Annotated in this window: 53 protein-coding genes and 2 pseudogenes (1 of these 55 running past the window's edge); 36 read left to right on the top strand and 19 right to left on the bottom strand. The window is 69.3% G+C overall.

Translation table 11 applies throughout. The features are described from left to right. Positions 1-725, top strand: partial view of a multifunctional CCA addition/repair protein gene (locus BpN12_RS32565; RefSeq protein WP_246796194.1) — the 3' portion only. The gene continues 523 nt to the left of window position 1, outside the view; 725 of the gene's 1,248 nt are visible here — the last part of the coding sequence; the start codon falls outside the window, past its left edge; it ends in the stop codon at positions 723-725. Positions 726-1,121: 396 nt separating this feature from the next. Here the strand turns inward: BpN12_RS32565 and BpN12_RS32560 are convergent, their stop codons facing one another. From BpN12_RS32560 to flgA, 3 genes are all read right to left on the bottom strand, one after another. Further along, a complete protein-coding gene (locus tag BpN12_RS32560; protein WP_042626225.1) occupies positions 1,122-1,562 on the bottom strand; it encodes a flagella synthesis protein FlgN in 441 nt (146 codons plus the stop codon). A gap of 66 nt (positions 1,563-1,628) precedes the next feature. Then, positions 1,629-1,964, bottom strand: a complete 336-nt coding sequence (gene flgM / locus BpN12_RS32555) for a flagellar biosynthesis anti-sigma factor FlgM (RefSeq protein WP_246798063.1) — start codon at positions 1,962-1,964, stop codon at positions 1,629-1,631. 129 nt (positions 1,965-2,093) lie between these two features. Beyond that, positions 2,094-3,683, bottom strand: coding sequence for a flagellar basal body P-ring formation chaperone FlgA (gene flgA / locus BpN12_RS32550; RefSeq protein WP_246796193.1), 1,590 nt, complete (start codon positions 3,681-3,683; stop codon positions 2,094-2,096). A 213-nt stretch (positions 3,684-3,896) separates the two neighbouring features. On the opposite strand from flgA, the gene flgB reads away from it, so the two are divergent. From flgB to BpN12_RS32485, 13 genes are all read left to right on the top strand, one after another. After that, a complete protein-coding gene (flgB, locus tag BpN12_RS32545) occupies positions 3,897-4,385 on the top strand; it encodes a flagellar basal body rod protein FlgB (protein ID WP_246796192.1) in 489 nt (162 codons plus the stop codon). Between the two features lie 43 nt (positions 4,386-4,428). After that, a complete protein-coding gene (flgC, locus tag BpN12_RS32540; RefSeq protein ID WP_042626223.1) occupies positions 4,429-4,854 on the top strand; it encodes a flagellar basal body rod protein FlgC in 426 nt (141 codons plus the stop codon). A 104-nt stretch (positions 4,855-4,958) separates the two neighbouring features. Further along, the gene (locus BpN12_RS32535; protein WP_246796191.1) at positions 4,959-5,756 is read left to right on the top strand and encodes a flagellar hook assembly protein FlgD; all 798 of its coding nucleotides are present in this window, start codon (positions 4,959-4,961) and stop codon (positions 5,754-5,756) included. 31 nt (positions 5,757-5,787) lie between these two features. After that, positions 5,788-7,032 (top strand): flagellar hook protein FlgE, encoded by a 1,245-nt coding sequence (flgE, locus tag BpN12_RS32530; RefSeq protein WP_246796190.1) that lies wholly within the window; start codon positions 5,788-5,790, stop codon positions 7,030-7,032. Positions 7,033-7,063: 31 nt separating this feature from the next. Continuing rightward, on the top strand, positions 7,064-7,816 hold the full coding sequence (locus tag BpN12_RS32525) for a flagellar basal body rod protein FlgF (RefSeq protein ID WP_246796189.1): 753 nt from the start codon (positions 7,064-7,066) through the stop codon (positions 7,814-7,816). A 31-nt stretch (positions 7,817-7,847) separates the two neighbouring features. Continuing rightward, the gene (flgG, locus tag BpN12_RS32520; RefSeq protein ID WP_246796188.1) at positions 7,848-8,636 is read left to right on the top strand and encodes a flagellar basal-body rod protein FlgG; all 789 of its coding nucleotides are present in this window, start codon (positions 7,848-7,850) and stop codon (positions 8,634-8,636) included. Positions 8,637-8,660: 24 nt separating this feature from the next. After that, positions 8,661-9,335, top strand: coding sequence for a flagellar basal body L-ring protein FlgH (gene flgH, locus BpN12_RS32515; RefSeq protein ID WP_246796187.1), 675 nt, complete (start codon positions 8,661-8,663; stop codon positions 9,333-9,335). A 5-nt stretch (positions 9,336-9,340) separates the two neighbouring features. Further along, positions 9,341-10,519 (top strand): flagellar basal body P-ring protein FlgI, encoded by a 1,179-nt coding sequence (locus BpN12_RS32510; RefSeq protein WP_425306339.1) that lies wholly within the window; start codon positions 9,341-9,343, stop codon positions 10,517-10,519. Continuing rightward, positions 10,519-11,511 carry a flagellar assembly peptidoglycan hydrolase FlgJ gene (gene flgJ, locus BpN12_RS32505; protein ID WP_246796185.1) on the top strand — a complete coding sequence of 331 codons (993 nt, stop codon included), beginning with the start codon at positions 10,519-10,521 and terminating at the stop codon, positions 11,509-11,511. Before BpN12_RS32510 ends, flgJ begins: the two co-directional genes overlap by 1 nt. Before the next feature lie 279 nt (positions 11,512-11,790). Further along, entirely contained in the window at positions 11,791-12,543 is a 753-nt protein-coding gene (locus tag BpN12_RS32500) for a flagellar brake protein (RefSeq protein WP_246796184.1), read from the top strand. A 125-nt stretch (positions 12,544-12,668) separates the two neighbouring features. Continuing rightward, positions 12,669-14,654: a flagellar hook-associated protein FlgK gene (gene flgK / locus BpN12_RS32495; RefSeq protein ID WP_246796183.1), complete on the top strand. Its 1,986-nt coding sequence runs from the start codon at positions 12,669-12,671 to the stop codon at positions 14,652-14,654. A gap of 17 nt (positions 14,655-14,671) precedes the next feature. Beyond that, the gene (flgL, locus tag BpN12_RS32490) at positions 14,672-15,901 is read left to right on the top strand and encodes a flagellar hook-associated protein FlgL (protein ID WP_246796182.1); all 1,230 of its coding nucleotides are present in this window, start codon (positions 14,672-14,674) and stop codon (positions 15,899-15,901) included. Between the two features lie 412 nt (positions 15,902-16,313). Further along, a complete protein-coding gene (locus BpN12_RS32485) occupies positions 16,314-17,618 on the top strand; it encodes a solute carrier family 23 protein (protein ID WP_246796181.1) in 1,305 nt (434 codons plus the stop codon). A gap of 70 nt (positions 17,619-17,688) precedes the next feature. Here the strand turns inward: BpN12_RS32485 and BpN12_RS32480 are convergent, their stop codons facing one another. Beyond that, positions 17,689-18,567, bottom strand: a complete 879-nt coding sequence (locus tag BpN12_RS32480; protein WP_246796180.1) for a transcriptional regulator GcvA — start codon at positions 18,565-18,567, stop codon at positions 17,689-17,691. A 101-nt stretch (positions 18,568-18,668) separates the two neighbouring features. Between BpN12_RS32480 and BpN12_RS32475 the strand changes: the two genes are divergently transcribed. From BpN12_RS32475 to gor, 7 genes and pseudogenes are all read left to right on the top strand, one after another. Next, complete coding sequence (locus BpN12_RS32475) at positions 18,669-19,253, top strand: chromate transporter (RefSeq protein WP_246796179.1); 585 nt, start codon at positions 18,669-18,671, stop codon at positions 19,251-19,253. Further along, entirely contained in the window at positions 19,250-19,777 is a 528-nt protein-coding gene (locus BpN12_RS32470; RefSeq protein ID WP_246796178.1) for a chromate transporter, read from the top strand. The genes BpN12_RS32475 and BpN12_RS32470 overlap by 4 nt, the downstream gene beginning before the upstream one ends. A gap of 142 nt (positions 19,778-19,919) precedes the next feature. After that, a pseudogene (locus BpN12_RS33495) lies at positions 19,920-20,003 on the top strand (VOC family protein); the annotation flags it as partial. Between the two features lie 91 nt (positions 20,004-20,094). Then, positions 20,095-20,343 carry a hypothetical protein gene (locus BpN12_RS32460; protein ID WP_246798071.1) on the top strand — a complete coding sequence of 83 codons (249 nt, stop codon included), beginning with the start codon at positions 20,095-20,097 and terminating at the stop codon, positions 20,341-20,343. After that, positions 20,340-21,470: a porin gene (locus BpN12_RS32455; RefSeq protein WP_246796177.1), complete on the top strand. Its 1,131-nt coding sequence runs from the start codon at positions 20,340-20,342 to the stop codon at positions 21,468-21,470. The genes BpN12_RS32460 and BpN12_RS32455 overlap by 4 nt, the downstream gene beginning before the upstream one ends. Positions 21,471-21,620: 150 nt before the next feature. Next, the gene (locus tag BpN12_RS32450) at positions 21,621-21,764 is read left to right on the top strand and encodes a hypothetical protein (RefSeq protein ID WP_246796176.1); all 144 of its coding nucleotides are present in this window, start codon (positions 21,621-21,623) and stop codon (positions 21,762-21,764) included. Further along, positions 21,748-23,109 carry a glutathione-disulfide reductase gene (gor, locus tag BpN12_RS32445; protein ID WP_246796175.1) on the top strand — a complete coding sequence of 454 codons (1,362 nt, stop codon included), beginning with the start codon at positions 21,748-21,750 and terminating at the stop codon, positions 23,107-23,109. The genes BpN12_RS32450 and gor overlap by 17 nt, the downstream gene beginning before the upstream one ends. 115 nt (positions 23,110-23,224) lie before the next feature. Here gor and BpN12_RS32440 read toward each other — a convergent pair whose 3' ends face one another. Further along, on the bottom strand, positions 23,225-23,557 hold the full coding sequence (locus tag BpN12_RS32440) for a DUF4148 domain-containing protein (protein WP_246796174.1): 333 nt from the start codon (positions 23,555-23,557) through the stop codon (positions 23,225-23,227). Positions 23,558-23,871: 314 nt separating this feature from the next. On the opposite strand from BpN12_RS32440, the gene BpN12_RS32435 reads away from it, so the two are divergent. From BpN12_RS32435 to BpN12_RS32420, 4 genes are all read left to right on the top strand, one after another. Then, positions 23,872-24,117, top strand: a complete 246-nt coding sequence (locus BpN12_RS32435) for a hypothetical protein (RefSeq protein ID WP_246796173.1) — start codon at positions 23,872-23,874, stop codon at positions 24,115-24,117. A 261-nt stretch (positions 24,118-24,378) separates the two neighbouring features. Next, a complete protein-coding gene (locus BpN12_RS32430; RefSeq protein WP_042626782.1) occupies positions 24,379-25,056 on the top strand; it encodes a response regulator transcription factor in 678 nt (225 codons plus the stop codon). Between the two features lie 100 nt (positions 25,057-25,156). Next, the gene (locus BpN12_RS32425) at positions 25,157-26,470 is read left to right on the top strand and encodes a sensor histidine kinase (RefSeq protein WP_246798062.1); all 1,314 of its coding nucleotides are present in this window, start codon (positions 25,157-25,159) and stop codon (positions 26,468-26,470) included. Positions 26,471-26,516: 46 nt separating this feature from the next. Beyond that, on the top strand, positions 26,517-27,200 hold the full coding sequence (locus BpN12_RS32420) for a response regulator transcription factor (protein WP_246796172.1): 684 nt from the start codon (positions 26,517-26,519) through the stop codon (positions 27,198-27,200). 140 nt (positions 27,201-27,340) lie between these two features. Here BpN12_RS32420 and BpN12_RS32415 read toward each other — a convergent pair whose 3' ends face one another. Then, positions 27,341-27,496 (bottom strand): hypothetical protein, encoded by a 156-nt coding sequence (locus tag BpN12_RS32415; protein ID WP_015877209.1) that lies wholly within the window; start codon positions 27,494-27,496, stop codon positions 27,341-27,343. 42 nt (positions 27,497-27,538) lie between these two features. Then, the gene (locus BpN12_RS32410; protein WP_246796171.1) at positions 27,539-27,808 is read right to left on the bottom strand and encodes a DUF4148 domain-containing protein; all 270 of its coding nucleotides are present in this window, start codon (positions 27,806-27,808) and stop codon (positions 27,539-27,541) included. A gap of 329 nt (positions 27,809-28,137) precedes the next feature. Between BpN12_RS32410 and BpN12_RS32405 the strand changes: the two genes are divergently transcribed. Together BpN12_RS32405 and BpN12_RS32400 are read left to right on the top strand one after the other, a co-directional pair. Next, positions 28,138-29,310: a porin gene (locus tag BpN12_RS32405; protein WP_246796170.1), complete on the top strand. Its 1,173-nt coding sequence runs from the start codon at positions 28,138-28,140 to the stop codon at positions 29,308-29,310. A 593-nt stretch (positions 29,311-29,903) separates the two neighbouring features. Next, positions 29,904-32,858, top strand: a complete 2,955-nt coding sequence (locus BpN12_RS32400) for an HD domain-containing phosphohydrolase (RefSeq protein ID WP_246796169.1) — start codon at positions 29,904-29,906, stop codon at positions 32,856-32,858. A 131-nt stretch (positions 32,859-32,989) separates the two neighbouring features. Here BpN12_RS32400 and BpN12_RS32395 read toward each other — a convergent pair whose 3' ends face one another. The 6 genes and pseudogenes from BpN12_RS32395 to BpN12_RS32370 all read right to left on the bottom strand — a co-directional run bounded on the left by BpN12_RS32395 (position 32,990) and on the right by BpN12_RS32370 (position 41,311). Further along, on the bottom strand, positions 32,990-34,507 hold the full coding sequence (locus BpN12_RS32395) for an efflux transporter outer membrane subunit (RefSeq protein WP_246796168.1): 1,518 nt from the start codon (positions 34,505-34,507) through the stop codon (positions 32,990-32,992). Next, positions 34,500-35,711 (bottom strand): efflux RND transporter periplasmic adaptor subunit, encoded by a 1,212-nt coding sequence (locus tag BpN12_RS32390; RefSeq protein ID WP_246796167.1) that lies wholly within the window; start codon positions 35,709-35,711, stop codon positions 34,500-34,502. Before BpN12_RS32390 ends, BpN12_RS32395 begins: the two co-directional genes overlap by 8 nt. After that, a complete protein-coding gene (locus tag BpN12_RS32385; protein ID WP_246796166.1) occupies positions 35,701-38,931 on the bottom strand; it encodes an efflux RND transporter permease subunit in 3,231 nt (1,076 codons plus the stop codon). The genes BpN12_RS32390 and BpN12_RS32385 overlap by 11 nt, the downstream gene beginning before the upstream one ends. A 291-nt stretch (positions 38,932-39,222) precedes the next feature. Beyond that, positions 39,223-39,897 carry a response regulator transcription factor gene (locus BpN12_RS32380; RefSeq protein WP_246796165.1) on the bottom strand — a complete coding sequence of 225 codons (675 nt, stop codon included), beginning with the start codon at positions 39,895-39,897 and terminating at the stop codon, positions 39,223-39,225. A 10-nt stretch (positions 39,898-39,907) separates the two neighbouring features. Then, a pseudogene (locus tag BpN12_RS32375) lies at positions 39,908-40,830 on the bottom strand (LysR family transcriptional regulator). 106 nt (positions 40,831-40,936) lie between these two features. After that, positions 40,937-41,311 carry a hypothetical protein gene (locus BpN12_RS32370; protein ID WP_246796163.1) on the bottom strand — a complete coding sequence of 125 codons (375 nt, stop codon included), beginning with the start codon at positions 41,309-41,311 and terminating at the stop codon, positions 40,937-40,939. Positions 41,312-41,551: 240 nt separating this feature from the next. Between BpN12_RS32370 and argG the strand changes: the two genes are divergently transcribed. From argG to BpN12_RS32355, 3 genes are all read left to right on the top strand, one after another. After that, positions 41,552-42,892, top strand: a complete 1,341-nt coding sequence (gene argG, locus BpN12_RS32365; protein WP_246796162.1) for an argininosuccinate synthase — start codon at positions 41,552-41,554, stop codon at positions 42,890-42,892. Positions 42,893-43,191: 299 nt separating this feature from the next. Next, on the top strand, positions 43,192-43,746 hold the full coding sequence (locus tag BpN12_RS32360) for a hypothetical protein (protein ID WP_246796161.1): 555 nt from the start codon (positions 43,192-43,194) through the stop codon (positions 43,744-43,746). Positions 43,747-43,873: 127 nt separating this feature from the next. After that, positions 43,874-44,248 (top strand): DUF779 domain-containing protein, encoded by a 375-nt coding sequence (locus BpN12_RS32355; RefSeq protein ID WP_246796160.1) that lies wholly within the window; start codon positions 43,874-43,876, stop codon positions 44,246-44,248. Between the two features lie 40 nt (positions 44,249-44,288). Here the strand turns inward: BpN12_RS32355 and BpN12_RS32350 are convergent, their stop codons facing one another. Further along, the gene (locus BpN12_RS32350; protein ID WP_246796159.1) at positions 44,289-44,660 is read right to left on the bottom strand and encodes a lysozyme inhibitor LprI family protein; all 372 of its coding nucleotides are present in this window, start codon (positions 44,658-44,660) and stop codon (positions 44,289-44,291) included. A 262-nt stretch (positions 44,661-44,922) separates the two neighbouring features. On the opposite strand from BpN12_RS32350, the gene BpN12_RS32345 reads away from it, so the two are divergent. Together BpN12_RS32345 and BpN12_RS32340 are read left to right on the top strand one after the other, a co-directional pair. Beyond that, the gene (locus BpN12_RS32345) at positions 44,923-47,262 is read left to right on the top strand and encodes a hypothetical protein (RefSeq protein ID WP_246796158.1); all 2,340 of its coding nucleotides are present in this window, start codon (positions 44,923-44,925) and stop codon (positions 47,260-47,262) included. 191 nt (positions 47,263-47,453) lie between these two features. Beyond that, the gene (locus BpN12_RS32340; RefSeq protein WP_246796157.1) at positions 47,454-49,640 is read left to right on the top strand and encodes a hypothetical protein; all 2,187 of its coding nucleotides are present in this window, start codon (positions 47,454-47,456) and stop codon (positions 49,638-49,640) included. A gap of 88 nt (positions 49,641-49,728) precedes the next feature. On the opposite strand, the gene BpN12_RS32335 is transcribed toward BpN12_RS32340, so the two are convergent. From BpN12_RS32335 to BpN12_RS32315, 5 genes are all read right to left on the bottom strand, one after another. Then, positions 49,729-50,190 (bottom strand): GNAT family N-acetyltransferase, encoded by a 462-nt coding sequence (locus BpN12_RS32335; RefSeq protein WP_246796156.1) that lies wholly within the window; start codon positions 50,188-50,190, stop codon positions 49,729-49,731. A gap of 160 nt (positions 50,191-50,350) precedes the next feature. Next, positions 50,351-51,052: a type 1 glutamine amidotransferase domain-containing protein gene (locus BpN12_RS32330; RefSeq protein WP_246796155.1), complete on the bottom strand. Its 702-nt coding sequence runs from the start codon at positions 51,050-51,052 to the stop codon at positions 50,351-50,353. A gap of 96 nt (positions 51,053-51,148) precedes the next feature. Next, entirely contained in the window at positions 51,149-51,682 is a 534-nt protein-coding gene (locus BpN12_RS32325; protein WP_246796154.1) for an SRPBCC family protein, read from the bottom strand. A gap of 124 nt (positions 51,683-51,806) precedes the next feature. Further along, a complete protein-coding gene (locus BpN12_RS32320; RefSeq protein WP_246796153.1) occupies positions 51,807-52,796 on the bottom strand; it encodes a zinc-binding dehydrogenase in 990 nt (329 codons plus the stop codon). Then, entirely contained in the window at positions 52,793-53,293 is a 501-nt protein-coding gene (locus BpN12_RS32315) for a lactoylglutathione lyase family protein (RefSeq protein WP_246796152.1), read from the bottom strand. Before BpN12_RS32315 ends, BpN12_RS32320 begins: the two co-directional genes overlap by 4 nt. 89 nt (positions 53,294-53,382) lie before the next feature. Between BpN12_RS32315 and BpN12_RS32310 the strand changes: the two genes are divergently transcribed. From BpN12_RS32310 to BpN12_RS32290, 4 genes are all read left to right on the top strand, one after another. Next, positions 53,383-54,270 (top strand): LysR family transcriptional regulator, encoded by an 888-nt coding sequence (locus BpN12_RS32310; protein WP_246796151.1) that lies wholly within the window; start codon positions 53,383-53,385, stop codon positions 54,268-54,270. Between the two features lie 146 nt (positions 54,271-54,416). Continuing rightward, complete coding sequence (locus BpN12_RS32300; RefSeq protein WP_246796150.1) at positions 54,417-54,716, top strand: HigA family addiction module antitoxin; 300 nt, start codon at positions 54,417-54,419, stop codon at positions 54,714-54,716. Between the two features lie 474 nt (positions 54,717-55,190). Then, positions 55,191-55,892 carry a hypothetical protein gene (locus BpN12_RS32295; RefSeq protein WP_246796149.1) on the top strand — a complete coding sequence of 234 codons (702 nt, stop codon included), beginning with the start codon at positions 55,191-55,193 and terminating at the stop codon, positions 55,890-55,892. Positions 55,893-56,042: 150 nt separating this feature from the next. Continuing rightward, positions 56,043-56,459, top strand: a complete 417-nt coding sequence (locus BpN12_RS32290) for a hypothetical protein (protein WP_246796148.1) — start codon at positions 56,043-56,045, stop codon at positions 56,457-56,459. Positions 56,460-56,555: the final 96 nt, after the last annotated feature.

Genomic DNA, 56,555 nt, shown 5'->3' with positions numbered 1-56,555 from the left:
CGCTGGTGCCGGAGCGCGTCTGGCAGGAGGTGTCGCGCGGGCTGATGGAGGCGAAGCCGTCGCGCATGTTCGCGGTGCTGCGCGAGTGCGGCGCGCTGGCGCGGATCCTGCCCGAGGTCGATGCGCTGTTCGGCGTGCCGCAGCGCGCCGACTACCATCCCGAGGTCGATACCGGCGTCCACGTGATGATGGTGATCGACTACGCGGCGAAGCACGCCTACTCGCTGGCGGTGCGGTTCGCCGCGCTGACCCACGATCTCGGCAAGGCCACCACGCCGGCCGACGTGCTGCCGCGCCACATCGGCCACGAGGGCCGCAGCGTCGATCTGCTCCGGCCGCTTTGCGAGCGGCTGCGGGTGCCGAACGAATGCCGCGACCTCGCGCTGCTGGTGGCGCGCGAACACGGCAACCTGCATCAGGTGATGGCGATGGGCGCCGCCGCGCTGGTGCGGCTGCTCGAACGCGCCGACGCGCTGCGCAAGCCGGGGCGCTTCGCCGAGATGCTGCAGGCCTGCGAGGCCGACGCGCGCGGCCGGCTCGGGCTCGAGGCGCAGCCGTATCCGCAGGCCGAGCGGCTGCGGCGCGCGCTGGTGGCCGCGCGCGAGGTCGATGCCGGGCAGGTGGCGGCCGGCCATCGCGGCAATCCGGACGCGATCCGGGACGCCGTGCAGCGCGCGCGCACCGATGCGGTGGCGGCGGCGCTCGCGGTCGGCGAGGATGCGTGAGCGACGGGGCGAAGCAGGTGGCCGTGCCGGTTCCGGTTGCGCGATGAGCGGCGGCGCGGGCCCGGTGGCTGACTGAGGCTTGCGGTGGCGCTCGCCGGTTCGCGGTGACGCCCGGGGCTCGTTTCACGACGCCCAACGCCCGACGCGACGTATGGCGAAGCCGGAGAAGGTGGGCTGGCGGGACGGAGCGAGAGAAGTAAGCCGGACGGCGCCGCCCAGGCGGTCGCGATCGCGGCTGGCGACTGGCGACCGGCGACCGGCGACAGACGTCAACCAGGCGTCATCACCGCGCCGCCGCCGCGGTCGGCACCGGCCCGGTCGAACGAAAGAAACGGGGAAAACCGGAAGATCCGCGGAGGAAAACCGGAAACGGGCGGCGCCTGCCGCCCGTCGCGCTCAGCGCGCCGAGTTGGACACGCGGCCGTCGGGGCCGTAGAGGCCGGCGCGCGCGGGCTGCGCGCGCAGCACCTGGAGCGTGCGCTCGTTGTAGTCCATGCGGATGCGGATCAGCATGCCGTTGTTCATGTTGGCGTGGCGCGCGCGCTCGGTGGCGTCGCGCAGCAGCTTCCAGCGGCTCGCGATGCCGGGGTCGCGCTCGGCGGCCGCGTCGATGCCGGCCTTGCCGGCGGCGTAGCCGAGGGCCGCGAGCTGCAGGTCGCGCTGCTTTTCCAGCGACGCGAGCCGTTCGACCAGCTCCGTCTTGCGCGCGATGATGTCCGGCAGCGCGTCAGCCGGCGACGCGGCCGTCAGCGCCTTTTGCTCGTAGACGAGCAGCGACGCGAAGGCCTCGACCGTCGCGTGTTCGTCGTTGATCGTCGCCAGCAGGGCTTCTTTCATTGCATCTCGCTCAAAACGACGGCGCACGGACCATCCGCGCGCCCAAGGGCGTCATCCGCGTCGTGCTCAGCCGAGGTTCGCCGGCGTGCGCAGCAGCTCGCTGGCCGTCTGCAACACGCCGTCCGCGATCTTGCCGGTGTCGATCGTCAGCGATCCATTCTTGATCGCGTCGCGGATCGACTGCACTTTCGCGGTGTCGATGTCGGCCGATCCCGAGGCTGCGAGCGAACGCAGGTTCGTGGACACGGAGGACAGATTCACGTTCGCATCGCCGCCGGCCGGCGCGCTTTCGGCCTGCGCGGCTGCCGACGAGGCGGCGCTGCTGCTGGCCTGATTACGCGACGAAGCGGCGTCGGTGGACGCCGGGCGGACGTTCGTGGCGGGGGTGGTATCGATTTTCACGATGGGCTTCCTGAACGATTTGAGCGAGATAACGGCAGGTCCGCGCCGAACTTTAGCGTCCGTCCATCCGTAAAGGCTTGCAGAAACAAAAGTTTGCAATCTTTCCGGCCGCACCGGCGGCCGCGCCCATCATAACGGAACTTCCACCGTGTTTCCGTCCTTCACCACCGCCGTCACGATCTGGCCGGCCGCCAGTCGCACCCGCACCTGCTGTCCCGGCCCCGCGTTGTTCATCACGCTGCCTTCCGACGAAATCGAGAATCCCTGGCCGGCCGCCACCACGCGCACGGTCTGGCCGATGGTGACCGACGAGGCGCTGCGCAGCATGTCCTGGCGCAGCGGCAGCCCGGCCGCGACGCGCACCAGCGAGGTACCGCCCACCGCCTGCGCCGGATCGGTGATCACGGCGAGCGGCAGCATGGTCAGGTCGCCGTCGCGCGCGACCAGATCGGCGGCCGTCAGCACGTCGCCCGGCGCGAGCGCGTGGGCGGCCACGTAATAGTTGCCGTGGACCTCGATCTTCGACTGCAGGTAGATCGTCCACGGCCGCGCGCCGGCGCAGCGCACGCCCACCGTGGTGCGGCCCCAGAGCCGCGCGCCGGTCGGCAGGAACGGTTCGAGCGTGGTGCAGGCCGCGAGCCCGCGCGGGAACGCGGCGGCCACCGTGATCGTCGCCTTGCCGGGCAGGCCGGCCGTCTGCTGGTGCAGGAACGCGAGCGCCGCGGCGCGGATCGCCTCCGGGTCCTGCTGGCCGGCCGGCTGGCCGACGACCTGGGCGTTCGCCTGGGCCGTGCCGGCGTTCTGGGCGGGCGTGGCGGCTGGAGCGGCTGCGGCGGGCGCCGGGGTGGACGCCACCACGGCGGCGACGGCGCTGGGCGCGGGGGCGCTCTGGCGCGCCGAGACGCGCATCACGGCCGGCGCCGCGTAGCGCATCGCGCTGCCCGCCGCGTCCTGGCCGGCCGGCGCGCGTTCGGTCGCGCCCGGCGAATAGACGGCGCGCACGGTGCCGCCCGTCGTGGCCGGCATGCCGGCCGGACCGCGCTGCACGGTCGACGGGTAGCGCGGTGCCGGCGCGGGTTGGGCCGGTTGCGCCGGCTGGGCGGGTTGAGCGGCGGCCGCGCGGCGCGCCGCGGCGACGCCTGCCGCGTAACCGGCGGCATAGCCGGCCGCTTCGTTGCCCGGGGCGCCGGCGTTGTCGGCGCGCGGCGCCGCGCGATTCACGGCGGGCCGCGACGGCGCGCTGCCGGGCGTGGGGTAGATCGGCGGTTCGGGCAGGGCGGCGGGCGCCTCGCCCATCGCGGCGGCGCGCAGCGCGCTGTCGCCGCCGGCGCCCTGCACGATGCCGATGGTGCCGGCGGGCGCGGGGGCGGCCTCCGGGGCCGCGCCGCGGCTGCTGCCGCCGGCGCCGTAAGCGCTGCGTAATTCGGTGGAGCTGTAGGACGACAGGCTCGACGTGGGCGCGTGCGCGGCCGGGGTGTTCACGCCGTGCGCGGTGGCGTTGGCGAGCGCCGTCTCGGCCGATTCGCCGCGGCCCGGGATCACGATCATGCCGTCGCCGCCGGCCGCCTGCGCGGCGGCCAGGTTCGGCAGCAGCGCGGCCAGGCCCAGCGCCAGCAGGGCGAGGCGGGAGCGGAGGGCGGGGCGCGCGTGCAGCGAGCCGGCGCGCGCGCCGAAGCCGCGTGCCGCGCCTGCCGCTGCGCTCGCGTCCGTCGTCGTCATCGCCGCCTCCTCGAGAATCCGTTGGTACGGGATCGCATTCTAGGCAGCCGGGTGCCGCGGCAAACGATGAATAGAGGGGGGCTTTGCCGGTTATTCGCCCGATTGCCGCTTGCGTCTCCCGCCTACGATGGCTGTCATCGAAAAGCGTCTCTTTTGCCGCCGCATGGCGCGCGGGGAGGGGGCGCCGCACCGCTCCCGATGGAGGAACGCACGATGATGGACAAACTCGACGCCGAATTCGCGTTCGGCCGCCAGGCGCTGGACGTTCGCTCGTACCGGCAGGAACTGCTGTCGTCGAACATCGCGAACGCCGACACCCCGGGCTACCAGGCCCGCGACGTCGATTTCGCCTCGGCGCTCGGCCGCTCGCTCAAGCAGCAGGCCGGCCAGGCCACGGCCGACAACGCGACCCAGCTGCCGCTCGCGCAGCCGGCCAGCGTGACGAGCGGGATGACGCTGGTGTCGACCGAGGCCGGCCACATGAGCGGCAACACGCGGCTTTCGGCCACCGGCGGCCCGACCGACAACTTCGGCCGCGCCGCGTACCGGATCCCGAACCAGCCGTCGCTGGACGGCAATACGGTCGATCTCGACGCCGAGCGCGTGCAGTTCGCCGACAACACGGTGCATTTCGAAGCCGGCATGACGGTGGTGACCGGCCAGATCAAGGCGATGCTCGCCGCGATCACGTCGGGCTCGTAAGCCGGCCCGCCGCCACTCTTCCAGCCGCAAACGAGGAATCCGCATGCCTTCGCTGATGAACATCTTCGACGTCGCCGGCTCGGCGATGTCCGCCGAATCCCAGCGCCTGAACGTGACCGCGTCGAACCTGGCGAACGCGGACAGCGTGACCGGCCCGGACGGCAAGCCGTACCGCGCCAAGCAGGTGGTGTTCGAGACCCAGCCGATCGGCGGCGCGCGCACGCGCTCCGGGCAGGGCGTGGGCGGCGTGCAGGTCAAGCAGGTGATCGACGATCCGTCGCCGATGAAGACCAGCTACGACCCGTCGAACCCGACGGCCGACGCCAACGGCTACGTGACGCTGCCGAACGTCGACCCGGTGCAGGAGATGGTGAACATGATCTCGGCCTCGCGCTCGTACCAGGCGAACGTGGAGACGCTGAACACCGCCAAGCAGCTGATGCTGAAGACCCTAACGATCGGCACCTGAGTGCCGTGCCGTGAACCGGGCCGCACTGGCGCGGCCCGTTCACCCCGCGACCGTTTCCCAACCCGACCCAGCGTATCCGCGAACTCGCGAAAGGCAACCCGGAGATGAGCTCCACTACCAACTCGATCGGCAGCGGTGGCACCACCACCACCAACCTGCCGACCGACACGATGAGCACCAACAGCGGCCTGTCGTCGACCTCGGCGGCGGACCTGCAGCAGACCTTCCTGACGCTGCTCGTCACGCAGCTGCAGAACCAGGACCCGACGAGCCCGGTGGACAGCTCGCAGATGACGTCCCAGCTCGCGCAGATCAACACCGTGAGCGGCATCGCGCAGCTCAACTCGTCGCTGACCTCGCTGTCCTCGCAGATCACCGCCGGCCAGCAGACCCAGGCGGCGCTGCTGATCGGCACCAACGTGCTGGCCCCCGGCAGCACGCTCAACGTCTCGAGCGGCACCGGCACGGGCTTCGGCGTCACGCTGCCGTCCGCCGCCACCGACGTGACGATCACCATCAAGAACTCGGCCGGCACGGTGGTCAACACCATCGACGCGGGCGCGCAGGCAGCCGGCACGATCCCGTTCAACTGGACCCCGACCGACTCGACGGGCGCGACGCTGCCCGACGGCCAGTACACCATCAGCGCGAGCTACACGGACGGCAGCGGCGCCACCAACACGGCGACCACGCTCACGGCCGCGCAGGTGCAGAGCGTGATCCGCCAGGCGGACGGCACGCCGGGCCTGGTGCTGTCGAACGGCACCACGGTCGGCCTGCCGAACGTCGGCGCGATCTTCCCGGCGACGGCCTCGAGCGGCTCCAGCGGCTCGGACAGCGGTTCCAGCAGCGGCTCGGGCACCGACTCGGGCAGCGATACCAACAATTCCTCGTCCACCTAACTGATCCGGCCTCGCGCCATCGGAGACCAACATGGGTTATCAACAGGGTTTGAGCGGTTTGCAGGGTGCGTCGAGCGATCTCGACGTGATCGGCAACAACATCGCGAACGCGAACACGGTCGGCTTCAAGTCCGCCACGGCGCAGTTCTCGGACTTGTACGCGAATTCGGTGTCGGGCGCGGTCGCCAACGGCATCGGTATCGGCACGCAGCTGGCGACGGTCGCGCAGGTGTTCCAGCAGGGCGGTTTCACCACCTCGCAGAACCCGCTGAGCATGGCGATCTCGGGCAACGGCTTCTTCGAGGTGAATTCGAACGGCGTGACCACCTACACGCGTGACGGCGAGTTCAGCCCGGACGCGAACGGCAACATCACGAACTCGGCCGGCGGCCAGCTGATGGGCTACGGCGTGAACGCCGATGGCACCATCAACACCTCGGCGATCGTGCCGCTGACGGCACCGCAGGGCAACATCCCGCCGAAGGCGACCGCGTCGATCACGGGCCAGTTCAACCTGAGCACGACCGACACGGCGCAGACCAACTCGCCGTTCAACTTCAGCGACTCGTCCACCTACACGCTCAAGCAGCCGGTGCAGGCCTACGACTCGCTCGGCAACGCGCAGACGGTCAACCTGTACTTCGTGAAGTCGACCACCACCGGAAGCTGGGAAGTGTACGCGGGCGCCGACAACACCACCCCGACCGACCTCGGCACGGCCGAGTTCGACAGCTCGGGCAAGCTGATCGGCACGGTGGGCACGGACGGCAACCCGACCGCCACCACCGACAAGTTCACGTTCAGCCTGACCAACACCACCGGCGCGGTGACGCCGCAGGCGATCACCATCGACCTGACCGGCTCGACCCAGTTCGGCGCGACCAAGAGCGGCGTGTCGAACCTGATCGCCGACGGCTTCGCATCGGGCGCGCTGCAGAACTACTCGGTGGCCGCCGACGGCACCATCACCGGCAGCTACTCGAACGGCCAGAGCATGACGCTCGGCCAGGTGATCGTGGTGAACTTCAACGATCCGCAAGGCCTGACCAGCATCGGCGGCAACCAGTACATCCAGACCGCCGCGTCGGGCGTGCCGCAGATCGGCGTGCCGGGCAGCACCAACCACGGCACCATCAAGGGCAGCACGACCGAGGATTCGACGGTCGACCTGACGGGCGAGCTGGTCAACCTGATCACCGCGCAGCGCAACTACCAGGCCAACGCGCAGACCATCAAGACCCAGCAGACCGTCGACCAGACGCTGCTCAACCTGTAATGCGCGGCGCGCGAAACCGGAACGGACGACCATGGACCGACTGATCTATACGGCAATGACGGGCGCGGATCAGGCGCTCGACCAGCAGTCCGTGATCGCGAACAACCTCGCGAACACGTCGACGACCGGTTTTCGCGCGCAGCTCGCGACCTACCGCGCGGTGCCGATGAATTTCGGCGAGGCCAGCAACCCCGACACGACCCGCACCTTCGTGCTGAGCTCGACGCCGGGCGCCGACTATTCGGCCGGCCCGATCTCGCGCACCGGCAACCCGCTCGACGTGGCGGTGCAGGGGCAGGGCTGGCTCACCGTGCTCGCGCCCGACGGCAGCGAGGCCTACACGCGCGCCGGCAACCTGCACGTGGACGAGAACGGCCAGCTGGTGAACGGCTCGAACCTGCCGGTGGTCGGCACCGGCGGCCCGATCGCCGTGCCGCCGAACGGGCAGGTGACGATCGGCGTCGACGGCACCGTGTCGGTGCTGGCCGCCGGCGATCCGCCCTCGGCGATCGCGCTGGTCGACCAGCTGAAGCTCGTCAATCCGGACCCGTCCACCATGACGCGCGGCGACGACGGCCTGTTCCGCACCGCCGACGGCAACCCCGCCGACGTGGACCCGAACGTCACGCTCGCACCCGATTCGCTCGAGGGCAGCAACGTGAATCCGGTCAGCGCGATGGTGTCGATGCTCGACAACGCGCGCGCCTTTCAGCTGCATACCAAGCTGATCGAGTCGGCCGACCAGAACGAGCAGAGCGCAAACCAGATCCTCAGCTTCAGCTGAGCGGATCACCGAATCCGCAGGAGAAACCCCAGTGAACCGATCCCTCTACATCGCCGCGACCGGCATGAATGCGCAGCAGGCGCAGATGGACGTGATCTCGAACAACCTCGCGAACGTGAGCACCAACGGCTTCAAGGGCTCGCGCGCGGTGTTCGAGGATCTGCTGTACCAGACGGTGCGCCAGCCGGGCGCGAACTCGACGCAGCAGACCGAGCTGCCCTCGGGCCTGCAGCTCGGCACCGGCGTGCAGCAGGTGGCCACCGAGCGGCTCTACACGCAGGGCAACCTGCAGCAGACCGGCAACTCGCGCGACGTCGCGATCAACGGCCAGGGCTTCTTCCAGGTGCTGATGCCGGACGGCACCACCGCCTACACGCGCGACGGCTCGTTCCAGACCAACAACCAGGGCCAGCTCGTCACCTCGGCGGGCTACCAGGTGCTGCCGGCCATCACCGTGCCGCAGAACGCGCAGTCGCTGACGATCGGCACCGACGGCGTGGTGACGATCACCCAGCCGGGCTCGACCAACGCGGTGCAGATCGGCGCGATGCAGCTGGCGACCTTCATCAACCCGGACGGGCTCGACGCGCTGGGCCAGAACCTGTTCTCGGAGACGACCTCGTCGGGCGCGCCGAACGTGACGACGCCGGGCCTGAACGGCGCGGGCTCGCTGAATCAGGGCTACGTCGAATCGTCGAACGTGAACGTGGTGCAGGAACTGGTCAACATGATCCAGACCCAGCGCGCCTACGAGATCAACAGCAAGGCCGTGACCACCTCCGATCAGATGCTGCAGACCGTCAACCAGATGAAGAGCTAACGGACCGACCGGCACGACGTCATCATGAAGCAGGCTCGCCTTTCCCGATTCGCAGCGTTCGCCGCCGCCGCCGCTTTTGCCGGCTGCGCGCAGGTGCCGCGTCAGCCGATCACGCAACAGCCGATGACGGCCGTGCCGCCGGTGCCGCCGTCGATGCAGGCGCCCGGCTCGATCTACAACCCCGGCTACGCGGGCCGGCCGCTGTTCGAGGATCAGCGCCCGCGCAACATCGGCGACATCCTGACGATCATGATCGCGGAGAACGTCAACGCGACCAAGTCGTCGGGCGCGAACGCGAACCGCGGCACCTCGACCGACTTCAACGTGCCGACCGCCGGCTTCCTCGGCGGCCTGTTCGCGAAGGCGAACCTGAGCGCCACCGGCGACAACAAGTTCACCGCCACCGGCGGCGCGACCGCGGCCAACACGTTCACCGGCACCATCACGGTGACCGTCACCAACGTGCTGCCCAACGGCAACCTGGTGGTGAGCGGCGAGAAGCAGATGCTGATCAATCAGGGCAACGAGTTCGTGCGCTTCTCGGGCGTGGTCAATCCGAACTCGATCTCGGGCGCGAACTCGGTGTATTCCACGCAGGTGGCCGACGCGCGCATCGAATACTCGGCGAAGGGCTACATCAACGAAGCCGAGACGATGGGCTGGCTGCAGCGCTTCTTCCTCAACGTCGCGCCGTGGTGAGCCGCATGACCGAATTCCTTTTCCTCCGTCGTCTGCCGCGCGGCCTGCGCGCCGCGCTGGCCGTCTGCCTGGCGTTCGCGCTCGGCGTCGCGCTGCCGGCCGCGAGCGCGCGCGCCGAACGCCTCAAGGATCTCGCGCAGATCCAGGGCGTGCGAGACAACCCGCTGATCGGCTACGGCCTCGTGGTGGGCCTCGACGGCACCGGCGACCAGACCACCCAGACGCCGTTTACGACCCAGACGCTCGCGAACATGCTCGCGAACCTGGGCATCTCGATCAACAACGGCACCTCGACGGGCGGCACCGCCTCGCTGTCGAACCTGCAGCTGAAGAACGTCGCGGCCGTGATGGTGACCGCCACGCTGCCGCCGTTCGCGCGCCCGGGCGAGGCGATCGACGTGACCGTCTCGTCGCTCGGCAACGCCAAGAGCCTGCGCGGCGGCACGCTGCTGCTCACGCCGCTGAAGGGCGCCGACGGCCAGGTCTACGCGCTCGCGCAGGGCAACATGGCGGTGGGCGGCGCCGGCGCCAGCGCCAACGGCAGCCGCGTGCAGGTCAACCAGCTCGCGGCCGGGCGCATCGCCGCCGGCGCGATCGTCGAGCGCTCGGTGCCGAACGCGCTCGCGCAGATGAACGGCATGCTGCAGCTGCAGCTCAACGACATGGACTACGGCACCGCCGAGCGCATCGTCACCGCCGTGAACTCGAACTTCGGGCCGGGCATCGCCACCGCCCTGGACGGCCGCACCATCCAGCTGACCGCGCCGTCCGATCCGGCGCAGCAGGTCGCGTTCATGGCGCGCCTGCAAAACCTCGAGGTGAGCCCGGACCGCGCCGCGGCCAAGGTGATCCTCAACGCGCGCACCGGTTCGATCGTGATGAACCAGATGGTGACGCTGCAGAACTGCGCGGTCGCGCACGGCAACCTGTCCGTCGTCGTCAACACGCAGCCCGTCGTTTCGCAGCCCGGGCCGTTCTCGAACGGCCAGACCGTGGTCGCGCAGCAGTCGCAGATCCAGCTCAAGCAGGACAACGGCGCGCTGCGCTACGTCAACGCCGGCGCGAACCTCGCCGACGTCGTCAAGGCGCTGAACTCGCTCGGCGCCACACCGGCCGACCTGATGTCGATCCTGCAGGCGATGAAAGCCGCGGGCGCGCTGCGGGCCGACCTGGAGATCATCTGATGGCCAATCTTCCGAATTCCACCGACCTCGCCGCCGGCACCGACCTCACGCAGCGCTTCGCGCTCGACGTGCAGGGTTTCGACCAGCTGCGCCGGCAGGCCGACGTCTCGCCCGACAAGGGCATGAAACAGGTCGCCACGCAGTTCGACGCGATGTTCTCGCAGATGATGCTGAAGAGCATGCGCGATGCGACGCCCCAGGACGGCGTGTTCGATTCGAACACCTCGAAGCTCTACACCTCGATGCTCGACCAGCAGCTCTCGCAGCAGATGGCCTCGCGCGGCATCGGCGTGGCCGACGCGCTGATGAAGCAGCTGATGCGCAACATGAACCCGTCGGGCGGCGCGGCCGGTGCCGGCGGCGCGGCCGGCGCGATGGGCGCCCTCGGCGGTTCGGGCGGCAACGAAGGCGGCCTCGCCGCGGCCGGCGCGCTGGCCCAGGCGCTCGCCAATTCGCGCGGCAACGGCCGGCTCGGCGGCGTGGCCGGTTACTCGGCCGCGAGCGCGCTGACGCCGCCCGTCAAGGGCAACGGCACCTCGGCCGACCAGGACGGCTTCGTCGACAAGGTGGCGGGCGCGGCGCAGGCGGCCAGCGCGGCCACCGGCATCCCGGCGCGCTTCATCGTCGGCCAGGCGGCGCTCGAATCGGGCTGGGGCAAGCGCGAGATCCGCGGCCGCGACGGCAGTTCCAGCTTCAACGTGTTCGGCATCAAGGCGACCAAGAACTGGACCGGGCGCACCGTGTCGGCCGTCACGACCGAGTACGTCGGCGGCCAGCCGCGCCGCGTGGTGGCGCAGTTCCGTGCCTACGATTCCTACGAGCACGCGATGACCGACTACGCCACCATGCTCAAGAGCAACCCGCGCTACGCGGGCGTGGTGAACGCCTCGACCACCCCGGAAAGCTTCGCCAACGGCATGCAGCGCGCCGGTTATGCCACCGATCCGCACTACGCGAAGAAGCTGATTTCGATCCTGCGCCAGATCGTCTGAGGAGGCGGGAATGGCGGCGCGGGAGCAGACGGAAATGTCGGCGCGATGTCGGTCAACGGATAAGGCGACGTTGTTTTTTACCCATTTCCAGGTATCCGGCATTTCGAATTTTCGTTTAGCTGAAGATCTTCGGATCATTTCGATCTACACTCTGCGCTTGACGCACCGGCGCGCCGTTCGGCGCAGCGGCGGGCGTCGAGAGACCAGCGGCCCGCGTCCCGCAGGCAGGCCATCAGAGCCCGGAACAACCGGGCGACAAGCAGACCTAACCGGCAAGCCATGAATAACGAAGCACTGACCGAAGCGTCGGGGGATGACGATTCGCTCCCCGATTACGGCCGTCGCAACCCGCTCGAAATCGGCGTGCAGTTGCGCAATCTCGTCAACCGGGGCGATTTCCTGACGGTCCGTTATTCGGGCGGACAGCTCGTGACGCGCGTGCTCGAGGTCGATGTCGGCGCCGGCAGCTTCGTGTTCGACTGGGGCGCGGCGGAGGGGCAGAACGCCAGCCTGCTGGCCGCCCCCTACGGGATCTTCGAGGCGCTGCCCGACGGCGTGCGCGTCGAGTTCACGATCGAGACGCCGGTTGCCACGGAGTACGAAGGCCAGCCCGCGTTCCTCGCCAAATTCCCCGACGTCCTCTATTTCGTGCAGCGCCGCGAGTATTTCCGCGTCGATGCCCCGATGCTCGAACCGTATATCGCGCGCGGCAAGCTGCCCGAAGGCGAAAGCTTCACATTCGAGATCGACAATCTCTCGCTGGGCGGGATCGGGCTGCGCACCGGCGACGAACGTGCCGCGGCGCTCGAACCGGGCCAGGTGCTGGATCACGTCGAACTGAACCTGGCCGGCCACGGCAAGCTCGCGCTCGACCTGGAACTGGTCTCGCAGCGCAGCGTCGAGACGCCGAGCGGCGCGCGCCGCTACTACCTCGGGTTCCGCTTCGTGTCGCTGCCCGGCGCCGCCGAAAACACGCTGCAACGCCTGATCACCCAGCTCGAAGTGAAGCGCCGCCAGCTCGCCCGCGCATAGTCGCGCACGGGCCTGGCGCGCCGGTCGGCCGCCGCGAATTTTCGCGCGCGCGGCCTCAATTTCCACCGGACGCCGCCGTTATACCGGGTGTCCCTTTCCCGGAGGCCGTCCGCGGCCGGCATCGCATGAGCAACCTTCTGAACATCGGACTCAGCGGCATCAACGCCGCGCAGTGGGGCATCAACACGACCGGCCAGAACATCAGCAACCAGGCCACGCCCGGTTACTCGGTCGAGCGCGTGGTGTATGCCGAATCCGACGGCCAGTACACCACGAACGGCTTCCTGCCGACCGGCGTCTCCACCGTCACGGTGCAGCGCCAGTACAGCCAGTACCTGTCCGACCAGCTCAACACCGCGCAGACCGCGAGCAGCTCGCTGTCCACCTATTCGCAGCTGGTCGCGACGCTGAACAACTATATCGGCAGCCCGACGGGCGGCGTCGCCTCGGCGATCTCGACGTTCTTCAGCGGGCTGCAGAACGTGAGCTCGAGCGCCGCCTCGCGGCAGACCGCGATCAGCGATGCCGCGACGCTGGCCAACCAGCTGACCTCGGCCGGCGCGGAGTTCGACTCGCTGCGCACCAGCGTGAACACGCAGCTGCAAAGCGCAGTCACGCAGGTCAATTCGCTGACCACCCAGATCGCCCAGCTGAACCAGCAGATCACGGTGGCGAGCCAGGGCGGCCAGCCGCCGAACCAGCTGCTCGACCAGCGCGACCAGGCGGTGGCGACGCTGCAGACCATCGTCGGCGTGCAGGTGGTGCAGAGCAACGGCAACTACAACGTGCAGATGGCCAACGGCCAGCCGCTGGTGGTGGGCAACACCAGCTACACGATGTCGACGGTGCCGTCGCCGTCCGATCCGAGCGAGCTGACCATCGGCCTGCAGAACACCGCGGCCGGTTCGGGCGCGGCGGGCCAGGTGCAGGTGCTGTCCGACAGCAACATCACCGGCGGCACGATCGGCGGCCTGCTGCAGTTCCGCAGCCAGACGCTCGACCCGGCCGAGGCGCAGCTCGGCGCGATCGCGGTCAGCTTCGCCTCGCAGGTGAACGCGCAGAACGCGCTCGGCATCGATGCGAACGGCAACGTGGGCGGCGACCTGTTCACGGTGCCCGCGCCGCAGACCATCGCCAACACCGACAATACCGGCGACGCCACGCTCTCGGCGACCTTCGCCAACGGCCAGCAGCCGCCGACGAGCGACTACACGCTGTCCTACGACGGCACCAATTACACGCTGAAGGACCGCTATTCGGGCAGCGTGATCGGCACCGCCACCTCGCTGCCCGCCACCATCGGCGGCCTGGACCTGTCGGTCGACGATGCCACCAAGCTGCAACCGGGCGACTCGTTTACGATCGAGCCCTCGCGCAACGCGCTGGACGGCTTCGCGTCGGTGGGCACCGCCAACACGATCGCGGCCGCCGCGCCGGTACTCGCCACGGCCGGCACCGGCAACACCGGCTCGGCCACCATTTCGCAGGGCACCGTCACGGCCGGCTACCAGATGCCGTCGAGCACCACGACGCTGACCTACGACGCGGCCTCGAAGTCGCTGTCGGGCTTTCCGGCCGGCACCACGGTGACCATCAACACCACGCCGCCGACCACCTACCCGATCACCGACGCCACCACCCAGGTGCCCTACGATTCGAGCGCCGGCGCGTCGCTGACCATCACCAGCACCACGCAACCGCCGCCCTCGGGCGTGATGAACAACGTGTCGGTGCAGATCTCCGGCACGCCCGGCGACGGCGACACGTTCACGATCGCACCGGGCGGCGCCAGCAACGACAACCGCAACGCGCAGGCGATGTCGAACCTCGTCAGCTCGAAGACGTTCGACGGCGGCTCGACCACGCTGACCACCGCCTACGGTTCCTACGTGAACAACATCGGCAACACCGCCGCGCAGCTGAGCGCGGCGAGCACGGCACAGACCGCGCTCGTCAACCAGATCACGTCGCAGCAGCAGTCGGTGTCGGGCGTGAACCAGGACGAGGAAGCGGTGAACCTGATGCAATACCAGCAGATGTACCAGGCCAACGCCAAGGTGATCCAGACCGCCTCGACGCTGTTCAGCACGCTGCTCGGCATCTTCAACTGAGGACGGAGTCGATCATCATGCGCATCGCGACCTCGCAGTTTTATACCCAGAACATCGAGCTGATGAACAACCAGGAGTCACAGCTCTCGGAACTCTATCAGCAGGTGGCGAGCGGCAACACGCTGCTCACCGCCGCCGACGATCCGCTCGGCGCCGCGCAGGCGGTGCAGCTGTCGGCCACGTCGGCCACGCTCGCGCAGTATTCGTCGAACCAGTCGTCGGCGCTGTCCTCGCTGCAGCTCGAGGACAAGACGCTGTCGAGCGTGACGAGCGTGCTGAACTCGGTGATCCCGTCGCTGACGGGCGCCATCAACGGCACGCTGTCGGACAGCGACCGCTCGGCGCTCGCCGCGCAGCTGCAGGGCCAGCGCGACACGCTGCTGCAGCTGGCCAATACCACCGACGGCACCGGCAACTACCTGTTCGCAGGCCTGCAGAGCGGCAACCAGCCATTCACGAACTCGCCGTCCGGCGGCGTGACCTACTCGGGCGACACCGGCCAGCGCACGGTGCAGATCTCCGATTCGGTCAGCGTGTCGATCGGCGACAGCGGCAACAGCGTGTTCACCTCGGTGCCCGCGCTCGGCAGCCTCGCGGTGCCGGCCAGCAACCCGAACAACACCGGCACCGGCACGATCGGCGTGATCACGGGCGGCACGCCGGGCGATCCGACCAACAACCACGCGTTCACGGTCACGTTCGGCGGCACCGCCAGCGCGCCGACCTACACGGTCACCGACAATTCGACCACGCCGCCCACGGTCGGCGCCGCGCAGACCTACACGGCCGGCAGCGCGATCAGCATCGGCAGCCAGAGCATGATCGTCTCGGGCAACCCGGCGCCGGGCGATACCTTCACGCTGACGCCGGCCACCCAGGCCGGCGGCGACATGATCGGCGCGCTCGATGCGGCGATCGCGGCGCTCAAGCAGCCGGTGGGCAGCGGCGCGGCGGCCAGCGCCACGCTCAACAACGCGCTGACCACCGCGCTGACCAAGATGCAGAACGCGGTGGCCAACGTCACCACGGTGCAGGCCTCGGTGGGCGGCCGCGAGCAGGAAGTGCAGTCGATGCAGACCATCACCAGCACCAACTCGCTGCAGATCACCAGCAACCTGACCGACATCACGCAGGCCAACATGCCGGCCGCGATCACCCAGCTGCTGCAGGTGCAGAACTCGCTGACCGCGGCGCAGGAAGCGTTTTCGAAGGTGCAGGGCCTGTCGCTGTTCCAGTATCTGAACTGACGGGCCGAACGCGGCGCGGCCGGGGCGGGTGCCCCGGCCGCGCCGCGGTTCGCGCCTCGCCGGTTTCGCCGCTTGTCTTCGCTTCACCGCCTTCCCCCGCTTCGTTCCGGTTTCCTGCGCTTTCCTCCGCTTTACCCCCGCGCCGTTTTTCCGCGGTTCCCCACTGATTCCGCCGCGTTCCGCCGGATCCGCCTGGCTCGCCTCGTCGCGGCCCCGTCGCAGGCGGCGCCTGCCGTCCCGCGCGGATCCGCGCCGGGCCGTCCTGATCCGCGTCACCGCTTGCGGGCCGACCCGGCTTGTCAGCCGTGTCAGGGCTTCGTACACTCGCGCCTGATTCGCATCCGGCGCGCCGGCTGGGCCGCCGCTGCGTCATCCGTTTCGCCACCCACCACGACAACCCGGAGAGCCCGCGATGGCCGATTCCCATTTCCCGCGCTGGCGCCTCGCCGCGCGCGACGCCACCAGCGTGGTCGCCCCCGACGAGCGGCTGCCGTGGCCGCAGATGGTGGCGATGGGCGTGCAGCACGTGGTCGCGATGTTCGGCTCCACCGTGCTCGCGCCGCTGCTGATGGGCTTCGATCCGAACCTCTGCATCTTCATGTCGGGGGTCGGCACGCTGCTGTTCTTCGTGCTGGTGGGCGGGCGCGTGCCGAGCTATCTCGGCTCGAGCTTCGCGTTCATCGGGCTGGTGGTGGCCGTGACGGGCTACGGCGGCAGCGGCGCGAACCCGAACATTCCGGTCGCGCTCGGCGGCATCATCGCCTGCGGGGTGGTGTACGCCGTGATCGGGGCGATCGTGTCGGCGGTCGGCACGCGCTGGATCGAGGCGCTGATGCCGCCGGTGGTGACCGGCGCGATCGTCGCCGTGATCGGCCTGAACCTCGCGCCGATCGCCGTGAAGGGCGTGAGCGGCAGCACCTTCGACAGCGTGATGGCGCTGGTGACGGTGCTCTGCGTGGGCGGCGTGGCGGTGTTCGCGCGCGGCACCGTGCAGCGCCTGCTGATCCTGGTGGGGCTGCTGATCGCCTATGCGATCTATGCGATCGTCACCAACGGGTTCGGCCTCGGCCGGCCGATCGACTTCTCGGTCGTGGCCAACGCGCACTGGTTCGGCATCCCGAGCTTCACGGCGCCGGTGTTCGAACCGCACGCGATGCTGCTGCTCGCGCCGGTGGCGGTGATCCTGGTGGCCGAGAACCTCGGCCACATCAAGGCGGTGAGCGCGATGACGGGCCACAACCTCGACCGCTACGTGGGCCGCGCGTTCATCGGCGACGCGCTCGCCACCATCGTCTCGGGCAGCGCTGGCGGCACCGGCGTGACCACCTACGCCGAGAACATCGGCGTGATGGCCGTCACGCGCATCTACTCGACGCTGGTGTTCGCCGTGGCCGCGCTGATCGCGATCGGGCTCGGCTTCTCGCCGAAGTTCGGCGCGCTGATCCGCACGATTCCGGGGCCGGTGCTGGGCGGCGTGTCGATCGTCGTGTTCGGGCTGATCGCGGTGACGGGCGCGCGGATCTGGGTGGTCAACCGCGTCGATTTCTCCGACAACCGCAACCTGATCGTGGCCGCCGTCACGCTGGTGCTCGGCGCCGGCGACTTCTCGCTGAAGCTCGGCGGCTTCGCGCTGGGCGGGATCGGCACCGCCACGTTCGGCGCGATCCTGCTCTACGCGCTGCTGCGCAAGGAGAAGGAGCCGGGGCCGGTGGTCTGACGGCCGGGCCTTCCGCTTCGCCTTCGAATTTCCCTTCGAGCGTCGCTTCGAGCGACCCTTTGATCACCGCTCAGTCGCGCCGCGCCTGCGCGTCGAGCCACGCGCAGAACTGCACGACGAGCGGCGAGGCCTCGCGCGCGGCGATCCACCAGTAGCTGCGCGCGGCGATGCGCGGGCCGTCGAGCGGCAGCACGAGCCGGCCGCCCGCCAGTTCGTCGTCTATCAGCGGCAGCGGGCCGAGCGCCACGCCGAGCCCGTCCACGGCCGCCTGCAGCGCCAGATAGAAATGATCGAACGACTGCTTCCTGCGCGCGCGCAGCGGCGTGCCGGCCGCCGCGAACCAGTCGCCCCAGGCGGTGGGCCGCGTGTCGGAGTGCAGCAGCACGTGGCGCGACAGGTCGTCGGCCTGCGCGATCGGCATGCGCTTGAGCAGCGCCGGGCTGCAGACCGGCAGCAGCGTCTCGTCGAGGAAGTGGCCGGTGGCGCGGTTCGGCCAGTGGCCCGGGCCGCTGCGGATCGCCACGTCGAACTGGCCGTCGAGCTGGTCGAGCGGCGCGCTCGAGGTGGACAGCTTCAGCTCGACGTTGGGCATGTCGCGCTGGAACCGCGACAGCCTCGGCAGCAGCCACTTCATCGCGATCGTCGACAGCGCGTTGATGCGCAGCACCTGCTCGGGCGCCGTGTCGCGCATGCGCGCGGTGGCGGCGGCAATCCGCTCGAACGCGTCGGACACCGAGGCCAGGTAGCGCCGTCCGTCCTCGGTCAGCCGCACGCGCTTGCCGTGGCGATGGAACACCGGCCGGCCGAGCCAGGCCTCGAGCGCGGCCACCTGCCGGCTGATCGCACCGTGGGTCACATGCAGCTCGTCGCCGGCGGCGCTGAAGCTTTCGTGGCGAGCGGCGGCTTCGAAGGCGCGCAGCGCCGGAAACGGGGGCAGGAGGCGGGTCATGCTTGTGAGTTTAGATCACAAGGTGCACGCCGAGAAATCGTTTTGCCGACGCCCGGAACCGGCGTAGTCTCGGCGCATCGCACCCCCCACCAAGGATTCCCATGTCATCCCCCCTCACGAACGGCGAGGCGCGCCGCGCGGTCGGCATCGGCGAGCTGTTTCTCGGCTTTCTCGGGCTCGGGCTCGTGTCGTTCGGCGGCGCGCTGCCGTTCGTGCGCCGCGCCGTGGTGGAGGAGCGCCGCTGGCTCACGCCCGACGAGTTCACCGATCTGCTCGGCCTCTGCCAGTTCCTGCCGGGCGGCAACGTGATCAACCTGTCGGTGGCGGTGGGAATGCGCTTTCGCGGCGTGCCGGGCGCGCTGGCCGGGCTGCTCGGGCTGATCGCGGGGCCCACGCTGGTGGTGGTCGGGCTCGGCGTGATCTACGCGAAGACGCAGGGCGACCCGCGCGTGCAGCACCTGTTCGGCGGGCTCGCCGCGGCCGCCGCGGGCCTCCTGATCGCGATGGCCGTGAAGGTCGCGCGGCCGCTGCGGCAGGTGCCGGCCGCGGCCGTGGTGGCGCTGCTCGCGTTCGTCGCGATCGCGCTGGTGCGGCTGCCGCTCCTCACCACCATGCTGGTGCTCACGCCGATCAGCATCTGGCTCGCCTCGCGCGGGCGCATGCTGCCTGCCGGAGGCCGGCGATGAACGACACGCTCGTCGCGCTCGCCGCGATCTTCTCGCAGCTGTCGCTGCTCGCGTTCGGCGGCGGCAACACGATCCTGCCCGAGATGCAGCGGCAGGTGGTGGAGGTCCACCACTGGATGCCGGCCACCGAGTTCACGGCGCTGTTCGCGCTCGCGCAGGCCGCGCCGGGGCCGAACATGATGATCGTCTCGCTGGTGGGCTGGCACGTGGCCGGCTGGGCCGGGCTGCTGGTGGCGTCGCTGGCGAAGTTCGGGCCGTCCTCGGCGATCACGATGATCGTGCTGCACGGCTGGGAGCGCTTTCGCGACCGGCCGTGGCGCCGCTACGTGCAGCAGGGCATGATGCCCGTCACGGCAGGCCTGGTGGCCGCGAGCGCGCTGCTGATCTCGCAGGCGTCGAATGGCTCGGCGCTGCAGTGGGGCATCACCGCCGCCTGCGCGGCGCTGGCCTGGCGCACGCGGCTGCATCCGCTCTGGCTGCTGGCCGGCGGCGCGCTGGTGGGGCTCGCCGGCGCGTGGCTGTAGCGCGGCGCGGGGCGGTGGGCGGGGCGGGCCGTTTTGGGGCGGGCCGTTTGACGTAGCATCCGGTGGCGCGGGCGCGCTGCTGCGAACGCTGCTTCGCGCGATCCAGATCCGCGCCGCCTGCGTTCCTCACCCCGAGGCGATCATGACCCTGCATGCGCCGATTCCGGCCCTGCGGATCTTCTCCGAAGCGAAGGCCAGGGAATGCTATCTCGACTTCGCCGGCTTCACGCTGCGCCGGGAGCATCGCATCGAGCCGGGGCTGCCACTCTACGCGGCCGCGCGGCGCGGCGCGCCTCCACCACGCACGCGCCGCGCATGTGCCTTCCACCCACGCGCCGCGCCGCAGCAAAACGGCACCGCGCGCCCACCGCAATCCGCACCACTCCCTATCGTTGCGTGTTGGCGACAATCTCGCGCGCTTCGGCGCGATTGTTTTTGGTTCCTTACAGATGCGACCTTATGATGCGCCCACGCCGTCCGTGCCAGAAGCGTGCGACGCGCATCCGGACGCTGTCGCGGCCGGGCATAAAGACATCGTCAACGAAAAGAAAAGGGATCGCTCATGAAGCAGACCAGAATCGCGGGAGTGGTAGGGGGCATGATGCTCGCGTTCGCCGGCAGCCAGGCGCACGCACAGAGCTCGGTGACGTTGTGGGGCGTCGCCGACGTCAGCCTGCGCTACCTGACGAACTCGAACGCGAACAACGACAACCGTCTCTACATGACCAACGGCGCGATCACCAACAGCCGTTTCGCGTTGAAGGGCGTCGAGGATCTCGGCGGCGGGCTGAAGGCGATCTTCAACCTCGAAAGCGGCGTGAACCTGCAGGACGGCTCGATGGCGGGCGGCTCGCGGCTGTTCAACCGCGCGGCCTACGTGGGCCTGTCGAGCCAGTACGGCACCCTCACGCTGGGTCGCCAGAAGACGCTGCTGTTCGATCTGCTGGCCGACACCTTCGATCCGCTCACGGTCGGCAACTACTTCGAGAACGCGTGGCTGCCGGTGGCGCTCGGCGCGGGCCTCTACGCCGACAACGCGGTCAAGTACAACGGCAAGTTCGGCGGCCTGTCGATCGGCGCGATGTACTCGTTCGGCACCGATTCGACCTCGACCGGCGCGAACGGCTTCTCCGGCCAGGTGCCGGGCCACGTCGGCGCGGGCAACATGTACGGCTTCACGGTCGCCTACGCGTTCGGTCCGCTGAACGTCGAGGGCGGCATGCAGCAGAACAGCGACAACTCGAACCGCAAGCAGACGGTGTTCCATGCCGGCGCGGTCTACGCGTTCAGCACGGTCAAGCTCTACGCCGGCTACCTGCGCTCGAAGGACGACACCGGTTTCGTCGATTCGACGCTGGCCCAGCAGGCGATCGTGCCGGGCATCGGCTCGCTGAAGGGCACCGGCCGGATCGACGACGGCCCCTACGCCGGCGTGAGCTGGCAGGCGAGCCCGACCGTCACGCTGACGGGCGCGTTCTACTACGACCACTCGCGCAACGCGACGATCTCGAGCGGCGTGCTCGGCTCGGGCAACCGCTACGCGATCGTCGGGCTGGCCGAATACGCGCTGTCCAAGCGCACCGAGATCTACGGCACGGTCGACTTCAACAAGGCCAACGGCGCCGCCGAGGTCGAACTGCCGGGCCGCAACAACCAGACCGGCATCTCGGTCGGCCTGCGCACGATCTTCTGATCGCGCGCCGGGCTCGGCCCGGTGCCCGTTGGTTCCGCTTCGCGTCGCGCCAGGCCGCTTGCCGGCCGGCGCGACGCCCGCACCGCCCCGGTCCCGCGTGGTTCGCCACGCCGGCCGGGGCGGTGGCCGTTTACGGTCATGGAACCGGTCATGGAACCGGCCACGAACCCGGCCATGCGATCGATCTCCGAACCCGGCCGCCCGCCCGACGTCGCGCATCACGCGCATCATCAAAACTTGATATGGTTCGTCATCGACAATCTGGCGGAGCGTGGCGATGGAATACGACTATGACCTTTTCGTGATCGGCGCGGGCTCGGGCGGCGTGCGGCTCGCGCGGATTTCGGCCTCGCTCGGCGCGCGCGTCGGCATCGCCGAGGTGGAGCGGATCGGCGGCACCTGCGTGCTGCGCGGCTGCATTCCGAAGAAGCTGCTGGTCTATGCGTCGCACTATCCGGGCGAGGTCGAGGACGCGGCCGGCTTCGGCTGGACCTTCGGCCCCGGCGAGTTCTCGTGGCCGACGCTGATCGCCGCGAAGGACCGCGAGATCGGCCGGCTCTCGGGCATCTACGTGAAGCTTCTGACCGACGCCGGCGTGACGCTGCACGAGGGCCGCGCGACGATCGTCGACGCGCACACGGTCGAGATCGACGGCCGGCGCATTCGCGCGAAGCACATCGGCGTGGCCACCGGTTCGTGGCCGACGCTGCCGGAGATTCCCGGCATCGAGCACGCGATCACCTCGCGCGAGGCGCTCGATCTGCCCGAGCTGCCGAAGCGCGTGGCGGTGGTGGGCGGCGGCTACATCGCGGTCGAGTTCGCCGGCATCTTCAACGGGCTCGGCTCGCAGGTGGACCTGTTCTATCGCGGCGACGAGATCCTGCGCCACTTCGACGACGACCTGCGCCGCGTGCTGCACGAGGAGATGGTCAAGCACGGCGTGGCGATCCACACCCACGCCAACGTGCGCGCGATCGAGCGCGGCGCGGACGGCGCGCTCACGCTCGACGTCGACGGCACGCCGCACGGCCCCTACGACGCCGTGCTCTACGCCACCGGCCGCCATCCGAACACCGACGGGCTCGGCCTCGAGAACGCCGGCGTCGAGCGCGAGGCGGGCGGCGCGATTCGCGTGGACGCGTATTCGGCCACCAACGTGCCGTCGATCCACGCGATCGGCGACGTCACCTCGCGCCCGCAGCTCACGCCGGTGGCGACGCGCGACGGCACGCTGCTGGCCGCGAGCCTGTTCGGCGGGCGCCGCACCGAGGCCGACCACCGCGCGATCCCGTCGGCCGTGTTCAGCCAGCCCGAACTCGCCACGGTGGGCCTGGCCGAGCACGAGGCGCGCGCGCAACACGGCGCGGTGGACATCTACAAGACCTCGTTCCGCTCGCTCAAGCACACGCTGACCGGGCGCGACGAGAAGATCTTCATGAAGCTGGTGGTGGTGCGCGACTCGCAGCGCGTGGTGGGCGCACACATGATCGGACCGGACGCGGCGGAGACGATCCAGGGCATCGCGATCGCGGTGCGGATGGGCGCGACCAAGGCGCAGTTCGACGAGACGATCGGCATCCACCCGAGCGCGGCCGAGGAGTTCGTCACGCTGCGCACGAAGGCGCCGGACCCGGCCTGAAGCGCAGGGCCAAGGCTCGACGCCACGTCGGGCCGATCACGACGGGCCGCGACGGGTCGCGATTATCGCGGCCCGTTTTCGTTGGCGCGCGGCGGCGGCGCGGCACCGCCCGCCGTCACTGCACGCGCGAGCCCGCCGGCGCGCCGGTGTCGGCCGCGGCCGTGTGCCGGGCCACGCAGTCGCGCTGGTACTTCTGCATCAGCTTCTGCTCGGCGGCGTCGTAGTCGTCGGGGTAGGAACTGTCGTCGCCGGCCGAGGGCTGATAGCCGACCGATTCGAGTTCCGCGAGTTCGTTGACGATCTGCCGGTGCGTGACGGGCGCCGAGGTCCGCACGAACGGATAGTCGCCGCACTGCCGCGGCGTCAGCGGGGCCGCGTGCGCGGCGAGGCCGACGGCCATCAGGCCGGCGCACAGCAGGGCTTGCTTCAGGGTCTTGGCGGATTTCATGGGTCGCTCCTTGGTCCGGGTTGGGCCGGCCGCGTGCCGGCGTCGTGGTTCGATCCGGCACGCGAGCGGCGCCCGGATCACGGAACGCAGGCTAGTGGAGCGCGCTTGTCGAAACGGTGGAGCGCACATGAAACTTCCTTCATCGCCGCCGGCCGCTGCCGCTTCGCCGCCGCGCCGTGCTGAAATTTCCTTCACTTCGCCGCCAGCGTTCGTTCAGGTGGTCTCGCGTATCGTGCTGCTCATGACGGGACGCGGCGCACGGCGCGCCCCGCGGCGGACCACGACACGGAGGAGACGGGCGTGAGGAGGCGAACGTGAAGCGGCGCACGATCGGATCGACGGCACTGGCCGCCGTCGCGCTGCTGGTCACCACGCTGGCCGGCGCGAAGGTGCAGGGCAGCGGCGGGCCGGTCGCCGACGTGGTGCTCGATCACACGCGGATCGAGCGCCAATATCGGGCGATCGACGACGCACGCCGGCGCGCGGCCGTCGAGATGCGACGCAGCGTCGCACTGAAACGGGCCGCCCACGAGGCCGCCGCAGCCGATCGGCCGACCTGACGCGCGTCTTCGCCGGCGCGCCGCGGCAACGCGCGGATCGCGCGCACCCCTGTCGAATCGGGCGCGGCGGGGTGCCGCACGTTTCGGATGAACAATGTTTAATGAATCCGATACGCGTTCGCCACGCGCGCGCGTGTAGCCTCCGCGGATGGCTGTCCGCTCGCGGGACGGCCGCTCACCGCCCGGGCCGATATGGCAACATTCCCCTCTTCCCAACCCGCATCGCCGGTGCCGCATCCGCTCGCGGCCGGCGGGACGACAATGTTCCGAGTCCTCACCATCGAAGACGATGAAATCACCGCGAATGAAATCGTCGGAGAACTGAAAGATCGCGGCTTCGCCGTGGAATGGGTGGCCAACGGCCGGGACGGCATGGCGCGCGCGCTCAGCGACGAATACGACGTGATCACGCTCGATCGCATGCTGCCGGGCGTGGACGGCCTGACCATCGTCACCACCATGCGCAGCATCGGCGTGCGCACGCCGGTGCTGATGCTGAGCGCGCTCGGCGACGTGGACGAACGCGTGCGCGGGCTGCGCGCCGGCGGCGACGACTACCTGACCAAGCCGTTCGATCCCGAGGAAATGACCGCGCGCCTCGAAGTGCTGCTGCGGCGCAGCCAGGCTTCGCCCGCGCAGTCGGAAACCACGCTCGCGGTCGGCCCGCTCGCGCTCGACCTGATCGCGCGCAAGGCCACGCGCGACGGCGTGGAGGTCGCGCTGCTGCCCACCGAATACCGCGTGCTCGAATACATGATGCGCAACGCCGGCCAGACCATCACGCGCACCATGCTGTTCGAGGCGGTGTGGGGCTATCACTTCGATCCCGGCACCAACCTGATCGACGTCCACATGGGGCGCCTGCGCAGGAAGATCGATCCGCCCGACGCGCCGCCGATGATCCGCACCGTGCGTGGCGCCGGCTACATCCTTTCGTGAGCGGCCGATCGTGACTGAACTTGCAAGCCGCGCGGCCACCGGGTCGCGCGGGCCGCGCTGGTATTCGAGTACGTTCCGGCTGTTCGTCGTCTACGCGGTGATGTTCTCGCTGTCGGTGATGCTGCTGCTCGGCGTGATCGCCACGCAGATCACGCACGACATGAAGAGCGAGACCGACGTGGTGATCGACTGGCAGATGATCTACTTCGACTCGATGGCCGACACCGACCTGGCCGGCGCGATCCACCGGCGCCTCGAACACGAGCGCATGCACACCAACTACTACGGCCTGTTCGCGCCGGACGGCCGGCACGTGGCCGGCGACGTGCTCGAATTCCCGGCCGGCCTCGCCACCGACCGCAACGGCCAGACCCTCTCGCACACGCTGAAGATCGCCGGCGACGAGGTCGCGCCGGTGGTGCGCGCGATGGCCGAGGTGCGCCCCAACGGCGACCGGCTGGTGCTCGCGCGCGACCTCACGCACATCCTGCGGATTCGCGAGGCGATCATCAACGTGCTGGTGGTGGGCGGCGTGCTCTGCTTCGGCGCGGGGCTCGGCGGCGGGCTCGTGCTGAGCGTGCGGCAGATGCGGCGCATCAAGGCGATCCGCCAGGTCACGCAGCGCATCGCGCGCGGCGACCTGGCCCAGCGCCTGCCGGTGGGCGGGCGCGACGAGATCGACATGCTCTCGCATCTGGTCAACCACATGCTGGCCGAGGTCGAGCGGCTGATGCACGAGGTCAAGGGCGTCTGCGACGGCATCGCCCACGACCTGCGCACGCCGCTCGCGCACGTTCACACGCTGCTCGCGCACGCGGCCGAGCGTGCCGGCACCTATGACGACGCGGCGCTCGCGAGCCTCGTCTCGCGCGCGCGCAACGAGACCGACGCGCTGCTCGGGCGCTTCCGCGCGATGCTGCGGATCGCCGAGATCGGCTCGCTGCAGCGGCGCGGCGGTTTCGCCGAGGTCGATCTCGAAGCGCTCGTGACCGACGTGGGCGACCTGTTCGAGCCGCTCGCCGAGAGCCGCGAGATCCGCTTCGAGGTGCGCACCGAGAAGGTGGGCGCCGTGCATGGCGATCGCGCGCTGTTGTTCGAGGCGCTGACCAACCTGCTCGACAACGCGATCAAGTATTCGCCGGCGGGCGGCAGCGTGCGGCTCGAAGTGTGGCAGCGCCTGCAGGGGCCGTGCATCGAGGTGATCGACGACGGCCCCGGCATCGCGCCCGACGAACGCGAGGCCGTGCTGCAGCACCGCTACCGCAGCCGCCGCACGGTCCACCTGGCCGGCTCGGGCTTGGGCCTGAGCATCGTCTCGACGGTGCTGAACGTTCACGATTTCACGCTGCGCATCGGCAGCGCCGCGCCCGGCACGCGCGTGACGATCGAATGCTGGCCGAGGACGCTGGTATGAGCGCGGCGGCCCGCGCGAACGCACGCCGCGGGGAGGGCCGCTGAGCATGCGGATCCTGCTCGTGACCTCGCGCCATCCCGAGGCGTCGTGGCTGCACAAGGCGCTGCAGGAGAGCGGCCACAGCCTGCAGCGCGCCGACGACCTGCGCGACGGGCTGTTTCTCGCCTCGCAGGAGACCTTCGACGCGATCGTCGCGACCGCGCTCGAACCGGGCAGCGACGCGGCGCTGGTGGCCGCGCTGCCGCGTTTCGTGGCCGACGGCGGCGGCGCGGCGCTGGTCGTGCTGCTCGGCCAGGCGCAGGCGAGCGAGCGGATCCGCGCGCTGCGCGCCGGCGCCGATGCCTGCTTCGGCGCGCCGTATTCGTTCATCGAGCTGCACGAGCGCCTGCAGGCGCTGCAGCGGCTCGGCGCCGGGCGCGAGCCGGAGGGGCCGCTCGCCGCGCCGTCGAGCCTGGAGGCGCTCTCGCGCGAGCTGAAGGACGGCAAGCTGCGGCTGGCCGTGACGCGCCGCGAGTTCCTGCTGCTCGAATGCCTGATGCGCAGCCCGAACGCGCCGGTGCCGCGCGACCAGCTGATCCGCTACGTGTGGCAGGACAAGGAGGACGTCGATCCGTCGAGCGTCAACCTGGTGGTGTCGCGGCTGCGCCGCAAGCTCGCGCGGCACCTGCCCGACTTGCGGATCGACACGGTGAGCCGCTACGGCTATCAGGTGACGCTGGCGGGGAAGTGAGCGCGGCGGGCGCGCGGAGCGGCGGGGCGGGAGAACGACGAAGGAATCGACGAAGGGGGCGACGGGCGTGCGGCCGATCGGCGGCGCGCCCGTCTTGCGTTTACGCGTGTCTGCGCGTGCCCGCGGGCGTGCTTGAGTCGTTACGAGCCGAAGAACGGCACGCAGAAGTCGGGCGGCCCGACGCAGTCGCCGGGGCCGTTCGGCCGGGCGGCCGCGCAGCCGGACAGCAGGGTGCCGGCCGCGAGCGCGACGAGCGCGAGGCGGGCGGTGCGGGAGAGCAGGGGGCGAAGCTTCATGGGCGGCGGGAGGGCGTGATCGTGGAAATGGCGCGGCGCGCGTCAGTGCGCATAGAGCGTCGAGTTCAGGTACTTGAGCTGGCCGTCCTGCTCGGCCTGCACCAGTTCCTGGTAGACCTCGGCGCGAGTCTTCTCGTGGACCGGCCGGCCGTAGGGCGCCACCCATCGGCCCGGCTGCGCGTTCGTCGCGCTCGTCGCGCTCGTCGCGGTCGCGGCGGCCATCGGCTGCGTACCCGGCACGGCCGCCTGCGCGAGCGCCGGCAGGGTCATCGCCGCCAGCATCGCGGCGGCGGCAAGCTTGATGATCTTCATCTTCGTAGTCCTCATCATGGTTGACTGGTTTTACCTACCGCACGCGCTTCGAGGCTTGCGTGACAGGTTAAGGACAAGCATAGAGGCGGGCCGATGGCGGATCGGCATACGCAACGTGAAAAGAAATTTACCCGCCGCGCCGGGGCCGGTTTCGCCGGCATGAATCACGCATATCGCGCGAATGAAAAAGGTTTCATTTTTCAGGGCATTTTCATAACCGCGCTGTCACGGCCGCTGCCTAAATTGTGGGCCATCGCGTCGCGGACGATCCGGCTGTCCCACACGCAGCGGGCGATGCGAGAAGACCGACCCACTCTAGCGAAACCATCATGAAGAAATATCTGGCAATCCCGGCGCTCGCATGCGCGCTCTCGAGCGCCGCCCACGCGCAAAGCAGCGTGACGCTGTACGGCACGATCGATGCGGGCCTGGACTACATCAGCAACCAGAAATCGTCGGCCGGCTCCGGCGCCGCCTACGGCGTGCAGAGCGGCAACGTCAGCACCTCGCGCTGGGGCCTGCGCGGCAACGAGGATCTCGGCGGCGGCCTGGCTGCCGTGTTCGACCTCGAGAACGGCTTCAACGTGGGCAACGGCAAGCTCGGCAACGGCGGCGACGAATTCGGCCGCCAGGCCTGGGTGGGCCTCGCGAGCCGCCAATGGGGCACCGTCACGCTCGGCCGCCAGTACGATTTCCTGGTGGACTTCGTCGCGCCGCTGTCGGCCACCGGCTCGGGCTTCGGCGGCAACATCGCCGACCATCCGTTCGACAACGACAACCTCGCGAACGACACACGGATGAACAATTCGGTGAAGTTCCGTAGTGCGAACTATGGCGGCTTCACGTTCGGCGGCGCCTACGCGTTCAGCAACCTCGCCGGCGGCGCGTCGAACAACAACGCCTACAGCGTCGGCGCGCAGTACGTGAACGGCCCGGTCGACCTCGCGGTGGCCTACCTGCAGTCGAACCAGCCCGGCGGCGTGAACACGCCGGCCAACACCGGCGGCGCGCTGAGCAGCTCGGACACCGACGCGATGCTGGTGGGCGGCCGCTGGCGCACCTTCGGCGCCGGCGCGCACTACGCGTTCAGCAACGCGAGCCTGGGCTTCGTCTACACGCGCACGATCCTGAACGATCCGCGCGAGCTCTCGCAGGGCGGCGCCTACGGCACCGTGAACGGCCAGCTGCTGACCTTCAGCAACTACGAACTGAACGCGCGCTACTTCCTGACCTCGGCGCTCTCGCTGGGCGGTTCGTACACGTTCACGCAGGGCCGCTTCGACACGGCGGGCCGCAGTATCGCGCCGAAGTGGAACCAGTTCATGCTGCAGGCCGACTACGCGCTGTCGCGCCGTACCGACCTGTACCTGGAAGGCACCTACCAGCGCGTGAGCGGCGCCGACGGCGTCTCGGTGCTCGGCAACGCGGGGATCTTCAACTTCGCGGCCTCGAGCAACGATCGCCAGGCGATCGTCGCGGCGGGCATCCGTCACAAGTTCTGACCGGCCCCGGCCGGGCGCGAGGATCCGGGAATTCCCGGATCCTCGCCGCGAGACCCTTCCCGTCATCGACGGCGCGTTGGCGAGGGCGCGTAGGCGACGGCGCGTTTGCCGATCCGCCGATGACGGGAGTCGTCTCTAGGTGGCGGCGAGACCGGTGAGCGACCGGAATCGCCGGTAGTGCGGTTCCCGCCACCATCGGGCCGTGAGCGGTATTCACGGTGCGGCGGTTCAAGCGGTGATCTTCGGCCCCGTGACGATTATCGTCACGGGGTTTTTTTATGGCGCGCGGCATGGGACGGAAAGGAGGGCGCCGCCGCATATGTCGGTTTTGCGACAGGCCGGTGCCCGCCATGCGCCCGCCGCGCGCTGCTTTCCGGCCGGAAAGCGGTGTGCCGCGCGGACTTCCGCGAAAGGGATTTTTATTCGAATGACGCACGTTTCCCGCGATGCCGGAAAGGGCATTTCCCGATCATCGCGGTTGTCATGCGCGCGCGGTTGTACGTCAATACTGACCCATGTATATTGGCCGGGCATTGGACTGGGACACACCCAGTGGGGGACCTAATTCGGCAGCAATGCGCTCGGGGATGCAGATGGCCAGACGCTGGCATCTGCCGTTTCGGCTGCACGTCTCGGTGTTGATCGCCGTGATCGTGTTGTTGATCGGCGGCCTGATCAGCGCGGTCGACTACGAACATTCACGCACGATTCTTGAGGACAACTCAGCGAATCACGTGCGTGAAATGAGTCGTGAGACCGCGAATGAAATACAGAAGATGTTTACGCCGGCGTCGGTTGCGGTGAAAACATTGGTTTATGGCCGGATCGTCGATGCGCATACGTTTGCGCAGCGCTCGGCGGTGCTCGGGGTGCTGCATGCGATCCTGGTCGCCTCGCCGGGCATGGAGGACATCTACGTCGGCTACGAGAACGGCGACTTCTTCATGCTGCGCGCGATCCGCAGCGAGTTCCAGCGCGACGGCCTGAAGGCGCCTGCCGACGCGCGCTTCGCGCTGCAGATCATCGAGCGCTCGGTGTCGCCGCCGGTCGGGCGCTTCATCTATTTCGACGACGCGCTGCGCGTCATCAAGGACGTCGCGCGGCCCGACTATCCGGCCATCTACGATCCGCGCACGCGCGACTGGTACCGGCAGGCGCTGCGCCAGAAGCGGCTGATCCGCACCGCGCCCTACGTGTTTTCCTCGGTGCGCGAGATCGGCACCACGCTCGCAATGGCCGCGCCCGACGGCGGCGCCGTGGTGGGCTGCGACGTCAACCTCGACACGCTGCAGCACATGCTCGCGCCGCAGGACGGCCCGCCGGGCCTCGCGTTCGCGCTGATCAGCGCGGACGGGCAGCTGGTGGCCTCGACGCTGCGCTTCGATCCGGTGCAGAAGGCGACCGAGGAGCTGTACCGGCTGGCCGGCATGGACGAGATGCGCCAGGTGCCGATCCTGGCGCGGATGGCGGCCGGCGTGCGCGACGCCAGCCGCGAGACGGACGGCGCCGCATGGCGCTCGGCCACCGTGGTCGACGCGCAGGGCGAGCGCTGGCACCTGACGATCAACCGGCTCGACGTCGACGACATCGAGCCGCTCTACCTGAGCTCCGCGATCCGCCGCGAGGACCTGATGCAGAGCGCGGACCACCGGCTGATGATCGAGGGGTTCGTCACGCTCGCGATCATCGTGCTGTCGATTCCGCTCACCTGGCTGTTCGCCGGCGTGATCGCGCGGCCGCTCACGCAGCTGGCCGCGCAGGCGGCCACCATGCGCCGCTTCGAGCTGGCGCCCGGCAGCGAGATGCTGAACTCGCACATCAGCGAGATCGACCGGCTCGGGCTGCGCATGGAGGAGATGAAGCGCACCATCCGGCGCTTCCTCGACACGATCCAGGCGGTGGCGGCCGAGCCCGACTTCGACCGGCTGGTGCAGCTGCTGCTGACCGAGATGCTGGCGGAGGCGCACGCCGACGCGGGCGTGCTGTACCTGGCCAACGAGGACGGCACGCTGCTGCAGCCGGCGGCCGCGCGCGACACGCGGCGCGCCGCGGTGGACGAGGTGCTGCGGCCGCTGGAGGTGGCCACGGCGCCGGCCCTGATCCGCGCCGCGCTGGCCGAGAACCGCGCCCGCGCCGGGCGGCTGTCGAACTCCGACATCGTGCAGGCCGGCTTCTCGCGCTTCCGGCTCGGCACCGGCGACGCGGCCGTGGTGCCGCTCGTGAACCGCGAGGGCGTGCTGATCGGCGCGTTCGTGCTGCTGCATTCGGCGCCGCTCGAGCAGATGCAGCTGTCGTTCATCGCCGAGCTGACCGGCCTGTTCGTCAGCGCGATCGAGACGCGCGAGCTGATCAAGATGCAGCGCGCGCTGTTCGAATCGTTCATCCAGCTGATCGCCAAGGCGATCGACGCGAAGAGCCCGCACACGGGCGGCCACTGCAACCGCGTGCCCGAGCTGACCAAGATGCTCGCGCGCGCCGCATGCAGCGCCGGCGACGGCCCGTGGCGCGACTTCGACCTGAACGCGCAGCAGTGGGAAGCGCTGCATGTGGCGGCCTGGCTGCACGATTGCGGCAAGATCACCACGCCCGAATACGTGATCGACAAGGCCACCAAGCTGGAGACGCTCTACGACCGCATCCACGAGGTGCGGATGCGCTTCGAGGTGCTCAAGTGCGAGGCCGAGATCCGCTGCCTGAAGGCGATCGCGGCCGGCATGGCGCGCGACGAGGCCGAGGCGACGCGCGACGCGCTGCTGCGCGAGCTGGACGAGGAATTCGCGTTCGTGGCCGCCTGCAACGAGGGCGGCGAATCGATGGACCCGGCCCGCTTCGAGCGGCTCGGCCGGATCGGCGCGCGCACTTGGCGGCGCACGCTCGACGACCGGCTCGGCGTGTCGGAGGACGAGCGCAAGCGCCAGGCGCGCGCGCCGCGCGCGCCGCTGCCGGTGCGCGAGCGGCTGCTCGCCGACAAGGCCGAGCACCGCATCGAGCGCGAGACGGCCGCGCCGTTCGGCATGGCCGACAACCGCTGGGGCTTCCGGATGCCGGTGCCGGAGCTGCTGTTCAATCGCGGCGAGCTGCACAACCTGTCGGTCGCGCGCGGCACGCTCTCCGACGAGGAACGCTTCAAGATCAACGAGCACATCCTGCAGACCATCATGATGCTCTCGCAGCTGCCGTTTCCGCGCCACATGCGCAACGTCCCCGAGATCGCCGGCGGCCACCACGAGAAGATGGACGGCACCGGCTACCCGAAAGGGCTGCGCGGCGAGGAGATGAGCCCGCTCGCGCGGATGATGGCGATCGCCGACATCTTCGAGGCGCTGACGGCGGGCGACCGCCCCTACAAGCGCGGCAAGACGCTGTCCGAGGCGATCTCGATCATGGCCGCGATGCGGCAGACGCAGCACATCGACGCCGGGCTGTTCGCGCTGTTCCTGCGCTCGGGCGTCTACCTCGACTACGCGCGCCGCTTCATGTCGCCCGAGCAGATCGACGAGGTCGACATCGGCCGCTATCTCGAACCGGCGGCGACGGCCGTCGCCTGAGCGGGCCGGCCTTCGGCGCGCGCCACGTTCCGCACGACGAAAAAAAACGGCGCCCGCCGGGGCAGCGGGGGCCGTGAAAAGCGACATGCACCTTCATGCCGCCGGAGATACGGTCAAGTGAAACGCGTTGCTCAGGTCGCCTGGTCGGGCGCGCTGCCCGGACCCGTTGGATCGGCCGCACGCAGCGGTGCCGCCACGGCCGAAGCCGGTGCGGCCGGCGCCGCGCCATCGTGGCCATCGCCGGCCGCGTTCCAGCCGCCGCCCAGCGCCGCGATCAAACCGACCGCCGCCAGCTGGCGCCGCGTGTCGAGTTCGATCATCGCGATCTTCGTGTCGAGTTCGGTGGTCTGCGCCGTCACCACGTCGAGATAGCTGACCACGCCGTCGCGGTAGCGCGAGGTGGACAGCCGCAGCGTGCGTTCGGCCGCGTCGAGCGCTTCCTGCTCGCGCGCGGCCTCGTCGCCGAGGTGGTGCGTGAGCGCGAGGTCGTCCTCCACCTGCTGGCAGGCGCGCAGCACCACCGAGCGATACTGCGCGCCGTTCTCGGCGAGTCTGGCGTGCGCCTGGTCGGTGATCGCCTGGCGGCGGCCGCCGTCGAACAGCGTCAGCATCAGGCTCGGCCCGACCGACCAGATCTCGTTCGGCGCGCTGAGCCAGTGGCCGAGCCCCGAACTCTGATAGCCGCCCACCAGCCCGAGCGTGATGTCGGGGAAGAACGCGGCGCGCGCCACGCCGATCCGCGCGTTCGCGGCGGCCACGCGCCGCTCGGCGGCGGCCACGTCGGGGCGCCGCTGCAGCAGCGTGGCCGGGATCCCGGCCGGGATCGACGGCAGGTGCGCGGCGTCGAGGCTCGCCGGCAGCGTGAACGACGAGGCCGGCACGCCGGTGAGCGTCGCCACCGCGTGCTCGTAGAGCGCGCGGCGCGCCCGCACGTCCTCGGCCGAGGCGCGCGCCGCGTCGAGCTGGGTCTGCGCGCGCGAGACGTCGAGGTCCGAGGCGATGCCGCCGGCATGACGGCTCAGCGTCAGCTTCAGCGCGCGCCCGTAGGTGTCGATCGTGTCGGCCAGCATGCGCTGCTGCCGGTCGAGCCCGCGCAGGTCGAAGTAGGCGCTCGCGAGGCTGGCCTGCAGGCTCAGCCGCACCGAGGCCAAATCGTCGGCGCTGGCCTCGGCGTCCGCGCGGCCGGCCGCCACCTCGTTGCGGACCTTGCCCCACAGGTCGAGGTCGTAGTCGAAGCCCGCTTCGAGCGTGTTGGCGCCGTAGACGTCGGGCTGGGTCGCGCCGCGCAGCGGCCGGGTGGCCGAGGCGCGGTTGCTGGAGACCTGCGTGTCGAGCCCGAGCGTCGGGAACAGCCCGGCGCGCGCCTGATCGAACAGCGCGTCGGCCTCGTCGTGGCGCGCCACGGCGGCGGCGACGTCGGGGTTGGCGCGTGCCACCTGCGCCTCCAGGCGGTCGAGCACGGGGTCGCGGAACGCCTGCCATCCGCTCTCGCGCGCGATGCGGTCGGCGGGCCGCGCGGTCTGCCAGCCGCCCGCCTCCTTGAACGCGGCGGGCAGCACGATGGCGGGCGCGTGATAGGCGGGCGCGAACGAGCACGCGGAAAGGAACGCGACGCTCGCGAGCATCGCGCAGAGCCGGCGCTTACCCATGCGACTGCTCCGTCTTCGAGGCCGCCGGCGTGGCCGACGCGAGCGCGGCGGCCGGCGCCGCGAGCCGCACCGGGTCGCCCGAGGCGAGCGAGTCGGGCGGGTTGTCGATCACGCGGTCGTCGGGGCCGAGCCCGGTGGCGATGCGCACCCGCGTGCCGAGATCGGTGGCGATCGTGACGTGCCGCAACTCGGCGCGATTGTCGTGGCCGACCACCGCCACCTGCAGGCCGTCGCGGCGGAAGATCAGCGAGCTGGCCGGGATCGTCATCAGGCGCGCGTCGTCGGGCAGCGTGAAGTGGACCTCGGTGTATTCGCCGGGGATCAGCCTGCCGTCGCGGTTGTCCACCATCAGTTGCACCAGCAGCGTGCCGGTGCTGTTGGCGATCGAATCGTCGGTGTCCACCAGCTTCGCCGTGAAGGTCTCGCCCGGATGCCCCGGCACGGTCAGCGTCGCGCTCATGCCGGGCCGGATCGAGCCGGCCTCGTTCTGCGGCACGCTCACGTAGACGCGCAGCTGGTGGATGTCGGACACCGCGAACAGCTCGGGACCGGCGCCCTGGCCCGCCGGGATCAGCTGGCCGATGTCGGTCTGGCGCGCGGTGACCACGCCGTCGAACGGCGCGACGATCCGCTTGAACGCCTCGAGCGCCTCCAGGCGCCGCACGTTGGCCTGGTTCGCGGCCACCATCGCCTGCTTGGCGGCGAGGTCGCTGGTCTTCTCGTCGGTCTCCTGCTGCGAGACCGAATCCTGCTGCAGCATGCGGGTCCAGCGCGCGGCGGTGGAGGCGGCCAGCTTCTCGCTGGCGAGCGAGCTTTGCAGATCGGCGCGCGCCTGCTGCAGCTGCGCGTCGAGCTCGGGCGTGTCGATCAGGCCGAGCAGCTGGCCGGCCTTCACGTGCGCGCCGATGTCGGCGTACCACGCGTGCAGGTAGCCCGACACCTGCGCGTGGATCGGCGCGTTCTCGAACGCCGACAGGTGGCCCGGCAGCACCAGCGTGGCGCCGGCACCGCCGTGCGAGGGCGTGTAGGCGACCACGGTGGGCACCGCCTGGGCGGCGGACCAGCTCGCCATTTCCTGCTTCGCGTGGACCCGGTCGATGATGCCGGTGGCGACGATGCCGACGGCGATCAGCGCGGCCACGGCGGCGACGAGCTTGAGGTTGGGCAGCCGTTTCGGCGACTTGATTTCGATCTCAGTGGACATGGTTGGCTCCGGACGCGGAAGGGGAGGAGGCGCGGGAAGCATCGCGCCGATGCACGAGGCTGAACACGACGGGAACGAAGAACAGCGTCGCGAGCGTGGCGCAGGCGAGCCCGCCGATCACGGCGCGGCCGAGCGGCGCGTTCTGCTCGCCGCCGTCGCCGAGGCCGAGCGCCATCGGCGCCATGCCGATGATCATCGCGAGCGCGGTCATCAGCACCGGGCGGAAGCGCGTGAAGCCGGCCTCCAGCGCCGCGGCGAGCGCGTTGCCGGTGGCGGCGAGCCGCTCGCGCGCGAAGCTGACCACCAGGATCGAGTTCGCGGTGGCCACCCCCATGCAGAGGATCGCGCCCGTCAGCGCCGGCACCGACAGCGGCGTGTGGGTGGTGAACAGCATCCAGACGATGCCGGCCAGCGCGGCGGGCAGCGCCGAGACGATCACGAACGCGTCGGCCCACGAGTGGAAGTTCACCACGATCAGCAGGTAGATCAGCGCGATCGCGCCGACGAGGCCGAGCAGCAGCCCGGCGAACGCGCCGTTCATGGTCTGCACCTGGCCGCGCAGCGTGACGGTGGAGCCCTTCGGCAGGTCGTGCGCGGTGTCCTTGACGATCCGGTCGATGTCGCCCGCCACCGCGCCGAGGTCGCGGCCCTGGGGGGTGGCGTAGATGTCGAACAGCGGCTCGATGTTGTAGTGCGAGACCACCGCGTCGCCGGTGCCGCGGGTCAGCGTGGCGATGCCGCCGAGCAACTGCGACTGGCCGTTCGCGCCGGTCACGGGCAGGTTCTGCAGCGCCGAGAGCGTGGTCATCCGGTACTGCGGGGTCTGCGCGACGATCGGGTAGGACACGCCGTTGCGCGGGTTGAGCCAGTAGGTCGGATCGACCTGGCTGGTGCCGGCCAGGCTCGCCACCACCGAGTTCGTCACGTCCTGTTCGGTGATGCCGAGCTGGTCGGCGCGCGTGCGATCGACGGCCACCGTGAACTGCGGATAGGTGGTGGCCTGCTGGATGCGCGCGTCGGCCACGCCTGGGATCAGCCGCAGCTTGCGGTACAGCTCGCGCGCGTAGCGCAGGTTGGCGGCCTGGTTGGGGCCGGCCACCTGCAGGTCGACGGGCGCGGGCGCGCCGAAGTTCAGGATCTGGCTGACGATGTCGGCCGGCAGGAACGCGAAGCGGGTGCCGGGGAACGCGCGCGGCAGCAGCTCGCGCAGCTTGCGCACGTAGCCGGCGGTGGGCGCGTGGCCGGCTTTCAGCGAGATCAGGATGTCGCCGTCCTGCGGCCCGATCGTGCCGCTGTTGTTGTAGGTCAGGTTGATGCCGCTCTTGGGCAGGCCGATGTTGTCGATCACCTCGCCCAGCTGCGCGGGCGGGATCACGCCGCGGATCGCGTTCTCGATGCGGTCGAATTCGGCGGCGGTCTCCTCGACGCGGGTGCCCACCGGCGCGCGCACGTGCAGCGAGATCTCGCCCGAGTCGATGGCCGGGAAGAAGTTGCGGCCTAGCCACGGCGCGAGCAGGAACGAGGCGGCCACCACGCAGAGGAAGCCGGTCACGAACGGCTTGCGGCGCGTGAGCGCGAGCCCGAGCAGGATCCGGTACGACGCGCGCACGCGTTCGAAGCGCTGCTCGAAGCCGCGCTGGAAGCGCACCAGCGGGTTGTGCGAGGGCGGCGCGTGGTGGTGGCTGCCGTGCGGGTCCATGATCGCGGCCATCTCGCCCGAGGCATGGCCGCCCGAGGCGTGCGGCTTCAGCAGGTACTGCGCGAGCATCGGCACGAAGGTGCGCGACAGCACGAACGACGACACCATCGCGAAGATCACCGCCTTGGCCATCGGCACGAACAGGAAGCGCGAGATGCCGTCGAGCATCAGCATCGGCACGAACACGATGCAGATGCACATCAGCGCGACCAGCGCCGGCATCACGATCTGCTTCGCGCCGTCGAGGATCGCGTCGCGCGTGTCCTTGCCCTGCTCCAGGTGCCAGTTGACGTTCTCGATGGTCACGGTGGCGTCGTCCACCAGGATCCCGACCGCCAGCGCGAGGCCGCCCAGCGTCATCACGTTCAGCGTCTCGCCGGTGGCGGCCAGCAGCGCGATGGCCGACAGCACGGCGAGCGGGATCGAGGCGGCGATGATCAGCGTCGAGCGCCAGCTGCCGAGGAACAGCAGGATCATCAGCGAAGTGAGCGCGGCCGCGATGATGCCCTCGCGCGCCACGCCGCTCACGGCGCCCTTCACGAAGGTGGACTGGTCGCCCATGGTCACGAGCTTCAGGCCCGGCGGCAGGGTCTGTTCGATCAGCGGCAGCTTGGCCTTCACGCCGGCGATGATGTCGAGCGTGGAGGCCGAGCCGTTCTTCAGGATGCTCATCAGCACCGCGCGATGGCCGTCCACGCGCACGATGTTCGACTGCGGCGGGAAGCCGTCGCGCACGTGCGCGACGTCGCGGATCGTGATGGTGGTGCCGCCCGCCGACTTGATCGGCAGGTCGTTCAGCGCATCGAGCGCGAGCGGGCTGTTGTTGAGCTTGATGTTGTATTCGAAGCGGCCGATCTTCTGCGTGCCGGCCGGGATGATCTGGTTCTGCTGCGCGAGCGCGTGCGCCACGTCCTGCGCCGAGAGGCCCTTCGACTGCAGCGCCTGCGGGTCCAGGTCGATCTGCACCTCGCGCGCCTTGCCGCCATACGGCGTGGGGATCGCCACGCCCGGCACCGACAGCAGCTGCGGGCGGATGAAGTTCTCGGCGTCGTCCTCGAGCTTCTGCTCGTCGAGCGTGTTGCTGGTCAGCGCGATCTGCAGCACCGGCACGGTCGAGGCGTTGTAGTTGAGGATCTGCGGCGGCGTGGTGCCGGGCGGCATCTGCTTGAGCACGGTCTGCGAGATCGAGGTGACCTGCGCCGTGGCGGTGCGGATGTCGACGGTGGGCTGGAAGAAGATCTTGACGATGCCGAAGCTGCGGAACGACTGCGATTCGATGTGCTGAATATCGTTGACGGTGGTGCCGAGCGTGCGTTCGTAATAGGTGACGATGCGCCCGGACATGTCGTCCGGCTGCAGGCCGGAATAATTCCAGACGACGCTGATCACCGGAATGCGGATGTCCGGGAAGATGTCGGTGGGCGTGCGTAATGCCGCGAGCGGGCCTGCCAGCAAGATCACGAGCGCCAGCACGATGAACGTGTAGGGCCGGACAAGGGCGAGCCGGACGATTTTCAGCATGGGGATGCGGCTCCGTAGAAAGCATCGTTCGGTGGATGGCGCGGGCGCGGGCCATGCGGGAAAACACGGATCCGCGCCGACGACAGCATTCTGGGGAGCGCGCCCTAACAGCCGGTCGCTAAAAACATGAAAGAAGTTTCATGGCGGCGGCCGGCGCGCGACATCGCGGTTTCATGCGGGGATGGCGGGGCTGACGTGGCGCACCGCGATCGCGCCGGAATCGATGCGCGAGCAACGATTTGCGTGCAACGAATCGAGTAGTGAATCGGGCGGCAAATCACGCCGCGCGCGTCAGCCGAGCATGTAGCCCGCGCCGCGGATGGTGCGGATCAGCGGCGTCTCGCCGGCGCGGTTGATCTTGCGGCGCAGGCGGCCGACGTGGACGTCGATCAGGTTGGTGCCGGGATCGAACCGGCAGCCCCACACGCCCTCGAAGATCATGGTGCGCGTGAGCACGCGTCCGGCGTGGCGCATCATGAATTCGAGCACGCGGAACTCGGTGGGCAGCAGTTCCAGCTCGCGCGCGCCGAGCGAGGCGCAGCGCTTGACGAGATCGAGCTCGATGCCGTTGGCGCGCAGCACCGTGTCGGCATGCGCGTTGCGCGGGCGGCGCCGCATCAGCACCTCGAGCCGCGCCACCATCTCGTCGAGCGAGAACGGCTTGACGAGATAATCGTCGCCGCCGGCGCGCAGGCCCGCGATGCGCTGGTCCACCTCCGACATCGCGCTCATCACCAGCACCGGCGTCTCGAGCCCGACGCCGCGCATCGTCGCCAGGATCGCGAGCCCGTCGAGGTCGGGCAGCATGCGGTCGAGCGTGACCGCGTCGTAGTCGCCCGCCATCACCTTGGCGATGCCGTCGCGGCCGGTGCGCGCGATGTCCACCGTATGGCCCTCGGCGTGGAGCTGGCGCACGATGCTGTCGGCGATCAGGACGTCGTCCTCGATCGTCAGGATCTTCGACATGGGTCGCGGATCAGGCGACGGCGCGCAGCGGCGCGGCGCGATCGGCGCCGCGATAGCGGCCCACCGCGAAATCGATGAAGCTGCGCACCTTCATGGAGAGATAGTTGCGCCCCGGGTAGAGGATCGAGACGCTGCGCGGGCCGCCGTTGGCCGCGTAGCCGTCGAGCAGCGCGACCAGCTCGCCGCGTGCCAGATCGCCGGCCACCAGCGGCTCCGCAGCAGCGCGACGCCCATGTGGGCGAGCGCGGCCAGGCGCACCATCGCGCTGCCGCTGGAGGCGAGCGCCTGGCCGGTGTAGATGCGGCACAGCTCGTCGCCGTCGGCGAATTCCCAGCTGCGTGCGGCGCCGTCCGAGACGGTCAGCAGGCTGTGCTCGTTGAGCGCGGCGGGCCCGGCCGGCGTGCCGTGGTGCGCCAGATAGCCGGGCGAGGCCACCACGATCTCGCGCACCGTGGTGAGCGGCCGCGACACCAGCGTGGCGCTGGCGAGCCGGCGGTCGTCGGAGAAGCAGACGTCGTAGCCGCCCTCGACCATGTCGACGTGCGTGTCGAAGGTGGTCACGTCGAAGCCCACGCGCGGATGCTGGGCGCGGTAGGCCGCCAGCAGTTCGCCGAGGCCCGCCGCGGCGAAGCTCATCGACGCGGCGATGCGCAGCGTGCCGCGCGGGTCGCGGGTGGCGCGCACGAGGTTCGATTCGATCTCGTCGAGCTTCTCGATGATCACGCGGCAGCCGTCGAGATACTCGCGGCCCGCCTCGGTCAGCGACAGGCTGCGCGTGGTGCGGTTCAGCAGGCGCATGTTCAGGTGCGCCTCGAGCATGCCCACGCTGCGCGTGACGGCGGCGGCCGACATGCCGAGCTGCCGGGCCGCGAGGTTGAAGCTTTCGAGATCGACGACGCGCGTGAAGACGCGCATGGCCTGGAGCTGGTTCATGAGTGTGTGGACAACGATGGCGAGGCGTTCATGATCGGCCGCGGCAAATCACGCCACGGCGCCATCGACATGACGCTTGGGTCGGATTCGGGCGCGGCCCGCGCTTTCAGTTCGGCAGCCCGCTCGACTCGCGCAGGTCTTCGAGATGGCGGCCGAGCGACTCGTGCAGCCGTTCGAGGCTGCGCGGCGGCAGCGCGAAGCCGCTCCAGCCGAGCCCGGTGTGGCGCAGGAACAGCACCGCGCCGCCGTACAGCGCATGCTGCTCGGTGTACCAGCACGGGTCCATTTCCACCACGTACTGCTCGGAGCGCGACGGCGTTTCGGGCACCGGCGGCTGCATCGAGGCGCGCAGCAGGCTCAGGTACTGGATCACCGCGTCGACGTCGGTCGGGTCGAGCAGCACCGACGCGCGCTCGATCGAGATCATCACGGCGCTCTTTCCGTATTCGTTGATCATTTCGATACTCATCGGGCGTGTCATCTGCGGCTCCTGTCGAGGTCACGATGCGTCGATTATCGGACCGCGTCCTGGCGCCAATTCTGAAACTACGATATCGGCGGATGAAACTTTGTTTAAGGAGCGCCGGCCCCGCCGGTGGCCGTTTCCGGCCCGGGTGGCGACAAAACTTGCCTCACAATCCTTGCCTCGCAATCGGGCACCGCCGATACTTACGGGTTGCGTGCATATCCTTCCGACCACGAAATCAAACGGTTTATCGCCATGACCACGATTCTTGAAAGTCTTCCGACCGGCCAGAAGGTCGGCATCGCGTTCTCCGGCGGGCTCGACACGAGCGCCGCGCTGCACTGGATGCGGATCAAGGGCGCCGTGCCGTATGCCTACACGGCCAACCTCGGCCAGCCCGACGAAACCGACTACGACTCGATCCCGCAGCGCGCGCGCGAATACGGCGCCGAGAACGCGCGCCTGATCGACTGCCGCGCGCAGCTCGTCGCCGAAGGCATCGCCGCGCTGCAATCGGGCGCGTTCCACATCTCGACGGCCGGCGTCACCTATTTCAATACGACCCCGATTGGCCGTGCCGTGACCGGCACGATGCTGGTGGCGGCGATGAAGGAAGACGGCGTCAACATCTGGGGCGACGGCAGCACCTACAAGGGCAACGACATCGAGCGCTTCTATCGTTACGGCCTGCTCGTCAATCCGGACCTGAAGATCTACAAGCCGTGGCTCGACCAGCAGTTCATCGACGAACTGGGCGGCCGCGCGGAAATGTCCGAATTCATGAACAAGGCGGGCTTCGGTTACAAGATGTCGGCCGAGAAGGCCTACTCGACCGATTCGAACCTGCTCGGCGCCACGCACGAGGCCAAGGATCTCGAAAGCCTCGAGAGCGGCATCAAGATCGTCAACCCGATCATGGGCGTGGCGTTCTGGCGCGATGACGTGAAGATCGCCGCCGAAGAGGTGACGGTGCGCTTCGAGGAAGGCCGCCCGGTGGCGCTGAACGGCGTCGAGTTCAGCGACCAGGTCGAGCTGCTGCTGGAAGCGAACCGGATCGGCGGGCGCCACGGCCTCGGCATGAGCGACCAGATCGAGAACCGCATCATCGAGGCCAAGAGCCGCGGCATCTACGAGGCCCCGGGCCTCGCGCTGCTCTACATCGCCTACGAGCGGCTCGTCACCGGCATCCACAACGAGGACACCATCGAGCAGTACCGCGAGAGCGGCCGCCGCCTCGGCCGCCTGCTGTACCAAGGCCGCTGGTTCGATCCGCAGGCGATCATGCTGCGCGAGACGGCGCAGCGCTGGGTCGCGCGCGCGATCACGGGCGAGGTGAAGATCGAGCTGCGCCGCGGCAACGACTATTCGATCCTCAGCACCAAGTCGCCGAACCTGACCTACGCACCGGAGCGCCTGTCGATGGAGAAGGTCGCGTCCACCTTCTCGCCGCGCGACCGGATCGGCCAGCTGACGATGCGCAACCTCGACATCACCGATACGCGCGACAAGCTGCGCGTGTACTCGCAGGTCGGGCTGCTGACGCCGGGCGAGGCGTCGGCGCTGCCGCAGATCCGTCAGGACAAGGACGGCGAGTAAAGCCGGCCGCGAGGGCGGCGGCGCGGCGGCCCGCGTCGTTGCGCGGTGTTTTCGTTACGTCGCTTCGCGGCGTTTCGATCGCCGTTTCGCGACGTGTCGTTGCCTTGCCGTCCCGCGTCTTGCCGTCTCGCGTCTTGCCGTACCGTTGTTGCCGTCCCGCGCCGCTCGCGCGCGGGACGGGCGCCGTCGCCGGGCGCGAGCGTTTCTCCCCGCGGCCCGCGGCCCGCGGCGTGCGCCGCGCGTCCCGCCCGCCGCATCCGGCCGTTCGACTCGACCCACCCGCCAAGCGAGGCGCCCCGATGTTCACGATGATTCCCGAGCTGTCCTTCGGCCGCCGCACGGCGCTCTGGTGGTCCTGCTTCTGGCGCACCTTCCTCGCCACGCTGCCGGTCTGGCTGGCCGCCGTGGCGCTGGTGGCGGGCGCCTGGTTCGCGGGCCGGCACGGCGCGTCGAACTTCGTGTCGGCGGCGGCGTCGTCGATGTACGGGATGATCTTCTACGGCGGCATGCTGGTGGTGCTGGTGAGCGTGCTCTGCGTGCCGATCGTCGGCTACATGACGCGCCGCGGTTTCGCCGCGCACCGGCTCACCGTGCCGGCGTCGTTCTCGTTCCGGCAGGCCGTGATGCTCGGGCTGACCACCTGGGGCTGGACCATCGCGGTGTCGCTCGTCACCAACCTGCTGTCGAGCGCGCTCAAATTCGCGACGGCGCAGGACACCGACGTCGCGTCCGCCGGCCTGATGCTGCTCATGCAGGTGCTCGTGCTGGTGATCGACCTGATCGGCACGCTGTATGTGGTCATGCCGCGGCAGGCGTGGCGGCTGCGGCACCAGGCGGGCGTGGCGCAGGGTTAACCCGTTCCGCCGGGCCGCACTGGCGCGGCCTGTCATAAGATGTCGCGATGCAGTGACAACGCCTGCATCGAGGGCGCACGACGCCGCGCCCGCCGCGCGCGCTCGCGCTTTTCACCGGGAGCCTGCCATGTCCGAATTGCCGCCGCGCGTGATCGCCACCGACGAGGCGCGCCAGCTCATCGACGAACTGAGCCGCCGCCACGGCGCGCTGATGTTCCATCAATCGGGCGGCTGCTGCGACGGCAGCGCGCCGATGTGTCTCGCCGAAGGCGAACTGATCCTCGGCGAGGCCGACATCTGCCTCGGCACCATCGGCGGCGTGTCGTTCCACATGCACGAGGACCAGTACGCGGCCTGGCGGCACATGCAGCTGATCGTCGACGCGGTGCCGGGCAAGGGCGGCATGTTCTCGCTGGAGGGGCCGACGGGCCGGCGCTTCGTCACGCGCTCGCGGATGTTCTCGACAGACGAACTGCGGCTGCTCGAACAGCAGCCGGGCTAGGGCGCCGCCGGACGCCGGCGGACGGCAGACACGCGATGGTTCAGAACGGCCCGCGCCGTTTCAATTGCTGATACTGCTGCACCAACACGCCGATGCGGTCGCGATAGGCGGCCGCCAGGCAGGCGTCCGACGCGCCGCAGCGCGCGCGGCGCTGCAGCCAGTCGTGCTGGGCCTGTTGCATGTCGCCGCGCGTGCCCATCGCGACGAGTCCGGTCAGCATCTCGTAGCGCACCGCCATTTCCACATCCTGTTCGCTCAGCACGCGCGAGGCGCAGATCGCACGCTCGTCGGGCTGGCTCGCCCGCGTGCAGTCGAAGCTCGCGGCCGAGGCCGGCATGGCGGGCAGCGCGACCAGCAGCGAGAGCGCCAGCGCGGGCAGCGCGCGGCGGCGGATCGGGAGAAACGAAGGCATGGCGGCTCCGGCGAGCGGTGATGCCGGATGGGACCCGGGGGGCCGCCGGAGAGTTCGGCGAACCGGATGCCGCCTCCGCGAAATTGTAAAAAATTCCGATGCGGCGGTGCGGTGCGCGAAACGCGCTAACAAAATTGCCGATTTTTTGCCGCCGCACCGCCGGCGAGTTCGGATCGTGACGGAACACTTCGTGTCGCGACTGTGACAGCCGTTTACGGCTTTCTATAGTGACGGAACACACCTCACATTCGCGAGTTTCGTCATGGTCGGTTCGGTCAAGGGTAGTCCCGTCACCACTCCCGTCGCACCGTCGCCGCATGACAGCCCGTCGTCACCCATCACCTCTCCCGTCAGCCAGCCGACCAGCCGGCCGAGCAGCGCGGCGCTGTCGCCGTTGAGCAGCGCGCTGCCGGGGCGCCCGCGCGCGCTGTCGGAGCCGCCGGCGCGCGGTCCGTCGCTGTCGCCCACGCCGACCACGCCACCCGGGCGGCGCGCGTCGATCAGCCTGCCGACCGGGCGTTCGCCCGCCCCCGGCTTGACGCGGCCACCGGCCGACGCGCGGGCGCCGATCGCGCGGCGCTCCTCCGAGAGCGCGGCGATGGCGCCGATGCGGTTGCAGGGCGCGCAGGCGCGCCGGCATTCCGAGGGCGAGGCGAGCACGCCGCGCCCGCGCCTGAGCCAGCCGCCGCTGGGCCTGACGGCCGTGCAGCGGCAGCTCGCGATGCGCATCCAGCAGGCCGTCGAGCAGCAGGCGGGCACGCCCTCGATCGAGGACGCCGCGCCACCGGAGCACCTCCAGCACCTGGCCGGCACCGCGGCGCTGACGGAAGTGGCGCCGGCCAGCACCACGAACCGCCCCGCCTCGCCGGAACAGGACGAGATCGACAGCGCGGCCGAGATGGAGAAGGTCGCGCAGGTATTCGAGTTCCTGGCCTCGCTCGCCTCGCCGGTCGAGAGCGGTTCGGGGGGGATCGGTGGAACGGGCGGCGGGACCGGGTCGGAGCCGCTCGGGCGCACCGCGCAGCCGTCGGCCCCGCTCGCCCCGTCCATGCCGACGGGCACGCCCGAGCCAAGGCGTGCATCGAGTGCGCCGCCGGCCTTCGAGCGCCGCACGTCGTCGGTCGCGAGCGAAACGCCGCCGGTCACGCCGACCATGACACCCGCCATGCCCGCCATGCCCGCCTCGACCGGCGCGCCGCTGCGCACCTCCAGCCCGCCGCCGCGCACGCCGGGCCGCGCCCCGCTGCCCGACAGCGACGCGGGGCATGGTGTGAGCGAGACGGCCGAATTCCTCGCCACGCTCGACACGCCGGCGCCGCCCGCGCCCGCCAGCACGAGCACGACGAACGCGACGAACGCTACGACGAACGAGGCGGCCACGCCGCCGCGCGTCGAGCCGGAGCGGCCCGGCGATATCGAAATGGACATCGTCGACGCGAACCCGCACGGCACGCGGCCCACCGCCGAGACGAGCACCACGGCCACCGCCACGCCGACTCCGCCGCAAGGCCAGCCCACCACGACCACGACCGCCGCGCCGCAGCCGCAGCCGCAGCCCGGAGCGAACGGCACCGACGCCACGAACGCAACCGATCAGGCCGTCACCACGCTGGCCGCCGACCTGCAGAACTGGGTCGGCAATCTCGCGCACGTCGTCGGCCACGAGGCGCTGGCCGTGGGCGTGACGACGGCCATCCGCGAGGTGGTCGACGGCCTGATCCGCCATCTGCAGAACCTTCACCCGGAATCGGCGAAGGCGCAGGAGGTCGCCGCCGGTGCGCTGATCGCGCTGATCGGCCTCGGCAACCTGATGTCGATGCTGATGCGCCGCAACCGCGGCACCAACACGGCCACCGCCGATGCCGGCAACGTGCTGCAGATCGCCGGCCTGATCAGCAGCGCGATCGGCGCGGGCAAGACGCAGCAGCTGAAGGATCTGCTGCCACAGCTCACGCGCACGGTGGTCTACGCGGGCGGTCGCGACGGCATCAACGCGGTCATGCCGTACCGGATCAGCACCGAGGGCGCCAACAGCCTCGCCGCGCAGGGCTTGAACACGGTGCCCTACAGCATCAACCAGTTCCTCGTGAACTGGGCGCAGGGCACCGGCATGTCCGGCGCCGGCTATGCCAACGCGCTGCACGAGATCTCGCAGATGAGCAACCAGACCGAAGCCGACGCGGCGCGCAAGAAGCTCGACGCCGAGGCGCCGGGCCAGCTGACCACCTACGTGACCGCGAACCTGGCCGGCGAGATCGCCGACAAGCTGCTCGGCAGCCTGATCGAGCAGGCGATCGGCGAGGGCGGCATGGGCGGGATCGGCCAGATGACGATCCGCCACGATGCCCCGCACCTGCCGAACGCGGGCGAGTGGGGCGATGCGATCGAGAAGACCATCTCGCGGATGTCGCTGTTCGGGCAGGCGCTCGGCAGCTCGGCCGCGGTCGGCACCGCGATCACGCCGGCGCGGTACGGCGATTACGGCGCCGCGATGGGCAACAACGCCGTGGGCGGCGCGCTGGTCGGCGTGCTGTGCCTGCCGTTCGTGATGACGCTGATGAAGAAGGCGCGCGCCACGGTGAACGGCGGCAACCCGGCCTGAACGGGCGCGGGCCGCGCGCCGGAGGCCCCGGGCGCGGCGCCGTGACCCCGCCCGTCGAAGTCATGCGGGGCGCCGAGCGGATTGACAGCACGGTTTGTTCGGGTCGCCACCGTCGCCTTCGTGTCGCCGTGATGTCCGGCGCGCAGGGTTTTTATAGTGTCGATGTTCAATTCCATTCAGTGAGCCTTGCCATGCCCCCCAAAGTCACCGGCGGCGCGTCGCCTACCAGCACCGATAATTCGTCGCCGACGCCCTCGCAGTCCGGCACCCCGCTGCCGGTCATCAACGCACCGAGCCAGCAATCGACCAACGCGGTGACGGGCGCGCTGCCGCAGCGCTCGCGTAGCCCGTCGAATGCGTCGAATGCGTCGGAGGCGTCGTCGCGTCCGTCGGTGCGCACGATGCCGCTGCCGGGCAATGCCGGCGCGCGGCGCGGCCCGATCGCGCTGAACGCGCGCACGCAGGGCATGCATCTGCGCAGCGCGTCCGACAGCCATCTGCCGAGATCGCTCGACGAAGTGGGCGATCCGCCCGCCGATCTGCCGCCCACCGAGACGCTGCTCGCGCGCAGCATCAAGGAGGCGATCGATTCGGCGTCCGTGGGCGGCTCCAGTGCGTCGAGCCCGATCGAGGAGATCAGCACGGCATCGCTGAGCGCGGCGCCGGCCAACACGCCGATGACGGCCGAGGAAACCAACGCCGCGATCGCCGGGGATCTGGAAAAGGTCTCGCAGCTGCTGGAGCTGTTTGCCGAAATCGCGCCGCATCTGGCCAGCGAAACGCCGGGCGCGTCGGGCAGCGGGCAGGACACGCATCTGGCGCCGCCGTCGGGCCGCGGCAGCGTGGCGTCGAGTTCGCAGTCGAGCTTCGCGCTCGGCCGCCTGTTCGATTCGAGCAGCGTCTCGAGCAGCGCGTCGAACTCGGGGGCGAACACGCCGTCGAGCTACGGCCTGCGCGGCATGTACGGGCAATCGGCCGGCAACAGCTCGGCCTCGTCCGAGGACGGCCACTCCGCCAGCCTGCCGCCGCTGCCGGGCAGCAGCGGTTCGCTGGCCGACCGCGCGAGCGTGAGCACCGCCAGCCGGCGCACGAGCCCCTCCACCAGCTCGGCTTCGTCCGAGGACGGCCACGCCGACCTGCCGGCGCTGCCGGGCAGCAGCGGCTCGCTGGCCGATCACGCGAGCGTGAGCGGCGGCTCGGAGTCGAGCAGCGACTACAACCTCAACGAGTTGTTCGACGCCGCGAGCCAGGTGGCATCGGAGCGCTCGAGCTCGTCGTCGGAAAGCGAGGCGGTGGGCATGGACGACGATGCCATCGAGATGCATCCGCCCGGTACCGGCACCACGACGGCCGCCACGCCCGCGCAGAAGACCGCGCTGATGAACTGGCTCGGCAACATCGGCCACGTCGGCGGCCATGAAGCGGTGGCGGTCGGGCTGACCACGGCGATCCGCGAGGTGGTGGCGGGCCTCGTCCAGCATCTGCAGAACGCGCACCAGGGCGAGGGTTCGCTGAAGGCGCAGGAAGCCGCCGCGGGCGCGATCATCGCGCTGGTCGGCATCGGCAACATCACCGCGATGCTGATGCGCCGCGCGCGCAACACCAACACGCCGACCGCCGACGCCGGCAACGTGCTGCAGCTGGTCGGCCTGATCACCACCGCGATCGGCGCCGGCCGCACCGGCAACCTGAAGGATCTGCTGCCGCAGCTGGCGCGGACCGTCGTCTACGCCGGCCTGCGCGACACCGCCAACACCATCAAGCCGTATGCGGACAACCCGCAGGCCGGCAACGCGCTGCTCGCCCAGCTCGCCAATTTCGCGCCGTACAGCGCCAACCAGTTCCTCGTGAACTGGGCGCAGACGGCCGGCGGCACGTCGGGCGCGGGCTTCGCCAACAAGCTCGACGACATCGCGAAGATGACCAACGAGACCGAGAAGGCGGAGGCGAAGGGCAAGCTCGGCCGCGAGGTGGTGCTCAACGGTGGCGCCTACGTGGGCGCCAACATGCTCGGCGAGGTGTTCGACAAGATCACCGGCAGCATCATCGAGCAGGCGGTGGGCGAGGGTTGGGCCGGGGTGCCGCACATGGCGATCGGCCATGATCCGATCCGCATGCCGAGCGGCTCCAACTGGGGCGACGCGTTCGAGAAGACCATCTCGCGGATGTCGCTGTTCGATCAGGCGATTTCGGGCTCGGCCTGGATCGGCACCGGCGTCACGACGCCGAAGTTCGGCGAGTTCGGCGGCACCATGATCAACAACGGCGTGGACGGCGCGCTCGTGAGCCTGCTGTGCCTGCCGTTCGTGATGACGCTGATGAAGAAGGCGGCCGGCGGCTCGTCGAGCGGCAGCCGCACCGGCAGCGACGCGGCCTGAGCATGGGCGCGCGGGTGGCCGCTACGGCGGCTGCCCACGCGCTGCTCACTCATTGCTCGCCGCGTCCCTCGCGGCAGCGCGGCGAGCGCTACAGCGCGTGCCGATAGACGAGGAAGCCGGACTTGTCGGCGACCTGATCGTAGAGCTTCATCGCCGTCTCGTTGGTTTCGTGCGTCTGCCAGTAGACGCGCTCGGCGCCGTCGCGCTTCGCCTGCGCGTAGACGGCCTCGATCAGCGCGCGCCCCACGCCCTTGCCGCGCGTCTCCTCCAGCGTGAACAGATCCTGCAGGTAGCAGATCGGGCCGGCCATCGTGGTGTGGCGATGGTAGAGAAAGTGGACGAGCCCGACGAGTTTCCCCGCCGACTCCGCCACCATCGCATGCATCGGCTCGTAGCCGTCGAAGAAGCGGCGCCAGGTCAGATCGGTGATCTCGCGCGGCAGCGCCGTGGCGCCCGAGCGTCCGTAGAACGCGTTGTAGCCGTCCCAGAGCGGCAGCCACGCCTCGAAATCCTCCGGCGCGGCGTAACGGACCAACCATGATTGATTCACGACAATGCACTCCTGTGGCAGTGGTTCCGGGCCGAGTATAGGAGTGCGAAGCCGTGCTGATGAGCGCCAGGCGGCGCGAGATTGATGGAGCCACGCGCCGTGATGCGCGGCTTGCTCCAGCGCATGGCGGCCCGCTGTGTGCCGCCACGCGGAGCCTGCATTACTTGCCGGCGCCGAGCGCCTCCAGCACCAGCTGCGCCGCGCGTTCCGACGAGGCGGGATTCTGGCCCGTGACGAGCCTGCCGTCGCGCAGCGCGAACGGCTCGAAGTCGGGGCCGCTTTCGTAGCGCGTGCCCAGCTCGCGCAGCCGCGTTTCCAGCAGGAACGGCACGATCTCGGTGAGCTGCGCGGCCGCTTCCTCGCGATTGGTGAACGCGCTGACGCGGCGCCCGGCCACCAGCGGCTTGCCGTCCACGTCCCGCGCGTTGACGAGCCCGGCCGGCCCATGACAGACGGCCGCCACCACCTTGCCGTCGGCCCACGCCGCCGACAGCAGGCTCGCAAGGCGTTCGCTCGTGGCGAGGTCCCACATCGTGCCGTGTCCGCCCGGCAGGAACACGGCCGCGTAGCCGTCGGCCGACACCGTGTCGAGCGCGAGCGACTGCCTGAGCCGCGTCATGGCCGCCGCGTCGGCGAGGAAGCGCGCCACGCTCGGCGCGCGGCTGCCCTCGGCCTCGATCGAGTGCGGATCGACCGGGACGTTGCCGCCCGCGACCGAGGCGATCTCCACCGTCAGGCCCGCGTCGACGAACGCGTAGTACGGCGTGGACAGTTCCTCGAACCAGACGCCGGTCGGGCGCGGATCGTCGCCCATCGTCGCCTGCGAGGTCAGGACCAGCAGGATCTTCGTGTCAGCAGTCATCGGTCCGGTCTCTCCCGTCGGGAACGTGAAGGCGGCCGGCGCGGGGGCGCCGGCACTGGATTGCATCGGAGGTGGCGAGGTCGCGCGGGTCGCGTGTCACGGGTTCGCTTTCGCCCGTGCGGCTGCGGCCGCGGCAACGAGGCCGTCGAGCCAGTCCTGATGACCGTTGATCATCGGGTTCGGCTTCGTGTTGCGCAGCTGCTTCGCCGGCTCGCCGTTCTGCGTTTCCTGGGTCAGGATGCGCACGCGGCCGCCGTCGAGATCCTCGACCAGCCATGCGTGATGGACGTCGAGGCGGTCCGCCGCGCCGGGCTCGCCGGCCCAGCCGTGCCAGGCCACGCGGCCGGGCTGGCCCGCCGCCGGTGGCATGTATTCGTTGCATTGCGCTTCCACCGGGAAGCCGAACGTCTCGAAGTAGAAGCGGTCGCCGCTGGCCAGCTCGGGGCCGCGGCCGTCGTGGAAGCGCACGTTGGCCGAGTTGAGGTAGTAGCCCGGCCAGCGCGACGGCGTGGCGAGCAGCGGCCAGACCTCGGCCGCGGTGAGGCCCGCCACGGTGACTTCGTTCGAGACGAAGTTGTCCGTGTAGCCCGGCACGAAGCCTTCGGGCCAGACGATTGCATTCATTTTCATCAAGGTATCGACTCCTTCATTCGATGGGGACGCCGGACCATGCCGGCATCGTGTGCCGGATGGGTTCGACGTCATGGGCGCGGCGGCCTTCGAAGCGAAGCCGTGCGCCGTTCAAGCCGGTGGTTCAAGCCGGCGGCTCGATCCGGATCAACGCCTTGCCGCTGAAGCTGCGATGGCGCAGCGCGTCCAGCAGCGCCGGCAGCGTGTCGAAGCCCTGCATCACGCATGCCTCCGGCTGCATCAGGCCCTTCGCGACGGCTTCCAGCATCGCCTCGCCCGCCGCGCGCAACTGCGCCCAGGCCGCATCGTCGCCGTGGACGTGCAGCGCGCCCAGCGCCACCTCGTGCATCGACAGCGTGAGCCCGAACGGCTCGCACGGCCAGAGCGGCGCGCGATCCTGGATGCAGACCAGATGGCCGTTGGCCTGCAGCGCCGCCGCGAGGCGCGTGGCATGGCCGCCGCTGACCGTGTCGAACACCGCGCGGAAGCGGCGCCCGCCGGCCCACGGCTCGCCTTCGGCCAGCGGGCCGGCGAGGCAGTCATGCGCGCCGAGCGCGCGCAGCCGTTCCCAATGGCGGGCGTTCGCCATCGCCGTGACCTCGAGGCCGCGCGCGACGGCCAGCTGCAGCAGGTATTGCCCCACCGCGCCACCCGCGCCCGAGATCAACACCGGCTGGCCCGCGCGGGCCGGCACCTTGTCGATCGCGAGCCACGCGGTGAGCGCCGGACAAGGGAAGCTCGCCGCGGTGTCGAGGTCGAGCGTGTCCGGCACGCGCAGCAGCGCCCGCGCGTCCACCACCGTGCAGTCGGCGAAGCTGCCGTCGCGGTGCAGGCTGGTGTGATAGGCCACGCGCTGCCCGAGCCATCCGGCCGGCACGCCGGCGCCGAGCGCCACCACCGTGCCGGCGCCGTCCACGCCCGGCACGTGGCCGGGGCGCCAGCCGTCCAGCCCGCCCAGCACTTTCCAGTCCACCGGGTTGAGGCCGATCACGGCGTTGCGCACGCTCACCTGGCCGGCGCCGGGCACCGGCGCGGGCCGCTGCACGAGCGCGAGGCCGAGCGGCTCCGGGCTGCCCTGCCAGGCCCACGCGCGATACGGCGCCGTCGCGGTCATTGATAGGCACCCGCCGAGTAGGTCAGCTCGTAGCTGTGGCTGTAGATCTCGAGGATGTTGCCGAACGGATCTTCCATGTAGACCATGCGGTACGGCTTCTCGCCCGGGTAGTAGTAGCGCACCGGCATGCGCTGCTTGCCGCCCGCCGCGACGATCTTCGCGGCCAGGCCCTCCACGTCCGGATCCTGCACGCAGAAGTGGAACACGCCCGTCTTCCAGTATTCGAAGTTGTCGGCCGGCTTCGCGGCGTTGCGGAACTCGAAGATTTCCACGCCCACGCGGTCGCCCGTCGAGAGATGCGCGATGCGGAACGAGCCCCACTGCGCGCCGAATACGTCGGTACACATCACGCCGATCGCGCTCGTATCCTCGGTGATCGTGGTGGGCGGCATGATCAGGTACCAGCCCATCACCTCGGTGTAGAACTTCACGGCCGCGTCGAGATCGGTGACCGACAGGCCAATGTGGGAAAAGCTGCGGGGATACGGTTGGGACACGGTTGACCTCCAATGACTGATGCTGATCGTAAGGTCGCGCGACCCCCGCATGTTCTAATGGATCGTTATCCAATCCATAAAACTTGGTCATGCTCAATCCACAGTGGGTGCGCTCGTTCGTGGCGCTGGCCGAACACGGCAACTTCACGCGCGCGGCCGACCGGCTCGGCCTCACGCAGGCGGCGGTGAGCCACCACGTGCGGCATCTGGAGGCGCAGTTCGGGGTGCTGGTGATCCGGCGCGCGCGGCAGATCGAGCTGACGCCGGCCGGGCAGGCGCTGCTCGACTATTGCCACGAGATCGAGCAGGCGGACCGGCGGCTGCAGGTGCGGATCGCCGACGGCGTGGCGGACCGCGGCGAGATCAGCCTGATCACGCCGGGCAGCGTGGGGCTGGCGCTGTATCCGCTGCTGCTGAGCCTGCAGCAGGAGCACCGCGGGCTCGTGATCCGGCATCGTTTCGCGCCCGATACCGAGGTGCTGGAGGCGGTGCTGCGCAAGCAGTACGAGTTCGGGCTCGTGACGCTGAAGCCTGACGACGCGCGGCTGGCCGTGGAGCGGTTCGCCGAGGAGCCGCTGGAACTGGTGGTGCCGGCGGGGGCCTGCGTGGAGCGCTGGGAGGATCTGGAGCGGCTGGGGTTCATCGACCATCCGGACGGCTTCGCGATGGCGAGCCGGCTGCTGGCGCGGCGGTTCCCGGGCAATCCGGGCGTGCGGACGCTGCCGTGCCACGGCTTCAGCAACCAGATCGCGCTGATCCTGGAGCCGGTGGCGCGGGGGCTCGGGTTCACGGTGATTCCGCGCCATGCGCGGCAGGCGTTCGCGCGCGGCGAGGCGATCGAGGTGGTGGCATGCGGGGCGGCGGTGGTGGATACGCTGTGGCTGATTCGTCGCGCGGAGTGGCCGCTGTCGGCGAGGGCGGGGTGGGTGGTGGGGTGGTTGCGGGAGCGGGGGGCGTTTGGGGAGGGGGAGGTGTAGGTTTGGGAGTTTGTGTGCGGCGATTGATCTGGAGTACCAGCGCATTCCGCCGAGCCATCGGCTCGAAGCGTTGAAAGGCGGCCGCAAAGGTCAGTACAGTGTCCGCATCAACTGTCGACTACCACTGATGTAGCCTGGAGAAAATCATGGCGCGAGAAGTTCCTCTGGCGACGCCCGGCGAAATCCTGGCACTCGACTGGCTGGAGCCGATGGGCATCAGCCAATATGCACTGGCGAAGGCGATAGGCGTGCCGGCTCGTCGCATCAACGAAATCGTGAAGGGTGAACGGGCGATCACGGCCGATACCGCGGTGCGCCTCGGCGCGTATTTCGGCGTCGATCCGCAGAGCTGGATGAACCTGCAGACTCACTACGACACCGAGCTTGCCAAGGACAAGATCGGCGATGAGGTGCTGTGCGGGATTCGGGATCACGCGCGGGCGTGAACGCGTTCACGCTAGGAATCGAGGTGCCGGTCTGGCGGGCACCTCGCCGGCGATGTTGTGGAACGTCGCTCGAAGCAGGTCATCAGCGTTGGAGGCAGGAAGCCCGGGCCGCATCGATGGGAGTGCACCGACGGCGTAACGTAATAAGGTGCGCAAGATTGGGAAGGACACCGGAATCGTGGTCCACGCGCTATCGGACCATCCATTGGCGCGGCCGGCTTGCCGGTAACGCATCGTCTAACGCAGGCAACGAGATAAATCAGACAGTGATATCGGGGATATTCAAAAATAAAAGGCCCTGGAGCCACTCATCTCACTGTCATTGTGTTATTCAAAGGCCGTATTGAATTTAGTTAACATTCCTTCATTCTTGGTCATGTATTATTTGTCGGATGTTTTTCTTTCGATTGTTCCCGAAAAGAGAGTTTTCGAAGCAATTGCGTCAAAAAATAAATATTTCTTTGGGGGCTCGTCATGAAGGCTCTTTTGCTTTTTCTCGGATTTGCTGTTTGCGTATCTGCTTATGCGGAAAAAGACCCGGAGATAACTGATGATAGTCAGATACGAACATTCTTGGCATCGCCAGGAGTTCAGAATTTCAACTACCCAGACCCGGTGGGATGGAAGAGCTACAGGAAGTACATTCAACTAGGCAAAAAAATGCCGGATGGGTCATGTCAGTACAATTTTGAATCTGTTGTCCCTTCAAACCAACCGTTTGTGAAGAAGGAAATTGCGGTTGACCGCGCCAATTGCAAGTCTTTGATGCTCGAAGGCGTTCCGGGCGACGCCACGGTGAACCAGTGGAAGCAAATTCAAGACGTAATGCATCGCGGTGCAGTAGTCGAAAAGAAAGAGTCCGGGAAGAGGATAGAAATTCGGAAGGATTCCACATCCAGTCCAACAATTAAGCTGAACAAGACCGCGGAGGTGACGGACCTGACCGCGGCCGATCCTTCAGTGAGTACGAACGCCGCGACCGGAGCGTTTAACTCTGGTGGCCCAACGTACAACCCTCGCTACGACATCCAGTACACCGACGGCAATAACCCTGTGATGAAGCAGGGGCTTGTGGGTATCGTCACTGGCCTTGCTGACCTTCTGAAGCTGCTGGGACTTCAAATTGGCCAAGACGGGATACTGGCTGCAGAGACGGGCGTCTCTCAGAGCTACTGAACACCTGCAGTTGCCCCCGTATCCGGGAGTTGTTTCTACGACAACCTCACCGATGGTTCCTCTATCAACCTAACCGAGTACGGCAGTACGTTCACGTTTCACGCGGGAAGCGTCGGCTGGAAGCAGATTTCGCAAGACGCTTGTGCTGCGATGACCTTTTCGAACGGCAATACGATCAACAACATCGCTTACGGCTCAACCACCCCTGGGCAGTCACCCATCACTCCAGCATCCGATGCGTGCGTCGCCGCTTCAAAAGCATCGTTCACTAACTCGTGCTCACAGTTTGGGCAGCAAATATCCTATATGGCGTTCGGATACTACTCCAACGTCAGCGCTGCATTTTTCAATAACTCCAAGCTCTCGTTTTTAGGTCAAACGATATTTGATTGTTCAGCATCGCCGGGATTAACCATATCCTTCCAAAACATGAAGATAGTGAGCGACGGTCTCGGCAATTCCGTTTTGTCCGGCGCCTCGAACGTGAACGGGCCGCAGGCCAACTGCGCCAGCTACCTATCGGCGACAGTGACCTACTTGCCCACCACTGCGAGTAGCGGCAGCTAGCTCGAGATTGAATCGCACCGGGAATCGTGGAGGCTGGTTGGTTTAAGTTAATACAGGCACGTCAGCGGTATTTCTGAGTTGCCTGTAGTAGTTTGC

Origin of the sequence: Burkholderia perseverans (genome assembly GCF_022870505.1) — a bacterium.
Classification (GTDB): domain Bacteria; phylum Pseudomonadota; class Gammaproteobacteria; order Burkholderiales; family Burkholderiaceae; genus Burkholderia; species Burkholderia plantarii.
This window is presented reverse-complemented; position numbering and strand designations above follow the sequence as displayed.

Coding starts and splice junctions, on each gene's coding strand:
- BpN12_RS32560 (WP_042626225.1), bottom strand. CDS start 1,562: ATGAAAGAAGCCCTGCTGGCGACGATCAACGACGAACACGCGACGGTC.
- flgA (WP_246796193.1), bottom strand. CDS start 3,683: ATGACGACGACGGACGCGAGCGCAGCGGCAGGCGCGGCACGCGGCTTC.
- flgB (WP_246796192.1), top strand. CDS start 3,897: ATGATGGACAAACTCGACGCCGAATTCGCGTTCGGCCGCCAGGCGCTG.
- flgC (WP_042626223.1), top strand. CDS start 4,429: ATGCCTTCGCTGATGAACATCTTCGACGTCGCCGGCTCGGCGATGTCC.
- BpN12_RS32535 (WP_246796191.1), top strand. CDS start 4,959: ATGAGCTCCACTACCAACTCGATCGGCAGCGGTGGCACCACCACCACC.
- flgE (WP_246796190.1), top strand. CDS start 5,788: ATGGGTTATCAACAGGGTTTGAGCGGTTTGCAGGGTGCGTCGAGCGAT.
- BpN12_RS32525 (WP_246796189.1), top strand. CDS start 7,064: ATGGACCGACTGATCTATACGGCAATGACGGGCGCGGATCAGGCGCTC.
- flgH (WP_246796187.1), top strand. CDS start 8,661: ATGAAGCAGGCTCGCCTTTCCCGATTCGCAGCGTTCGCCGCCGCCGCC.
- BpN12_RS32510 (WP_425306339.1), top strand. CDS start 9,341: ATGACCGAATTCCTTTTCCTCCGTCGTCTGCCGCGCGGCCTGCGCGCC.
- flgJ (WP_246796185.1), top strand. CDS start 10,519: ATGGCCAATCTTCCGAATTCCACCGACCTCGCCGCCGGCACCGACCTC.
- BpN12_RS32500 (WP_246796184.1), top strand. CDS start 11,791: ATGAATAACGAAGCACTGACCGAAGCGTCGGGGGATGACGATTCGCTC.
- flgK (WP_246796183.1), top strand. CDS start 12,669: ATGAGCAACCTTCTGAACATCGGACTCAGCGGCATCAACGCCGCGCAG.
- flgL (WP_246796182.1), top strand. CDS start 14,672: ATGCGCATCGCGACCTCGCAGTTTTATACCCAGAACATCGAGCTGATG.
- BpN12_RS32485 (WP_246796181.1), top strand. CDS start 16,314: ATGGCCGATTCCCATTTCCCGCGCTGGCGCCTCGCCGCGCGCGACGCC.
- BpN12_RS32480 (WP_246796180.1), bottom strand. CDS start 18,567: ATGACCCGCCTCCTGCCCCCGTTTCCGGCGCTGCGCGCCTTCGAAGCC.
- BpN12_RS32475 (WP_246796179.1), top strand. CDS start 18,669: ATGTCATCCCCCCTCACGAACGGCGAGGCGCGCCGCGCGGTCGGCATC.
- BpN12_RS32470 (WP_246796178.1), top strand. CDS start 19,250: ATGAACGACACGCTCGTCGCGCTCGCCGCGATCTTCTCGCAGCTGTCG.
- BpN12_RS32455 (WP_246796177.1), top strand. CDS start 20,340: ATGAAGCAGACCAGAATCGCGGGAGTGGTAGGGGGCATGATGCTCGCG.
- BpN12_RS32450 (WP_246796176.1), top strand. CDS start 21,621: ATGGAACCGGCCACGAACCCGGCCATGCGATCGATCTCCGAACCCGGC.
- gor (WP_246796175.1), top strand. CDS start 21,748: ATGGAATACGACTATGACCTTTTCGTGATCGGCGCGGGCTCGGGCGGC.
- BpN12_RS32440 (WP_246796174.1), bottom strand. CDS start 23,557: ATGAAATCCGCCAAGACCCTGAAGCAAGCCCTGCTGTGCGCCGGCCTG.
- BpN12_RS32430 (WP_042626782.1), top strand. CDS start 24,379: ATGTTCCGAGTCCTCACCATCGAAGACGATGAAATCACCGCGAATGAA.
- BpN12_RS32425 (WP_246798062.1), top strand. CDS start 25,157: ATGTTCTCGCTGTCGGTGATGCTGCTGCTCGGCGTGATCGCCACGCAG.
- BpN12_RS32420 (WP_246796172.1), top strand. CDS start 26,517: ATGCGGATCCTGCTCGTGACCTCGCGCCATCCCGAGGCGTCGTGGCTG.
- BpN12_RS32415 (WP_015877209.1), bottom strand. CDS start 27,496: ATGAAGCTTCGCCCCCTGCTCTCCCGCACCGCCCGCCTCGCGCTCGTC.
- BpN12_RS32410 (WP_246796171.1), bottom strand. CDS start 27,808: ATGAAGATCATCAAGCTTGCCGCCGCCGCGATGCTGGCGGCGATGACC.
- BpN12_RS32405 (WP_246796170.1), top strand. CDS start 28,138: ATGAAGAAATATCTGGCAATCCCGGCGCTCGCATGCGCGCTCTCGAGC.
- BpN12_RS32400 (WP_246796169.1), top strand. CDS start 29,904: ATGGCCAGACGCTGGCATCTGCCGTTTCGGCTGCACGTCTCGGTGTTG.
- BpN12_RS32395 (WP_246796168.1), bottom strand. CDS start 34,507: ATGGGTAAGCGCCGGCTCTGCGCGATGCTCGCGAGCGTCGCGTTCCTT.
- BpN12_RS32390 (WP_246796167.1), bottom strand. CDS start 35,711: ATGTCCACTGAGATCGAAATCAAGTCGCCGAAACGGCTGCCCAACCTC.
- BpN12_RS32385 (WP_246796166.1), bottom strand. CDS start 38,931: ATGCTGAAAATCGTCCGGCTCGCCCTTGTCCGGCCCTACACGTTCATC.
- BpN12_RS32380 (WP_246796165.1), bottom strand. CDS start 39,897: ATGTCGAAGATCCTGACGATCGAGGACGACGTCCTGATCGCCGACAGC.
- BpN12_RS32370 (WP_246796163.1), bottom strand. CDS start 41,311: ATGACACGCCCGATGAGTATCGAAATGATCAACGAATACGGAAAGAGC.
- argG (WP_246796162.1), top strand. CDS start 41,552: ATGACCACGATTCTTGAAAGTCTTCCGACCGGCCAGAAGGTCGGCATC.
- BpN12_RS32360 (WP_246796161.1), top strand. CDS start 43,192: ATGTTCACGATGATTCCCGAGCTGTCCTTCGGCCGCCGCACGGCGCTC.
- BpN12_RS32355 (WP_246796160.1), top strand. CDS start 43,874: ATGTCCGAATTGCCGCCGCGCGTGATCGCCACCGACGAGGCGCGCCAG.
- BpN12_RS32350 (WP_246796159.1), bottom strand. CDS start 44,660: ATGCCTTCGTTTCTCCCGATCCGCCGCCGCGCGCTGCCCGCGCTGGCG.
- BpN12_RS32345 (WP_246796158.1), top strand. CDS start 44,923: ATGGTCGGTTCGGTCAAGGGTAGTCCCGTCACCACTCCCGTCGCACCG.
- BpN12_RS32340 (WP_246796157.1), top strand. CDS start 47,454: ATGCCCCCCAAAGTCACCGGCGGCGCGTCGCCTACCAGCACCGATAAT.
- BpN12_RS32330 (WP_246796155.1), bottom strand. CDS start 51,052: ATGACTGCTGACACGAAGATCCTGCTGGTCCTGACCTCGCAGGCGACG.
- BpN12_RS32325 (WP_246796154.1), bottom strand. CDS start 51,682: ATGAAAATGAATGCAATCGTCTGGCCCGAAGGCTTCGTGCCGGGCTAC.
- BpN12_RS32320 (WP_246796153.1), bottom strand. CDS start 52,796: ATGACCGCGACGGCGCCGTATCGCGCGTGGGCCTGGCAGGGCAGCCCG.
- BpN12_RS32310 (WP_246796151.1), top strand. CDS start 53,383: ATGCTCAATCCACAGTGGGTGCGCTCGTTCGTGGCGCTGGCCGAACAC.
- BpN12_RS32300 (WP_246796150.1), top strand. CDS start 54,417: ATGGCGCGAGAAGTTCCTCTGGCGACGCCCGGCGAAATCCTGGCACTC.
- BpN12_RS32295 (WP_246796149.1), top strand. CDS start 55,191: ATGAAGGCTCTTTTGCTTTTTCTCGGATTTGCTGTTTGCGTATCTGCT.
- BpN12_RS32290 (WP_246796148.1), top strand. CDS start 56,043: ATGACCTTTTCGAACGGCAATACGATCAACAACATCGCTTACGGCTCA.